Raw genomic sequence first — 57671 nt, forward strand, 5'->3', positions numbered from 1 at the left:
GATTTTTTATTACCAAAATCAGTTTTCAGTTTTTCGTATTCTTTTTTGATGCCTTCGAGGAAGGGGCCTTTCGTTTCTTTATTGAGCAAACTACCGGCCACGGTTACACTACGGCTGGCATCGAGTACATGCACTACGCCATTTTCATATTCCGGGGCAATTTTTACGGCGGTATGCATACGGCTGGTGGTAGCGCCGCCGATCAGCAGCGGAAGGTCCATCTGCTGGCGTGCCATTTCGCGGCCTATGTATACCATCTCATCAAGAGAAGGCGTGATCAGGCCGCTGAGGCCGATGATATCTACATTATGTTTTTTCGCTTCCGATAAGATCTTATCCGCGGGTACCATCACCCCAAGATCAATGATGTCGTATCCATTACAACCCAGCACCACACCCACGATATTTTTGCCGATATCATGCACATCGCCTTTTACGGTTGCCAGCAGGATCTTTGCGGCGCCGGCGCCTTCTTCATTTACTGTGCCTGCGGCGATATGCGCCAAACGTTTGTCTTCTTTTTCCTGCTCAATGTAAGGCGTCAAAACAGCTACAGCTTTTTTCATCACCCGGGCACTTTTTACCACCTGTGGCAAAAACATTTTTCCTGCACCAAAAAGATCCCCCACAATATTCATCCCATCCATCAGCGGCCCTTCTATCACGTCGAGCGGCTTGGGATATTTTTGCCGGGCTTCTTCGGTATCCTGGTCGATGTAGTCTGTAATGCCATTCACCAAAGAATGCGCCATGCGTTTTTCTACGGCTTCCAGTCTCCAGCTTTCGTCTTTTACAATTTCTTTTCCTTTGGCTTTTACGGTTTCAGCAAACTGGATAAGTTTTTCGGTAGCGCCATTGTCATCATTGTTCCGGTTGAGGATCACATCTTCACACAGCGCTTTCAGCGTGGGTTCTATCTCATCGTATACCACCAGCTGTCCGGCATTCACGATGCCCATATCCATACCCGCGGCAATGGCGTAATACAGAAACACGCTGTGGATGGCTTCCCTCACGTGATCATTACCACGGAAAGAAAAAGAGACGTTGCTTACACCACCGCTCACTTTTGCCAGCGGCATCAGCCTTTTGATCTCACGGGTACCTTCGATGAAATCAACAGCATAATTATTATGCTCTTCAATACCGGTCGCTATCGCGAAAATGTTGGGATCGAAAATGATATCCTGCGGATCGTAGCCAACCTGTTCGGTGAGGATCTTATAAGCCCGGTGACAGATCTCCACTTTTCGGTCCTTGGTATCGGCCTGTCCTACTTCATCGAAAGCCATTACGATCACGGAAGCGCCATAACTTTTACAGATGAAGGCCTGTTCGATGAATTTTTCTTCTCCTTCTTTCATGGAGATGGAGTTCACGATACACTTTCCCTGCACGCATTTTAGTCCGGCTTCAATGATCGCGAACTTGCTGCTGTCGATCATGATGGGTATCCTGGCGATGTCTGGTTCGGCCTGTACCAGGTTGAGGAAAGTGGTCATGGCTTCCACGCCTTCCAGCATGGCATCATCCATGTTTACGTCAATTACCTGCGCCCCGCTTTCTACCTGCTGGCGGGCTACGGAGAGGGCTTCTTCGTATTGGCCGTCGCGGATGAGGCGGGCGAATTTTTTACTACCGGTAACGTTGGTACGTTCACCTACGTTGATGAAATTTGTCTCCGGCCGCACGATGAGCGGCTCGAGTCCGCTGAGGCGGAGATAAGGTTTTATATGTGTAATGTCACTCATGTTTTTAACCACAAAGGCGCAAAGAGCACCAAGTTCACTAAGTTTTTAATTTATAATTCTGCTTATTCCATCCTTCATTAAAGGGACATGAAAGTTTATTAAAAATCCTAAACGTTTATCAGATAGCTTCATATAACTTAATAACTGGGCTTTCCATAAACTATTAAATTTTTCCTGCGCTTTAAATTCAATTATTATCCGGTCTTCTACCAAACAATCTAAACGAAGGCCACTATCGATTTCCATTTCTTTATAAATTATTGGAACATGTGCTTCATTTATAAAATTTATTTCTCTTTCACGAAGCTCGTAATAGAAACATTTTTTATAAACAGACTCCAATAATCCCGGGCCTAACTGTTTATGAATATGGATTGCTATGTCAACGATCTGACTTGCCAACCATTCTTCTCCCTCTTCAATTAACTGATACATTCTTTGTGTTTCTTTGTTTCTTGGTGACTTTGTGGTTAAAAAAATAACACACAAATAAACATCAAAAAACTCAGTGCTCCTCTGTGAAAAACCTCCCCAAACTCTGTGATTTACACCAGTTCTTTCTCCAGCACAGGCAATGCCCTTGGTGCAAACTTCGCCACTTCCTGTGCAATATGTTTTATATGATCCGGTGTGGTACCGCAGCATCCGCCTACAATATTGAGCCAGCCGTTGGCAGCCCATTCTTCAATGATATGTGCCGTTTCATGCGGTTGTTCGTCGTACTCTCCAAAGGCATTGGGTAATCCAGCATTCGGATACGCAGATGTAAAGCAACCGGCGATAGAGCTCAGCTCTTCAATATGCGGACGCATTTCCTGGGCACCAAGGGCGCAATTGAGGCCCACGCTCAATGGATTGGCGTGCATCACCGATACATAAAAAGCTTCCAGCGTTTGTCCGCTGAGCGTACGCCCGCTGGCATCGGTGATCGTTCCGCTGATCATTACCGGCAATTCCGGCAGGTTACGTTCTTTGAAAAAATGACGGATGGCGTAGATGGCCGCTTTGGCGTTGAGGGTATCAAAAATGGTTTCGATCAGTAAAATGTCGACACCGCCATCTACCAGCCCTTTGATCTGTTCGGTGTAAGCTGCTGCCACTTCATCAAAGGTAACGGCGCGAAAACCGGGGTTGTTTACGTCGGGCGACAGGCTCAATGTCTTGTTCAGCGGCCCGATAGCGCCGGCCACATAACGGGGCTTCGAAGGGTCTTTGGCAGTATATTCATCCGCGGCTTCGCGGGCACATTTTGCCGAAGCAACATTGAGCTCGTATGCCAGTGATTGCATATCGTAATCCGCCTGCGCAATGGAAGTGCTGCTGAAAGTGTTGGTTTCAATGATATCCGCGCCTGCTTCCAGGTATTGTTTATGAATGCCGGTAATGATCTGCGGCTCGGTGATGCTCAGCAGGTCGTTATTGCCTTTCACATCGGTGTGCCAGTCTTTGAAACGTTCGCCACGGTAGTCCGCTTCTTCCAGCTTGTGTCGCTGGATCATGGTACCCATGGCGCCATCGATGATAAGAATGCGTTTTTTTAATTCGTCTTTGATAGTTGACATATATCCTCCTTTTATTTGCTGCGAAGCATACGCCTGCATACAAAATTTTTAACTGCTACAGTAATTACCGGTGAACTATTAACGAAGGACAAATCCTGGTGGGTGTGGGGAGATGGGCTCGTTTATTAGTTCAATGGAAACATTCCGCAAGGGGTGAACAATAAACAAATCCGCCCTTGCAGGGGCAAAGTTAGGGGATTTACGCAAAGCCGCAAAGGGGTGCAGTCTGGATTTTAAAAAACCACAGGCGCGCAGATTCCGGGTTTTGAAAATAGCTGTGCAGCTGTGGCGTGGCTTTATGGCTATCCCCGATTATAGGGTCAATAGATCCTGGCCCCGGAAAACACGGTATTGCCGGAGGCCGCTCTGCCTGATAGCGTGAGGCTGGAAGTGAAAGAATGCCCTGCTTCCATGGTGATGACGTCGCCGGCATTGCATGACGAAGGGGATGATGTAGCGAAAGTATAAAAGCCAAGCCTGGCATAAATACTGCTGCCGTCGGAACTGCCTTGCGTTACATGCGTACCGATGGCACCTGTGTAAAATTGGTTGTTGCGGAAATAGAGGCGTGTCTTTGCACTATCCAGCGGCAGCGATGAATTGGTCAGCATGGCCACATTGCTATCAGCAGATCTTTCTCAACGAACGATTATAAATTTTTGTGGAAATACCCAATCTTTCAGGGAGTGCCCGGCAAATTTATACCAGATGAGTAAGATAAAGCATGCCCTATTTGGAGTATTAATGGCTTGAAATATAGTGCTCTACGGATATGCGGTTGCTGATACTTTTGGCCAGCGTCATTTCATCGGCGTACTCCAGTTCGCCGCCAAAAGCGATCCCCCGGGCGATGGTAGTGATCTTTACTTTTACGTCCTTAAGCTTGCGGGCAATGTAATAAATAGTGGTATCTCCCTGTATGTTAGGGTTTAATGCAAAGATGACTTCCTGTATATCTTCATTTTTGATTCGATACACGAGGTCTTCAATGGTCAGTTGTTCCGGCCCGATACCGTCGAGCGGGGAAATGATTCCACCCAACACATGATAAATCCCGTTGAATTGCTGCGTGCTTTCGATGGCGATCACATCGCGGATATTTTCCACCACGCAGATAGTATGTTGCTGCCGCAGGGTATTGGTGCAGATATTACACATTTCCTTATCGGAAATATTGTGACAGCGGATGCAGAATTTTATTTCGCTCCGCATTTTGGCTACCGTGCTGCTGAAAAGGGCTACATCCGTTTCTGGTTGCTTCAGCAGGTGCAAAACCAGGCGCAAAGCGGTCTTTTTGCCGATGCCGGGCAATTTAGCAAACTCATTCACCGCATTTTCAAGGAGAGAAGAAGAGAAGAACATGGCGCAAAATTAGAACATAATTAATAATGATGGCCCCCTAAATCCCCCAAGGGGGACTTTTGCCCTTCTTAAATAAGAGGTAACTTATGATTGTGTAACGTTCGCAAGTCCCCCTTGGGGGATTTAGGGGGCTTTTTGGTTGCAGATTTGTATTACTTCGACAAAAACAGAAGTCTATGGCCACGAAGATCACGGTGAAAGGGATATGGGAGGTATTGAAAAACGCGTTCAAAGGTTTTGGTGAGGATAAAGTGACCAAGCTCAGCGGATCGCTGGCGTATGCCACTATTTTCTCGATGGCCCCATTGCTGGTGGTGATCATTTCGCTCTGCAGCATCTTCCTCGGCAAGGATGCGGTGGAAGGAAAAGTATATGGCGAACTGATCGGTTTTGTGGGGGCCGAAACTGCCACTCAACTACAGGAGATCATCCGCAATGCATCGCTGGCAGGCAAAAGTAATACCGCAGCCATCATCGGCGTGGTTACGCTGGTAGTAGGTGCCACTACCATTTTTGCCGAGATACAGGATTCTATCAATACCATCTGGGGCATCAAGCCAAAGCCCAAGCGTGGCTGGCTCAAATTGCTCCGCAACCGTTTCCTTTCCTTTTCAGTCATCATCAGCCTGGGGTTCTTGTTGCTGGTTTCGCTGGGCATCAATTATGTCATCGATGGGTTCAGCAAACGGCTGATCGAGCGGTTCCCGGATATTGCCGTTACGGTATTTTATATCGTCAATGTCATCATCAGTTTTGTGGTCATCAGCCTGTTGTTCGGGGTTATTTTCCGGCTGCTGCCCGATGCGGATATCAAATGGAAAGATGTACGTTCGGGCGCTATCGCCACGGCGATATTGTTCATGGTGGGTAAATTTGCCATTTCGTTTTACATCACCACCACCAAAGTGGGCAGTACCTACGGGGCCGCGGGCTCCATCATCATCCTGCTGGTATGGATCTATTATTCTTCCATCATACTTTATTTCGGTGCAGAATTTACCAAGGCCTGGGCGGTAAAATACGGCTCGGCCATTTATCCTAACCATTACGCGGTTACCACGCGGCTGGTGGAAGTGGAAATGCCGGGAGAGGCAGTGGATACCAATGCGAAGGAAGTGGTGAAGAAACCGGAACCGTGAAGAAAATTAAGAATTAAGAATTAAGAATGCGGGGACAAGCCGCTCTTTCCGGCAAAAAAAAAGGCACAATAATTTCATTTTATTCATAAAAAAAAACTCATGCAGAAAGCCGCTCCCAAAAAACCGATCCGAAGGCCACAGCATCAGCAACGTCCGGGCCTGGAATATAAAATGGATCCTGTACCCCAGACAGTTCCTGCCGATTTGCGGGTTCCCGGAAAACTTAATGGAAAAGTCGCGCTGATCACCGGTGGCGATAGTGGCATCGGTAAAGCTGTTGCGTTATTGTTTGCAAAAGAAGGTGCCGACATCATCATCGCATACCTCAATGAACACGAGGATGCCGCCGAAGTACAACGATCTGTGGAAGAAAAATACCACCGCAACTGCATGTTGATATCTGGCGATCTTTCGAAGGAAAATTTTTGTAAAAAAGTGATCAGCACCGTTTCAAAAAAGTATAAACAAATTGATGTGCTGGTCAATAATGCGGCCATCCATTATGAAAGCAAATCGCTGGAAGACATTTCTTCGGAGCAACTGATCAAAACATTTTCAACCAACATATTTTCCATGTTCTGGCTTTCCAAAGCGGCCTTGCCTTATATGAAAAAAGGGAGCAGTATCATCAATACCACATCGGTTACAGCCTACCGCGGAAGCCCGGAACTGATGGATTATGCTTCTACAAAAGGAGCCATCGTTTCTTTTACCAGGAGTTTATCCGGAAACCTTATCGACAAAGGTATCCGGGTGAATGCGGTGGCGCCGGGCCCGATATGGAGCCCTTTGATCGCATCCAGCTTTGCGGCAAAAAAAGTAGCCAAACATGGAAGCGATTCTCCCATGAAACGGGCAGGGGAACCGGTGGAAGTGGCGCCCAGCTACCTTTTTCTTGCCAGCAGCGATTCGTCTTATATTACAGGGCAGGTACTACACCCGAATGGAGGGGAAATTGTAAATGGATAATCCATTCAATTAAGAATTAAGAATTAAGAATGTCGGAACGTGCATGAGGCGCGTTCGTTTGTTCGGGAAACCTTTAATAATAGTTTATCATGAAAAAGAAAAATGTAACCCAGGAAAAAAGTTTTTTCGAAAAATTTTCTGCAAAAGCCACCTCCATTGCCGGCAGTACCTTTGGTTTTTTCGGGGCACTTAGCATTGTGGTGTTATGGGCTGTTTGCGGCCCGGTCTTTCACTACTCCGAAACCTGGCAACTGGTGATCAATACCGGTACCACCATCATCACTTTCCTCATGGTGTTCCTCATACAGAAATCGCAGAACAAAGAGTCGCTTGCCATACAGCTCAAGCTGAATGAACTGGTAGCGTCGCATGAATTTGCCAGCAACCGGCTGGTGAATGTGGAGAACATGACGGAGGATGAACTGAAAGTGATCCGCAAATATTACAGCAGCCTGAGCGATCTTACCAAGGGCGAAGAAAGCCTGCAGCAATCACATTCCATCGATGAAGCGAAAGACAACCACGAACGAAAAAAAGTGATCGAAAGTTCAATTTCAAAAAAAACAACGAAACATCCATAATTTCACGCATCAAATCTTAAATCATGAAAATTGTCGGTATAGCATTGATCGCCATCAGCATCCTGATGTTGTTTTACAAAGGGTTCACAGTAACGCAGGAGAAAAAAGTGGCCGAAATAGGCCCTATCGAGATCAATAAAAAAGAAGAAAAATCAGTCGGCTGGCCGATTTACGCCGGCGGAGTGGCGATGGCTGCGGGAGTGTTTATATTACTTTCTGCAGGAAAGAAGAAATCTTAAGAATTACGAATGGACAATTACGAATTACGAATTTTAAGACGTGATCACATTCGTAATTCGTAATTGTCCATTCGTAATTTATAACTTGATCTCTCTCTCATTGTCCCAATTCGCTTTTATCCCCAATTTCTGCGGCAGCAGGATGGAAGTTTCGGGCTGCAATTTTTTGGAAAAATCTCCCGGATCCCATTTGCCATTTTTATTATCATCCAATAATATCCTGATGCCATAATCACCCGGGGGAAAAAGCTGGTTGCTCCATTCGGGCGAAGTGATGGGGTAGGAGTACTTCACTTCTTCGCCTTCCAGGAATTGCAGTACCGGATTTTTAGAAAGATCGAGGTTGGTAAAACGGATCACTATCCTGCCATAATCTTCGTTCTTTTTTGTAGCAAACCGGATCGTATCACTTTTAGCAAGTGTATTGCCCAGCGAATCTTTCGCGATATCCTTATCCACAAAAAGCACATAATCCGTTTCCGGTTTCCAGTTGGCAGCCAGGGATATTTTTGTGTCGGTACTGTCCAGCGAGAATTTCACACCGGCGATGCGGTTGTAATTGGTATCAGTGAGATAGATCTTTTGTTGGTCAACCGTTACAGGATTGTTGAAAGTGATCGTCAAAGGCGTCAGCAGGTCCTGCTTCGCGGGCTGCCCGGAGTAGCGGAGTTTTTTCTCCAGTTTTGGCTTGGGCGCAGCCCCTGTAGCGCCCACCGGCTTTGGTTTTTCCTGTTCGTAAGCATACAGGAGCACATTGGCCGAACTGTCGGCAACGGTTATTTCCTTATCGCCGGGTAAGAACCCGAACATTTCTGTTTTAGAATTATAGCTTTTATTTCCATCCCCGTCTTTCAATGCATATACCCTGAAATTTCCTTGGGGAAGGTATTTGAAATTGAATGTGCCTTCCGGGGTAACCCTTGCGATATAATCGGGGCGGCGTGTGGCTACAGACGAATCAACGGCATTGCGGTAAAGCAACACCAGGAGCGTACTATCCGTTTTGCCCGTTTCGGCAAGCACCACTTTTCCGCGGAGTTGCAGCGAATCGATCTTATCGCCGGTAGAAAAAACATAGGTGAAATCGCGGTAAATATTTCCTTCATTCACATCTTTGATGCTGTTGCCAAAGTTGATGCTGTAGGTTGTATTGGGCAGGAGCGAATCTTTGAGCCGTACGGTTACTGTTTTCAGGTTGAAGCGTATTTCCGGGTTTCCTTTTGGAACGGGGGTAACGATCACATTTTTGAACGGGTCTTCTACTTCCACGTATTCGTTGAATGTAAGGCTGATCTTTTTTTCCTGCGCATTGGTAGCTTTATTATCAGGACTGGCTCTCACCAGCACCGGTGCCAGCGAATCCTTAAGGCCGCCGGTGGGCATGCCTATCTGCGCACATCCGCTGTTGGTAACACTGAGGCTGTATAACGAAAGGGCAATAGCTATGAAAACTATTAACTTATGCTTCATGAATGAGGTGGTAATTTTTGCGTGAAGATAATGAATAAAAAGCCCAAGGCCCTAAATCCTGCGTGATAGGGCCCCCTAAATCCCCCAAGGGGGACTTTGACCGAAGCGAAGATCATGAGAAAATTAAAAGCTGCGGAATTTTGTTACATTCCTCGCTACGTTGAAACTCCCCCTTGGGGGATTGAGGGGGCTATTCTTCCTCCTCCAAGTCGTGCAGTTCCACCGCCAGTTTATTGTCTTTTACAAAATTGCACCAACGGCAATCTTCCTTGCCGCAGCCGGTGTAAAATTCCCGGTCCTGGATCTTGCGCCAGGTATCGGTGATCTGTTGTTTTACGGTTTCGGTATCCGATGGAGTGATCACGATCTTTTCCTTTCTATATTCTTTTTTCTTGTCGGGTTCTATAAAATCGAATTCGGTGCTGATCACATTCCAATCCTTTTGTTCGTAATTGTCAATGAGTATCTTATAGAAAACAGCCTGACGCCAGTAATCACCGCCATTGGGCTCCTTATCATGCGGAGGCTTCAATTTTGGTAAAGCATTGTCAATATTGCCGCTTTTATAATCCACCACATTTACATCTTTTCCGTCAAATTCCAGCTTGTCGAGTTTGCCTTTTAACGGCACGTTGTTTACCACCACGCCCCGTATATTGCGTTCTACAGCCACCACTTTATTCCAGGTGTTTACATATTTATCGTAATAATTGCGCAGCACTTCATCGCCATATTCCATGCGCCGGGCAAAGGCTTCGCGGGTGAAATTTTCGCGGTGCCTGTTCATGTACCATTTAAAATCGGCCACCATTTCTTCTTTTGGGGGAAACCTGTCTTTTTTGCCGTCCTGCATCTTGCGGAACAATTTTTCCACCGCATGGTGAATGGCGCTCCCAAACTCCGTAGCCTCATTTTTTCCCGAAGGGATACGGATGAGGTTTTTGTAATAAAAGCCCAGCGGGCAATCCAGGTAAGCGCTCAACGCGGTCACATTCATCACAAATTTTTCGAGCAGGCCTGTGATGAAATCTTCTTCCGAGCGCTGTATTTCCGGCGCCTGCGCCGTAAAATGCAACTGCTGGAAAAGCAGCATGTCTTCTTCGCTTGCCGTTATTTTCTGTATGTCGAGGTGATGTTGTTCCTGTATTTCGGCGATGAACATCGAGGGCTCCATTTCCTTGCCATCGTCTTTATATTTTGCATAAGAGATGTACAGGTATTTTTCCGCACGGGTAAGCGCTACATAAAAAAGCCTGCGTAGTTCTTCATCGTCGCCGGCCTTCGGCTGCGAAGCAAACATGGTGTCGGGCAATTTATAACCACCGGCGGGTTTGCGTTTCTTTTCCCACGAACCGGCATTTACCCCGGCAAAAAATACGTATTCAAATTCGAGCCCTTTGCTTCCATGCGCCGTCAGCAGGTTTACGCCTTTATCGCTACCCGATACCTGCAGCATGGGCAATGGAAGGTCTTCTTTTTCCATGAGGTCGATGATATCGATGAGGCCCTGCAACGTGAGGAACGGATTGCGGCTGGTTTCGTCTTTGATGAAATCAAACAAGGCCGTAAGCAGCTGCATCAGGGCTATCTTCTCATTGCTCTGCATGATGTAGGTGAGCACGCCCGCGTTGCGGATGATGTTTTCAAAAAGTTGCTGCAGGGTTACGTTAGACACATCGCCGATCAGCGTTTCCATCATGTTGCTGAAATTTTTCAGCTCGTCTTTCAATCCTGTATCAAAAAGATCTTTGGGCGGCGAAGCGGCTTTATCGGCCAGCAGCCTGCGGATGGAAGTGAGGTTGCCGTTGTAACGCTGGTTATTGACCTCCACCGTAAGCTTGGCGATATCGATCGGGAGGATATGATAAAAATCGTAATGCAGGATCTCGAACAGCATTTCATCGCCACCGTACGGAATGTCGTGCTCGGCATTGAGGTAACGCAGTATGTTGATCACTTTTTTGGCAAAGGGATGCTCCAGTATGTTCAGGCTGCGCTTGCTGAATACGGGGATATTTTTCAGCCGGAAATAAGTGGCCAGCGCTTCGCCATATTTATTTTCCTTGTAAATAACGGCGATCCTGCCGGGCGCTACCTGTTGCTGCAACAGCACTTCCACCCGTGAAGTGATATCGGCCATTTCATCTTTTACGGCATTGTATTCTGTGATCACAGGTTCATGCGTCAGCTCTTTCAATCCATCGCGGGAAGCCAGCAGTTCTTTGCTCAGGCCGGGGATCTGTTTTACCAGCCGCTCTTCATTGCGGTTGATGAGGGTTTTGGAAATATCCAGGATGGGTTGTGTGCTGCGGTAATTACTGGTGAGCACCACCGTCTTCAATTCCTGTGTATAATTATTGGCAAATGCCAGCATGTTCTCCACGTTGGCGCCCTGGAAGCGATAGATACTCTGATCGTCATCACCCACCACAAAAATATTCGGCTGGTCCCAGAAGCTGATGAGCAGCTGCACGATGCGGTTTTGCGTACCGCTGGTATCCTGGAACTCGTCGACTAAAATGTATTGAAATTTTTCCTGGTAATTGGAGAGCACATTCGGATTTTCTTCAAATACCCGGATCACCCAGTTGATCATATCATCAAAATCGTAGCGGTTGCGCTGGCGCATGAGTGCCTGGTAATTTTCAAATTCGTTGACGGCGCTGCGCAGGCGTTCGGCTTTTTCTTTTTCTTCTTCTATCTTATCCAGCTTGAGGTCGCCGGCATTGAACTGTTTGTATTTACGTTTGTAGGTGAATTCGTCGCGTAGCGGCAGATCGGCTACATACGCATCAATCTTTGCATTGATAAATTCCGGCGACCAGCCCTCTCTTTTCATGGAAGAAAAAAGCCCGCGAAGATTATTGATCTCGTAATACACATCGCCGCGGTAGCGCTTCAGCGGATGGTCTTTTTTGAAGGAGTCGATCAGTGTTTTGAAAAGCTGGATGTTTTCGAGTTCGGAGATGGCGTCCAGCGAATTTTTTTCAAACAACGAAAGGTTGTCCTGTATCACATCATTGCAAAAAGCATGAAAGGTGTAGATGTTTACTTTGTAGGCATCGGCACCTATGAACTGCTGCAGGCGGCGGCGCATGGCGATGGCGCCGGCATCGGTGTAAGTGAGGCAGAGGATATTTTCGGGCTGGGCATCGGTCTCCAGCAATATCTTACCGATGCGTGCGGCGAGTATCTGCGTTTTGCCCGTTCCCGGCCCTGCAATCACCATCACCGGCCCCTCGATGGTATCTACGGCTATGCGCTGCTGATCGTTGAGTTTGTTGTATTCTTCGGTGAATTTTTGCTGGAGAGATTGGCGGTAATTCTGCATTTATCAAAGATACTAAGAAGCCATAAACACTTCATCAATTGCCGCGGGCTTAAGCCCGCGGCAATTGATATCGAACAAAACCCTCTCCTTCCTTGTTTAACTTTCAATATGAGCAAAGTCTACTCTTTCAAAACCACGCAGATCATTCCTGCACCCCTCTCCGAAATATGGGATTTTTTCAGCAGCGCCGACAACCTCGAAGACATTACGCCAAAAGACATGGGCTTCCAGGTCATTTCCCGTTTCAGCGGCAATAAAATCTATGCGGGCCAGGTGATCGAATATACCGTGCGGCCCCTGCCGGGCATCCCGGTATATTGGATGACGGAGATCACGCACGTGGAAAAGCATAAATATTTTGTAGATGAACAACGCTTCGGGCCCTACAGCCTGTGGCACCACCAGCATCATTTCAAAGAAGTGGACGGTGGGGTGGAAATGACGGATATCGTGCATTACAAGATCCCCTATTGGTTTATCGGCGATATTGCCAATGCGCTTTTTGTAGAAAAAAAACTGAAAGGGATCTTTGATTTCAGAAAGAAGATCATTGCAGAAAGATGGACCTGACGAATAGGAGATGGGGGGATCGCAGATTACAAAGGGATGAAGGGGATCACAGATTTCAGAAGGATGAAGGGGATTGCACAGATTGTTTTTACTTCGTAAAAACGAAAATGCAGTTTATAAGGAATTGAATGACTATTAAAAGTTCAATATCTTATAAACTGCATTTTCATTTTGCGCCAGCAAAATAATCTGTGTAATCCTGTTATCCCTTTGAAATCTGTGATCTCCCCATTCGCTTCGATCACCATTCTTCATTTTTAATTCTTCATTCTACCCCGGCATCCGGGTGATATATTTCTCAATCTGTTTTATCTGATCTACAATTTGTGGTGTAGTAGCTTTAAAGCTTTTTGCTTTTTTGAAATATTCTTTTGCTGCACGAAATTCCCTTTTGTTCATCATGATGGAGCAAAGCTGCAGGTAAGCCGCCGCATTGTTTTCGCTGTCGGGCAGGCCGGCGCGGATGGCCTGGCGGATGTACGATTCGGCTTCCTTGATATTTCCTTTCTGCATCTGCAGCATACCCATCTGGAGTTTATTGGGGCCATCGGCAGCTTTGGTCAGCTGTCCGCCGCCCAGGGCGATGCTTTGTTTCATGTGTTTTTCGGCAGTGTCGTAGTCCTGGTCTACCATGGCAAGGTTGCCCTTGATGGTATAATAAACGGAGCGCATAGGCTTGATGAGCAGCTTGGGGAACATGATGCCATTCACCACTTTTTTAGCTTCTTCCATATCGCCTTCTTCCATGGCGGTCTGTATGAGGCGCATGGGGCCAAAGAGGAAATGCCCGGCCAGCAGCACCACGCCTACGAGGTACAGGATAAAGGAAGGCCAGAAACTTGTCTGGTAATTCACAAAAACGGCGGCTGCCAGGATAAATATCCCCAGCCACAAACGGTACTTGATCAAAGTATTCATCCACTTCATGATGTCGAAAAATTAGGGCGCAAAGATAGGCATTGCTTGCCGAGATACAAATAGTGTGATTTATGATCCTTCCGCCATCCCATTTACTGTCAGCCTGAGCTTGTCGAAGGCGGGTTAGATCTCCCCGCCTTCGACAAGCTCAGGCTGACAGTAAGGTTTAATGGTACATTGCTAACCTGGCGGCCGCCCGATTTAGCAAAAACCCATTTTTTAAATTGGCGGTAGATTTGCAAACCTTCTACCTTTATTAAAAATCAATTATATGTATACCGCACGTAAGTTATCACTCAAATTTGTGGTTCGTTTTGCCTGGAAGCCGTTGCTCATGTTTTCGGCCTATGCCATACTGGTGGTGGGGCTGTATGAGCTGGCCGGGTTCCATTTCCTGGCGCTGCCGTTTGTGCCTATCGGGTTGGTGGGCACGGCAGTGGCGTTTTATGTAGGGTTCAAAAACAACTCGTCGTACGAGCGGCTCTGGGAAGCCCGTAAGATCTGGGGCTCGCTGGTCAATATCAGCCGCAGCTTTACCGTGCTGCTGCTCGATTACCTGCAGCCCTGCGAAAGCATGACCGAGGAAGCCCTGCAGGAGCACAAGCGCATACTGGTGCACCGCCACCTGGCCTACATCAATGCCCTGCGCATACAGCTGAGGCAGCGCCAGATCTGGGAGATCAAGGACGACCCGTTTACCACCATCGTTACCGACGATACCCCGTTTGTAAACCAAAACCTGCTGCAGGAGATCAAGCATTACCTGCACTCCGATGAGGCCGAGCCGCTTTACAACCAGGGCAATACCGCCACGCATATTTTGCGCAAGCAAAACGAACACATCAACTTCCTGGCTTCCAAGGGCTGCATCGACAGCTACAAACAGGTGGCGCTGGGCAATAGTGTGGCCCAGCTGTACGATCAGCAGGGGGCCTGCGAGCGCATCAAATCGTACCCCTTTCCGCGGCAGTACGCCCACTTCAGCGAAACCTTTGTGTGGATGCTGGCGGCGGTGCTGCCCTTCGGCCTCATAGGCGAGCTGGCCAAATACGGCGGCGACAGCCTGGTATGGCTGGCCATACCCATGAGCGTGGTGATCTCCTGGATCTTTTACGTGATGGAACTCATTGGCGACCGCAGCGAAAACCCTTTCGAAAACGGGGTAAACGACATCCCCATGACGGCCATTTGCCGCACCATAGAGATAGACCTGCGGGAAATACTCGGCGAAAAAGAGATACCTGCCCGGGTGCAGCCGGTGAATAACATCATCATGTAGCAAAAAATAAAAATTGAAAACCTTTTTGGCAATTGCTTAAAAATTAAGCAAAAACCTTACTTTTGCCTCCCGAAATCGGCGAATAAGTCGATGGGTGAGTATCAAAACGGTCCCGTAGTTCAATGGATAGAATAGAAGTTTCCTAAACTTTAGATCCAAGTTCGATTCTTGGCGGGACCACAAAGCGAAGTAGCAATACTTCGCTTTTTTATTTGTCTCCTAGAGCCGTGGTTCAATGGATAGAATATCCCCACAGTACTGTGGGGACTAAACTTCAGATCCAAGTTCGATTCTTGGCGGGACCACAAAGCGAAGTAGGAATACTTCGCTTTTTTATTTGTCTCCAGAGCCGTGGTTCAATGGATAGAATATCCCCACAGTACTGTGGGGACTAAACTTTAGATGCAAGTTCGATTCTTGGCGGGACCACAAAATGAAACCTGCTTAACGCAGGTTTTTTCATTTTGCCCAAAGCACAGTTTTTAAATAGATGCTCGAATGCTGCTCCCGGCCTGCCGTGAATACTATAATAAACTTCATCAGTGAACTGGCTGGCGGGGATGCCACGCCGGGGCATTGCCAGAGTTGAAGTAGATATTGTTCCTGGTACAACAGCCACCAACCATGGCGATGTATTACAATCATACCAATAACTATCCTTGAGTTCCCCAATCTTTCAATCTATGGTCGCATTCTTTTTTTGGGAGGCGAGGGTTAATGCTGATTATTTTATTTAAAAAATCAATGGCTTCCGGTTTTTGTAAATGGCCCTGAAGGATCAACTCATCCATGATCCATAGGATACCACACACAGTAACCGCTTTGGCCTGCGCCACTGCCCTCAGATATTTATCGCCGCTGAGGAGAAAAGAATCCTCTTTTTGCGCAAAGTATAATGCCGACCAGTCCTGTTCCGACAAACGGGTATCTTCTAATGCCGCCAACTGAATTTCCAGTAACATTTCTTCCGATAAAGAAACAACTACAAACTTACCCGAATCGATGTGCGGCTGCAAGGCTGCTATTTGCTCCTCGTATAATTCGGCTAAAATAATATCGGTAGTAATAAAATTGTAATCAAGTGCCATACAATGACCGAACAGATCCGTTCGAACGAGATCTATCATAATGTTGGCATCCTGTATGGCAATTGTTTTCATAAGACATTAGTATGGGCAGATAGTTATTTGAGCGCATCAAATTCGTCCCTGAATGCCGCCAGCTTCTTGCCTGCAAGGTTCGCCGCTTTACTCATACTCACAATCTCTTCTGCAGCCAGGCGATACACAAGATGTTCAAAGCGATAGCTTTTTTCCCTCCCGGCAAATGAACCAAGCCCCTCTTCCTTTTTATTCTTCGCAATGGTTCTCCAGAATTTATTAAAGCCGGCATCGGAAATAATATGTTTAACTTTCATACGCATCACTATAGCCTGTATCGACACCCCAAACTGTTCTTTAATATTTACCAGTTCGCCCGGCGCTATATTGTTTCGCTTTTCTCCTACGAGTTTTTCGAGGCAATCATCGGGCAATAAAAGCGCTCCCGCAAAAGCATGGCAAATACGTTCCTTATCCGCGCCATCGGCTATGGTCAATACCAGGTGGCCCAGTTCATGCAGGCCGGTAAATCTTTTTCGTTCTACCGAATAATTTTTATTGATCACCACCACCGGTATCTTTCCCACATAAGTGCTCAGCCCGTCAAATTCATCGGGTGCCTCCAGCTCAATCACCCGTATACCATTTACTTCCAGCATTTCAATTACATTGGGTATCGGGTCGTAGCCCAGGTTCCACTTGTCTATCAGTTGAAGGGCGGCTGCTTCCACATCTTCCACTTCTTCAATTACCAGCTTTTTAACCGGATTGGCAAATACGGTGTTGATATTCAGTAACTGTTCTACCTCCAGGTAGCGTTCCAAAAAATCTTTCACCCTTTCTTTAATGCTTTCTTCTTCTTTAGCAGGCAATTTGTTTTTCCGGAATTCCACGGCGTCTAACACTATTTTGCTTTCTTTCAAAAAGTAGTCAGGCTTTACCTCCAATATCTTAGCCAGCGCAATGAGCACTTCACCGGTAGGTTTCATGTGTTCTTGCTCATATTTACTGATGGCTTGCCTGGAAATATTCATCGGTAAATTATCAGCCAGTTCCTGCAGGGACCAGCCTTTCATTTTACGGGCAGATTTGAGGCGTTCGGCGAAGGAGTACATATAGAAAAGTTGATTGGTTGACAAAAATACAATATTTATTTGGAATGTCAACCAAAATTTAGTATATTTGAGTATTGAAACTAAAAACCGAAGCACTGGAATAGGCTTCGGCGGTAAAGGAAAACTTTGGCAAGAGGTCCTTACCGTACAAATATACAGGTATATCTGTAAAATTGTATATGCTGTTCCTTGGGATTGTTGGCAGATGCCTCAATATAAAATTATCTGCCGGCTATAAAACAAATTATTATGGCAAAGAATGGAAAAGTTGGAGATGGCCACCGCAACGGGGCTGTTGACAAAAGGAGCCAGGTGTTAAATCCTAGAACAGACCTCTATGTAAAAAGAGATACAGAAACAGGTCGTTTTATGGATGTAAAAACAACTGGTGGTAAATTTAAGGGGGTAACCACAGAGAAAAACTAATTACCCAGAACAAAATACCTAAGCCACCCGGGTAAAAGAGGGTGGCATTTTTTTATTTTAAAATCTAACTTTTATGACAAAATCATTACGCTATTCAACAATTGACAAAGCTACAATATGCAGTGGAAACACCTGTATGACAGTATATGGAGAAACTGCAAGGGTTGTGCAGCAAATTGCATTGATGGCTGTTATCATTGCTGCGCTTACAATGATAGCAAAAGCTATCCGCTAAATCAAATAGCCTTGGCTGAAAAGTGCAGGGTATCCGCAGGTACCGGATCCAAAATTGTAAATATGTCTAAAACAACAAGTGCGGTAGCAGGCAAGTCAAAAAAACTTTCTGCTGCCGCCTCACTTGCAGCCAACAAAACAGGAACTTCTTTTCGTATTGGCAGCGAAGAAGCCTACGAGTTGACCATGCAGGAGATCGATACGCTGATGCGTAAAGGCGAAGCGAAATTGAATGTTAATGAAAAAAACCGATTGGCAGCATTAGCTGATGCGGCTGAGCGGTATGAAGATACCAACCATCCTTTGCCCCTTCCGGCTTCCTTGCCGGATATCATCCGGTTGAAATTATTGCAATTGAGCATTCGTCAAAATTATGCGGCCCAATTATTAGGCGTGAGTGACGCCAAATTTTCACTCATCATGAATGGAAAACAAAAGCCTGACATTTTTTTTGTGAAAGCCGTGCACGATAAACTAAAAGTGGATGGAAACCTGATTCTTAAGGCAATTGCCTGAGGGGTGTCATCTGTCGGTCGTGTACAACAGAGCAGGTTGAACCACTGAGGACACACAGTACGTAGAGGTCACAGAGAGATTTTTTTATTTTTCTCTGTGTCCATCCTACGCCTCGTTTCATGGTACATGAACCGAAATAAATAGTTTCAGAGAGAACGGTTCATTTGCCACGAATCAAGGCGGAGGAACAAGTACGGAATACTAGATATTGAATCAATAAAACGTTTTTATATAAGAATTAATTTTAACTTACAATCAGAAGAGACTTCACTAAAATACTAATATGCCGTATAAGGATTTTTTAGAGGATTTCCCCCTATTTAAAAAATATAAAGCTAAATTTTGGGATGCTTTAAATAATTATCCCAAACCTGCAATAAATATGAATTGTCAGAGCTGTAAATCTTTACAGACTTTTAGCATGACAAATGAATTTTTTGACTTGAAAGAGTACATCAACTATCCCGCTGCAGGCTGTAAGGTACGACTCGAATATTTGTGTCAATCTTGCAGAAATTTTACAAGAGAATTCTTTATTTATATTAGCTCCAATCTTGATTATATTTATAAAATTGGACAATATCCGGAGTGGGAAATAAAAATAGATAAAAATCTAGAATTGACATTAGGGAAACATTTATCAGTATTTAAAAAAGGATTGGTCTGTGAATCTCAAGGTTATGGAATTGGAGCATTTGCATACTATCGCAGAATAACTGAAAACATAATAGACGAATTACTTGATTCAATAAGCGAATTAATTGAAACAGGCGATAGAGAAAAGTATAAGGCTGCATTGATACTAACTAAAAAAACTAGGGTTACACAAGAAAAAATAGATCTTGTAAAAGATCTTTTACCCACAGTATTACGTCCAAATGGAATGAATCCATTAGGTGTTCTTCATAGTGAACTAAGTGAAGGAATTCACTCAGAGACTGATGAAAATTGCCTTGAGGTAGCAGGTCATGTCCGAGAAATTCTTACCTTTCTTTGCACTCAAATTATTCTAAGTAAGCAAACGGCGAAAAACTTTACAAATAGTATGCAGGCGTTACTTAATAAAAAGAAATGATTTAATATGTTTAGAAATTTTGGATAAGTCTGAAAACTGAAAACCGCGAAAAAATAGAGTATGAAAAAATATGTAGAACTAAACTTGGGATTTGGGGATGCTGAAAATTATATAAAAAGAGAAAATAAAGCTTTATTAAATAGATATTTCATAAAAACAGAAGAGCTATATAATATATTGGACTCTAGCAGATATTTTCTTATTGGTGATAAAGGAACTGGGAAAACTGCATATTCTCTATTTCTTTCGAATAATGAATTTGGAAATACATCCTCTTATCTAAATTATATACGCGAAACAGAGTATGTAAAATTTATTCAACTAAAAAAGGAAAAGCAGTTAACATTAACCGAATATACTAATATTTGGAAAGTCCTAATTTATGTGTTGCTTGCACAACAAATTCAAAAAGGAGAAAAGGACTCAACTCTTTTTTCCAGTACTTCTAAATTTAAACCTCTTAAAGAGGCAATGGATTCTTTTTACAAATCAGCATTTTCTCCAGAAATCATTTATGCTTTAAACGTCATTGAAGAAACAAAAGAGGTTGCCGAATTATTAAACAAATTTTTTAAAATATCTGGGCAAGAAAATCTTAGTCAATCCTTTACGGAAAGTAAATTTCAAATTAATTTATTATATATTCAAAGAAAATTCGAAGATGCATTGGGCTCGTTAAAACTTGAGAAAAGCCATATTGTTTTTATCGATGGGATTGATATTCGCCCAAGAAATATTGAGTTTGAGGATTATTTAGAATGCGTTAAGGGGTTAGCTAATGCCGTGTGGACTTTAAATAACGATTTTTTTTCCAAGATTAAAGGTTCGGTAGGACGCCTTAAAGTTATGATTCTTGTGAGACCAGATATCTTTTCCCAGCTTGGTCTTCAAAATTTGAATAATAAAGTTAGAGACAATGGTGTATTATTAGATTGGAAAACAACTTATCCTGCATATAAAAATTCTTCTATATTTAAGATGGCCGATAATATTTTAAATTCACAACAGGATGAACATCAGGTTGACGGTAATTGCTGGAATTATTATTTTCCTTTTAAACCTCGAGTATACAATAAAATTGAAGATTCATTTATTTCTTTTTTAAGGTTTTCTATGTTTAGGCCTAGAGATATTGTTACGATGATGAAAATACTTCAAGAAAATTTAAAACAGGATAAGGAAAGACAACTACCAGTAATAGATCAATTGGATTTTGAGAATCCTGAGTTCAAAAAGAAGTATTCTGATTATCTCCTTGGAGAAATTAAGGATTACTTAGCTTTTTATCATTCTGATAAAGACTATGAATTATTTTTAAAATTCTTCGAATATCTAAACGGCAAAGCTCAATTTAACTATGACGAATTTATGTTTTGTTATGAGCAGTTTGCACTTCATATTGAGAAAAACAATATCGACACCCCTAAATTTTTCGAGTCAAGTGATAGTTTTTTGCAGTTTTTATTTGACTTAAATATTATTTGCTATGTTGAAGAAACTGAGGACTACGAGCCTCATATACATTGGTCGTACAGAGAAAGAACCTATTCAAACATAAATCCTAAAGTAAAAGAAGGTGTTAAATATTCAATACACTACGGTTTGCAAAAGGCATTTAATACGGGAAAGGCGTATAAGAAACGAGTAATTAAAAAAGTAAATCGGAGGATAGATAAAAAGTGATTTAAATTAGTAAAGTAGTATCACAATGTTGGTAGTGCCACAAGAATTATTTCCTATCAACCGATCGATGAAATAATTGGCCGTTAGTGTTTAGAAGGATCATCCATATTTATCGATTTTTCGATTTTGCGACCTAGCTACTAAAGAGCAAATTTATTAATTTATATATTCGACTCAGATGGACTTCTTTTCACCTCCACCAACCACCCTCCCTCCACAATCCCCATCATCCTCTCCCTCCATTTCAGCACATCCCCAATTTTATACCTCCCTTCAATACTCCCATTACTCAACGCCGCTTCCATCAATTCCTCCAGTACCTCTTCCCATTGGCGTATGCCGTTCAGTTTTCTAAGCGCCCAATAGGGGGTTTGCCATTCTGCAAAATTTAAATATCTGGAGTGTTCTTCCCATCGGGGTAAACATGGCGCCTGATTCAGGCAAGTACCAGGCATATCTTTGCCGCCTGCGGTATCATGATCGATAACGCTCAATTTCTTTCCTGTACTGTAGTTAATGATCTCGGCAGCGGTAAACAACCGGTAAAGCTGCTGGCTGAAGAAGACAATATCCACCGGTGCAGACTTTTTGTAATATTTTTCTTTGCATGCCCATTTAAACAACCGGTCGGTTTCCTCCAGGGCTTCGGGAAGATGGTAACAACTAAAAAATTCGTGGATGGCTTCGTAAGCTTCTTGAATGCTGTGGATGGACTGTTGGTGAGTTTTCATGCTGGTATTATTTGATGGTGAGCGGTACATCAAATAATAACAATAAAGTTCCCGCATCGTCATGCAAGAACTTTAGCCTTTCCTGTGCTTAGATGTACCAGATTTCAGAACGGAAAGTTGACGGAATAAAGATAAAACAAAATGATGACACTTAGTGTATCATTACCTAATTTATTTTTTTGTCTATTTGTAGCTATGAGCGAACAAATAAATACTGTCCTGATCAATAAAATCGGGCTTGTTGTAAAACAATTGAGAGCGGAAAAAGGCGTTTCCCAAAGAGACATGTATGATGATACTGGAGTGCATGTAGGAAGAATTGAAACTTCCGGGAGAAATTTATCAATTAGTACTTTGTCGTTGCTTGCAGACTATTTTGAAATTAAGCTTTCAGATTTTTTCAAATTAGTGGAAAAACAAAAATGAGATGTTACTCAACATCTCATTACAGTAATTACTCTAATAGGCAAACGTCAGAAAGGAATTTCATTGTCAAGTAATGCGACAATAGTTGAATCGGCAATACTATTTAATGATTGCTCAGTTAAGGCGTCCTTGCCATACTCATGTTCCAATAGTAATATCAATTTGATATTTTCCGGGGCATACATTATTAATCTGTCTACAATTTTCGCAAGCACTAGCGTAGCGAATTTTTCATCTTGAAATAGCTTCATAATTTTTCTTCAAACCTACTTGAGGATGCTGAGCAAACCTTGGGAAAAACACCAGAGTAAACGGGTATTTTTCTGCTGCTGACAGGTGTATTCTTCCTACAGTCGAAAAGTAATAACTATTCAGGAAATCTAAATATTGCATAATTGTAAAACCTATTTATTAATATTATTATGCTTACTCCGAACACTCATTTAACTCTTCACTCGCCGCAGGTCTGGGGACCACGCGTCGGCTTTCGCAACGCGAAGTTTTTATGATTGACTATTCCAAAATTTCATACTCATATTACTGAGTAAAAAGCTCCGCCTCTTATAGCACCGGCTAATCGGCTGAATTGTACCATTTCAAAATGAAAATTTCATTTTGGTACATAGTATGTACCAAAATCAAAAATCTTTTTTAAATTGGTACAATTCTTCCATTTTTAAAAAAAATATCTTGACCCTACGGCAATATAGAAAAATGGGTAAACTCACCCAGCAGGCAATGGCAGAACTGCTAAAAACAACCCGTACGCAGATCAATATGGCCGAACGTGGCCTGCGCAATCTGCCGCCGAAAGCTGCCCAACGGCTGGACGAACTTATTGCAAATGCAGGTCAGGCAGGTAGAATGCCCGCTGAGAACCAAATCGACATGATGACAAGTGAGCAGATGCTGGGTTTTCAGGCAAGGGATATCTGGGAAGAGCTGCTGGTGGAAAATCATATCAAGCTCACGAAATATACCCGCCAGCTTCAAAAGATGGAACAGAAATTCAATAAATCGCTTTCGAAAAGTAAAAGGTTGTGGGAAGTAGTAGAAAAACTTTCCTCTATCGGCGGTGCAAAAGCTGAGATCGACTATTTTGACGACAGGCAGAAAGATGCCGAAAAGCAACTCCATGCTTACGGGCCGGTAGCGCAATTGCGAACACAATTACAAATCGACTTAATACTCGCGGAGCGAAAGCTTTTGAAAGAATATCTTAACCCCGCTACCAAAACTGTTGTTGGCGAACTGATTGGTGTGATCGCCGGCAAAAAATTCTTTGAATAAAGCCCCACTGTCGCAAATATTCACTGTACCAACTTTCACAATAATAAAGCTTACGTTACCACTTGTGTTTCTTCAAGGTAGCAAATGGAAAAAAGTAAATATGAAATATAGATGGATAAAACAACGCAGTTACAAATAATTCAAAACCTTATTAATGTTTATGTTGAGATTTTTGCTAAGGCACAATATATCAAGCATAAAGATGGTCAATCAGCAGAATTCGATACTTCTTTTGAAAAAGGTTGTTTATTTGCCTATTCCAGGTCGTTAGAAGCCATCAAAGATTATTTTATTTCAAACGATTGGGACTTTGATGGAAATATTTTGAAAGAATACAACAATCCATATTTACCACTTTCTTTTAAGCCAAAAAATGATAATGAAAATTGGCAGTAATATCTCCACAGGTGTTCCCATTCTGGCGCAAGTGTTCACAACAACAACTTCCGCTATAATACAACTTGCGTGACCACTTGTGTCTTAACAAGCATGCAGGTCTGCGACCGGGATCGGTTTCGCAATTTTCTTCTGCTCATGCCTGCTAATGAGAATGGTTATTTTACTTAAGACCTTGTATACCATATTCCGGTCGCAGACCTGCGAACTTGTGTAGACACCAGTGATCCTTCGGAACACTGGCGCCAGAAGTGTGCTGGCTACAGGACTGGCCCCTGACTTACCATAGATAAGAAATCCACCCCAACTCTGCAAACCAGCCAAAGAAGATGAACTAATGAGAAAATTCAAAAAAAGGCTTTTTCAAAAATTGCCCTTTCGTGTCTACTTTTTTTTAGCACGGCGGGGTGGGTACTTTTTGTACCCCCTTACAGGGTGGGAAAAAAAGTGGGTACGAAAGGGCAATTTTTGAAAGTAGATATTTTGTAAAATCTTAAAAAAAGCGGGTTTCCCGAATCGGTAAAAAATAACCCCTTTCCCGGATTTCCCGTAATGGTTCATTCAGTTAATGTAGACGGTGTCATACTTGAATGATAGAATTTTGCAGAAGGATAATAGATTCTTCCGGAGTTGTGCTTTGCCGTTTTGCCGTTTGCCGTTGTTGGTGTTGTTTTTGCCGTTGTTGGTGTTATCACCAACAACTTTCCGAATATTCGTATGCTGTTGGTGAAAACACCAACAACGGCGAAAAGACATTCGTATGCTGTTGGTGAAAACACCAACAGCGGCGAAAAGACATTCGTATGATGTTGGTGAAAACACCAACAGCGGCGAAAAGACATTCGTATGCTGTTGGTGAAAACACCAACAGTGGCGAAAAGACATTCGTATGCTGTTGGTGAAAACACCAACAGCGGCGAAAAGACATTCGTATGCTGTTGGTGAAAACACCAACAGCGGCGAAAACACCAACAGCGGCGAAAACACCAACAGCGGCGAAAACACCAACAGCGGCGAAAAAAGTACTTAAGCTTCCACCTACGTTGCCGCCAGCCTCGGATCGTCAAAAAAATCATTTACCTGGTTGGGGCTTGCTTTGATGAGCTGGCCAAGTTCGTACCGGTTGGTCACTTTATTGCCTTTGGTTTCTTCTACATAAATGTTGAAAAATTTAAGGCCTGTTGTGGAGATCTCAAAGCCGCCGGTTTCTCCATCGGGTTGTTCCTCGTCGAGGCAGCGGGCAATGGAACCCTCAATGGCGCTGTATTCGAGTTTGTTGCAGGTAGTATTGATGTGGTGTGCCGTGGCCCCGTCGTACAGGGTTACGGAAAGCAATTTGCCGGAAGGCCCTTCGGTAACGAGGGTAAGCTTTGCTCCATCGGGGAAAAGGATGGTGCGGTTGTTGCCAAACCTGTCTTTGATATGTTTTCCATTCAGGTTTTCGTGATTGCCGGCCGTTTTTGTGCCGCCATTTACCGTAAGGGTGCCCCATAGCTCAAGGGTAAAGCCCGGGTAGGCATCGTGGGAGATGATGATGTTGAGTGCCGGATCGATGACCACTTTGCCACCGCCGCTGGTGTGTAAAGTGTATGGCCCCGATGGATTGGAATAAGTGAGGCCCGCCACCGGCGATACGGCCGTGCAGGTACCCAATAGCGGAAGGGCTTCTTCTGCATCATCATCCGTATCCTTTTTGCAGGAAACAAAACAAAGCAGCCCTAAGAACAGGCAAAAGATGCGGGAAAGCTGCTGTAAAACCCGGGAAGTTTTTTTTTCAATGCCGGTTATACTGTCGGCTGGGCAGTGGCTGTTGAAGTACATATGCTCTTTTGATTTGGTAAAGGCCAGGGGCCGTAATTACCTTTTATCGCAAAAGAGGAAAGAATGTCATCAGGCAAGGAGAGATTTTTTACCGGGTAAAAACGAATGGATTTTAAGTGGATCCCGCTCAGCGTTGATACTTATTCTGCGTCCGCGATAAATTGCCCTGTTTGCTTTAATTTCGCTGCGTAATGTTTCCCGAATTTGAATCATACTTACGATCGCAGACAACGGTTACCCGCGAAGAGCTGCAGCTGATCTGCTCCAAAGCGGTAGAAAGAAAACTGCGCCGCAAAGAGGCCATCCTGCAGGAAGGGGAGATCTGCCGCTACAAAACTTTCATAAGCTCAGGCATACTGCGTACTTACCGCACCAGGGAAGAGGGCAGCGAACACATCCTGCAGTTTATGCCGGAGGATACCTGGGCCGTAGATCCCGAAAGTTATAATGAAGAAGTACGTTCCAATTATTTCATCGACGCTTTGGAAGACAGCAAAATACTTCAGTGGGCAAAAGCGGATTTTGTAGCACTGCTCAACAATATTCCTGCATTTAAAAATTTTTCGGAGAAGATCATCTCCGCAAATATCTACCTCAACCGCCAACGGGTTTTCAGCAGCATCAGTTCTACCGCGGAAGAAAAATATGATGAATTCATACAGAGTTATCCGGGATTGTTTGCACGGGTACCCTTGCATATGGTAGCTTCTTACCTGGGTGTTACCCGCGAAACGCTCAGCCGGATAAGGCATGCGCAGACGAAAAGAGACTAAACACAAAACCTCCGGGGTTTTCAAAACCCCGGAGGTTTGTATCAAATCGGTGACAAATGTCCTCGTTTTCCTACAACAACTCCCTCAATTTTGTATCGCCTTAAAACAAGGCATTCATTCAAAAAAAATTATCATGCGAGTATTTGTTACAGGAGCCACAGGCTTCATAGGTTCTGCAGTAGTAAAAGAACTGCTGGATGCAGGCCACCAGGTGGTGGGGCTTGCCCGGTCTGAAGCATCGGCGGATGCATTGAAGGCCGCAGGTGCCGACGTGCACTACGGGTCGCTGGAGGATACCGTTAGCCTGACGGCCGGTGCAGCCAACAGCGACGGGGTTATTCATACCGGCTTTATCCACGACTTCTCCAATTATGTTGCCGCCTGCGAAACAGACAGGAAAGCCATTGCCGCACTGGCTGCGGGGCTGGCGCATTCGGGCAAACCATTGGTGGTTACTTCCGGCACGGCATTGCTGGCTTCAGGGAATGTGACTACCGAAGAAAGTATCCGCCCGGCGGATTCTATCCTGCCCCGTGTATCCGAACTGGCAGCTGCCGATGCTGCTGCATTGGGGGTGAATGTAGCCATAGTACGCCTACCTCCATCTGTGCATGGCGATGGCGACCATGGATTTGTTCCGATGCTCATTCATATTGCCCGCGAAAAAAATGCGGCGGTTTATGTAGGCGACGGCGGCAATCGCTGGCCGGCCGTACACCGCCTCGATGCGGCCCGGCTTTTCAGGCTGGCTTTGGAAAAGGGGGACAAAGATGCCGTGTACCACGGTGTAGCCGAAACAGGGGTGCCCATGCGGGAAATAGCCGGCATCATCGGTAAGCGGCTAGGCGTGCCTGTGCTATCCAAAACACCGGAAGAAGCCGCGGACCATTTTGGCTGGATCGCACATTTTGCGGCGATCGACAACCCGTCTTCAAGTGAACTCACGCGAAATGTGTTGGGCTGGAAGCCAACACACACGGGCCTGCTGGATGATATGGAGAACGGGACATATTTTTAAGGGTTAACCACGGAGTAGCACAGAGGGGTTCACAGAGGTAAAGGAGTGTAAGGGCTCTGAGTAACTCTGTGAACCCCTCTGTGTTTCTCGGTGGTTTCTTTTGCTTTTCCCTAACAACTTTCAGCCCGGATTTTGCGTATTTGTTTACGCAAAAAAAATTATTCCATGTCCATGATCAAACCTCTTCCGGCACTTGCTGCCGCAGTCATTTTGCTTTTTTCATCGTGTCAGAAAAATACCGATTCGTTAACAACCAATCTTGCTCCCGGAGGTAATGGGAATACCGGCAGCAGCAGTACAGCTCAACTCAACACGGCGGCTTTTGAGGCCGCCAAAGACTATTACCTCTGGAATAATTTATTGCCTTCCACCTATGATGCCACCGGCTTTGCCGACCCGGCAGCAGTGATGACGGATATCAGGAAATACAGTCGCGAAACAGGTTTTACAGCAGCGGTAGACCGTTGGAGTTTTGCTATGAAAAAAACGGAATGGGATGCCCTGAGTGGGGGCATGAGCACGGTGGCGGGTACAGCGGATGGTGCCGGCGATCTTGGTATCAATGTATTTTTTCGCGCCGAAGGTGATCTGCGGGTATCCCTGGTGGAACCTGCATCCCCGGCCGGGCTTGCGGGCATTCAACGTGGCTGGCGCATCACGGCCATCAATGGAAATTCTTCCATGAATACAACGAACAGTAATTTTATTGTGAATGCTGTTTACAACAGCGGATCGGGAAGTTTTAAATTTACAAAACCCGATGGCTCCCCGGTTACCGTTACACTCAACGCGGCACATTATACCACCAAGCCTGTATACATGGATACGGTGTATTCTACACCCGCAGGGAAAGTAGGTTACCTGGTGTACAATTCTTTTTTAGGCGACCAGTCGAAAATTTCGGCAGAATATAACCGCGTATTTACAAAATTTGCCAATGCCGGGATCAATCATCTTGTGGTGGACCTGCGGTACAATGGCGGCGGATATGTAAGCCTGCAGCAACAGCTGGCAGACTATATAGTAAGCGCTTCGGCCAATGGCAGTGTGATGTTCAAGCAGATCTATAACACTTCGCATACTTCCGAAAACAGTACGGTGACCTTTCATAAAAATGGCGGGGTCAATCTCCCGAAAGTTTATTTCATTGTAGGCCGTAGCACCGCATCAGCAAGCGAATTGCTCATCAATAATCTAAAGCCGTATATGGATGTACGCCTGATAGGCGCCGGCAATACGCATGGAAAACCTGTCGGGTTTTTTCCGATAGAAGATGGTGAATGGTATGTGTTCCCGGTTTCTTTCAAAACGGTCAATAAAAATAATGAAGGGAATTATTACAATGGGTTTGCGCCCGATGCAAGGGTAGCGGATGGGCTGGATAAAAACTGGGGCGACATTACGGAAGCAAGCCTGGCCAGTGCATTAAGGAATATCACTTCAGGGTCGTACAGGGGAGCAGCAGAACCGGTGTATGATGAACCCGCAGTATTGATGAGTGGGAATACAGCCCTGGATGCGCCATTGATGAAGCTTACGATCGGCCAATAATTTTTTTCTCCCGCAGATTTTCGCAAATGTATACACGCGGATCACCGCTGATTTTTCTGCGAAAATCTGCGTGTATACATCAGCGTTCATCCGCGGGAAATTTATCAAACACGTTGATATCCCGGTCTGCATTTTTCCAGCTACCTTCTTTTATTTCTGCTTCCAGCTCGCCTGCATCCCAGCCGCAATAGCCGACGAATAACCTGATCTCGTTTTCGCGGAGCGTGTTGTCATTGATAAACCGGATGGCCTGTTTGAAGTTTCCGCCGAGGTAGATATCGTTGCCGAGTGGTTCGCCCTCTTCGATAAGATCGGGGCGGCGATGAATAAAAAATAATTTTTCATCTTCTACAGGTCCGCCAAAATGTAGCGGCCATGATTTGCAGTGATGAAATTCTATCAGGTCGTTCAGCCTGCGGGGATGTTCTTTATTGATGATGAAACCCGCAGCACCTGAAGCATCTTCCTGCGTGATCAACAGTACGGCCTGGTTAAAAATGGGGTCGTCCATTTCCGGTGAGCTTTCCAGTATTTTCATGTTGCTGATCATTGGGGAATAAAACTAGGGTTTTTCCCGCGGATTTTAGCTGATTGTCTTCGAAGATCAGCGTGTTATACATCGGCGTTTATCTGCGGGGAAAATTTACCTTCACAGCATGAAGTCATCAACTTTCCTCAGCATACTATTACTATTTGCCCTGCAATCAACTTTTGCGCAGCAAAAGCCCTGTGCTTACAAAGGCGGCACAGTGGATTATATCACTTCGGTCAATTGCCCCGGCGATTTCAATGCCATGCAAAGCCTGCCGGTAAAAAATAATTATGCCGAAGTAAAAAGCATCAAAGTGATCTACGACCTCAGCAGCAGGCAGGTATATTATTCCAATTCGAAAGAACACCGTTTTCATTTCGATTTTTGCAGCAATGTACTGCATGCTTATTCCACCCTCGAAGAATTCAACCGCATCGAATACAGTAACTCTTCCCGGCGGAAATTCGCCATCGCCAACCTGAACCTTTACACGGCCAGTAACATTTATACACTGGAGTTTTTTCCCGACGATGAGATCCGTACGGAGAATGTAGCAGAGTTTTTTACCAAGGTAAAACGAACGGTATATTTTGGCGACCGGCTTCGTATTGCCGATAACAACTGGCATACGGCCGAATGGCGCAGGAACAATACTTTAAGTTTCATCAACCCCGATGAGCTTTATGCCGGCCAGACTTTTCAATCCATGAAGGAAGGAACTGCCTATGGTTACCTGCGTTTTTTTGAAGACAAAAAAATCATGCAGCAGCAGATCGGTCCGGATGATATAGCCGTGCTCAATAAACTTCCCAACAACCTCCCGCTTTGCGCAGCTACCATTACCAGTGTTTTTCAAACACCGCTTTGTCATATCAATATATTGTCGCAAAACAGGAATACACCCAATTGCATGGTACGGGATGCTTTTACCAATGCATCATTGCTGAAATATAAAGATCAGCTGGTTTTGCTGAAAGTGTTACGCGATACGATTGAGGTGACGGCTGCTACTCCTGCGCAGGCACAAAAATTTTGGGATAAAACAAAAAGAAAAAAACTCATCGCATTGAATTGTGATAACAGTTTTCAGCAAATCGCCGAAATGAAAGACCTCAGCATCAGAAGCATCCGCATCGTAGGAGGAAAGGCTGCCAATATGGGGGAACTTGCAAAAGTGAAAATGAAGAAAGGGCAACGGTTACCCATACCCGAAATTGTATTTGCCATACCGTTTTATTTTTACAATCAACATATAAAAGAACATCGTATCGATTCGCTGATCACCGCATTGCTGCAGGATAAAAATGCCGTGAACGATAAAAATATCCTGGCGGCAAAATTGAAACAGATACGCGATCGCATTGAAAATGCGCCTTTAAGTGAAGCGCTTGTTGAAATGGTAACGGCCCGTATCGGCGATGCACATGCGGTCAACTTCAGGTTCCGGTCTTCCACAAACGCGGAAGACGTTCCCGGCTTCAATGGTGCAGGATTGTATGATTCCAAAACAGGAAATGTAGAAAATCCAAAACGCCCCATCGATAAAGCGATCAGGGAAGTGTGGTCGAGCCTTTGGAAGATACGGGCTTTTGAAGAAAGGGTCTTTTTCAACATCGACCAGGCCAACCTTGCGATGGGGATCCTTGTAAACAAAGCGTTTGGTACCGAAGAAGCGAATGGCGTAGCAGTTACCCGTAACCTTTATCGCGATGATTATCCGGCATTCACCGTAAATGTGCAGAAAGGGGAGGAGAGTATCGTGCAGCCTGATGACAGCATCCGTGCAGAACAGTTCCTGGTGAATCTTTCGCTCGCGGTAACCGGCACCAATGATATCGCCGTGGATTATATCTGTCATTCTTCCTTGCAGCCCGGTCAGCCATTGATGACCAAAGCGGAGATCAGGCAGCTGACACAATACCTGCAGGCCATCAAAGATCATTTCTGGAAAGTGTATCCGCGAAAACGAAACAGCACCTATAACAATTTTGGCATGGATGTGGAATTCAAGCTGGATGCGGGCACGAGGAAGATATTTATCAAGCAGGCGAGAGTGTATTGAATCAATTAAGAATTAAAAATTAACAATGCCGATAATTTGTAGGAACGTGCCTTTGGCGCGTTCGAAATCAACGCGCCAAAGGCACGTTCCTGCAAATTCGTGTAATTCGTGTAATAAAACTATTTCACCAATCCCTGCTCCAGCGCCTTCCTTACCAGTCCTGCGGTATTTTTGGCCTGCATCTTACTCAGCAGGCTCACGCGGTGGTTATCTACCGTATGCGGGCTGATGAATAATTTATCGGCAATTTCCTGGTTGGTATATTCTTCGGTGATCAGTTGTAAGATCTCTTTTTCCCGGCGGGTAAGATCCGTCACGGGCTTTTTCTTCTTGAAAAGATCTTCGAGTAATTGTTGCTGCAACACGGGCGAGAGAAACTGTCCGCCGGCCACTACCGTTTCAATAGCGGTGATGATGGTGGCATCATCCGCGTCTTTCAGGAGGTAACCCGAACAACCGAGCTGCAACATTTTTTTCACCTGCATCAATACATCGATGCTGCTGAGGATGATGATCTTTACGGAAGGATATTTATCCAGTATCTGCGCCGCAATCTCTGGTCCTTCAATTTCCGGCAGGTGCATATCGAGCATCAATACGTCGGGTAAACGGTTTTTCAATTCGCTCAATAATTCTTTTCCATTGGTAAATGTGGCCAGCACATCAAAGCCAGGGTGTTCGTTGAAGATCTTCACCAAACCCTTTGCTACCAAAGGATGGTCATCTGTGATCATGATGGTGGTAATGCTCATTAGGCAGGCTGTTTAATGTTATCGGTATCAATTTCTATGTAAATACTGGTGCCTTCGCCGGGGCTTCCTGAAATATCGAGGGTGCCATTCCACGAACGGATGCGTCCGGCGATCGTTTTTAACCCCACGCCATAGTCTTCCGGCTGACGGCCCGCTACAATTCCCTTCCCGTTGTCTTCCACGGTAATGCCGAGGATGCTTTCGTGGTAATTCAGTTGCACCAGCGCACTCGTTGCGGCAGCATGTTTGAGTATATTATTCACGAGTTCCTGGATGGTCCTGTAGAGTGCCAGCTCCAGTTCTGCAGGTATTTTCTTTATTTCGCCGAAGGCGGAAAAACGGATATCGATCGAATGGCTTTTACCGGTCCGTTCGCAAAATAATTCTGTCGCATTCACCAATCCTTCCTGTAGCAATATTTCCGGCATGAGGTTGTGTGCGGTCTTACGTATTTCTCCCGATGCTTCTTCGAGCAGGTGCATCACTTCGGCAAAATCTTCCGAAGCCGCTTCTGCTGCCGGCTTACGCGAAAGCCTTCCTACCATCGCCCTGATGGCGCCGATGGTCCCGCTGATGCCATCGTGCAGGTCGCGGGCAATGCGGCTGCGTTCTTTTTCGCTGCCGCTTACCATCGCACGGAGTGTTTTTATCTCCATGTCCTGCTGAAGGCCAAGGATCTTTTCGGCCTGTAGTTTTTGTTTGTGCCGGTTGTTGCGCATGATCAGCAGGCTGATGATACTGATGAGCAGCAGCCCCGCCGTGATGCAGCCGATGAGGATATTTTTATTCCGGATGCGGTTATTGTTCTTGATGATGCTTAGTTCTTTTTCCGCCAGCTCTTTATTTTTTTCAGCAATGCGGTATTTCATTTCCATCGTATAACTCAGTTCCATCTTCTGCGTTTTCATCAGGCTGTCTTTGGCGATGGAATATAATTTGCGTTGCTCCGCTTCTTCTTGGTATTGCCCCAAACCCTCATAAGCATCTGCCAGCGTTTTGTGGGCATGCTCGAGGATGTTGACGATGTTCAGTTTTTGCGATTCGGCGAGGGCAGGTAATACGAGGTTTACCGCATCCCGGAAACGGCCTTTCAAAATATAGGCTTCACCTAAAAATATATCCGCGAAAATCAGGTAACGGTTAGACGCTTTTCCCTGCTCAGGCGCCGCAGCTATTGCCAGGCGTATGTTGTCGATGGCGGCATCGGGGTTCTTGTCGTCTATGTACGTTAGTGCGATGTTGAGGTAAGCCGCCATGATCATCGAAGGGGAACCTTTCAGGCGCTTGCAGAACTCGATATTCTTTAAGCCATAATACCGGGCCGAATCATTTTTTAAAATGTTGTGATAATACCCTTCTTTTTGAAAATAAACATTCAGCAATACACTGCTGTCGTTTTTAGCGATGGCTTCTTTTTCGATGAGATTGATGCGCTGCATGATCTGCCGTATATTTTCATCATGCTTGATCTCTTCATGGGCATTGAGCCAAAACTGCAGGATCTTGCTGTAAACACTCAGGCGCAATGGCGCATTATCGATCTGGTTATTGTCTACAAAATTGAGTGCGGTATACCGGTAGTAAGAACAGGAATCAAAAGCGCCAAGGTAAAAATAGGCTTCCGAGAGCAGGATATTGGCCGACACGAATAATTGTTTTCCCTTCTGATTGTCTTCAATATAAGGCATCGACTCATGGATATATTTCACCGCGGTGGCCTGCTCGTTCTTGATATTATAATAACGGGCTATTCCGCACAACGATTCCGCAATACCATTGCGGAAGCCAAGTGACCTGCTGGCGTCCAGCGTTTGCCGGTACAGCAGGTGGGCGCTATCGGCATTTGATTCGCGGAGTTTATAAGCACGTTTGATGGTTTTGTTGATGAGCGCCGTATCGGGGCCAAGTGAATTTTTCTCCTGTGCATACAACGGCATAATGGCTGTCAGTTGAAATACTATCAGCGGTAGCCAAAGGATATTTTTTTTCAGTAAAAAAATTATGTGTGCCTTCTTCTTCATAGTTGCAGATCCACGGGGCGACGGACGGTGATGATCAGAAAAAAACGGTAATGGTGAAAACGGCTGTCAGCCTGAGCCTGTCGAAGGCGATTTTATTAATAATGAGCATGCCTTCGACAAGCTCAGCCGGACGGTTCTTGATACTCAACATTTCACCTAAAGATAATTTAAAAAACCAAAACCAGTGGTTTTCCACTAGAAACCATTTTGGCTGTTTTACGTGGGTAGATAAGTAGGTGTTTACTATAATTTTATGAATTCGCCATCCTAAGGTGCAAAATCTAATTGTTCAAGTAAAAAAAACTGTTGTTATGTTGCTACATCTACCAAAACTTAAGGCATGGGGGACGAAATTCCACTTATTGCTGATTTGTTTAATATCTTTCTCTTTCTTATTGGTTTCCATTGATGTAAAGGCACAGAACCCGGTTTCAGGCACCTTTACGATCAATTCGGCGCTGCCATCTTCGGAAACGAATTTTCAGACTTTCACCGAAGCGGTCTTCTCGCTTGGGTTTGGTGTAGACGGACCGGTTGTTTTTAACGTAGCTCCGGGCAGCGGGCCCTATGTGGAGCAGGTAAACATCAGCGCCATTCCGGGTTCTTCTGCTACCAATACCATCACGTTCAACGGAAATGGTGTTACACTTGAGAACGCTTCCACCAACCCGGTGGCAAGAGCGGTTTTGAAACTGGATGGCGCACATAATGTGATACTCAACAACATTGTTTTTCACGCCATCAATACATCTTCGTCCTCTACCTACGCCTGGGGCGTGGCTTTGGTAAGGGATGCGGATAGCAATACGGTTAAAAACTGTACGATCAACATCGATACCACCAATGGTTTCAGCGGGCAGAATACCATCGGGATCTATATCGGTTCTTCGGATGATTTTCCGGATAACAATGGCATCAGCAATTGTGATTACAACATCATCGATAACAATATCATCCATGGTGGGTATGATGGAATCGACCTGAATAATTACGCCGGTAATTTCGGGTTCGATTTTACCAGTATGGATTTCAATAAGGTGACCAATAATAAGATCTCTGATTTTTTACATAGCGGCATACATATGATCTGGAACAAATCGACGCTGGTGAAAGGAAATGATATCAGCGTCAGTTCGCAGCAAAGTGTGTATGGTATACAGTCTGATGAAAAGAACGGCAACCTGCGCATCGAAGGCAACAGGATACATAATTTCACTTCGGCCGTAGGAGTTACAGATAATACTTTCAAAGGGATTGAGATCGTTAACAGCCCGGGTTCTGCTACCACCATCAATACGATCGCCAATAATGTCATTTATGATATCCAGACGGGGGCCGATCAGGAAGGCATCAACATTTCAGGGAGCTCTTATATTAATGTATACCACAACACCATCGTGCTGGATGGTACGCCATCTGCTTCAGGTAATACCACTGCAGGGCTTAAATCGGAAGGCGGAAATTCGAATGTCAATTTTAAAAACAACATCGTTTCATTGCTGAGGCAGGGTGCGGGTGCCGGTTATGGTATCCAGGTTACAGCGGTTCCCTCGATCTTTGTTTCCGATTATAATGATATATATACTATTGCTCCAAACAATTTTGGAAGGAATGTAAGCACTACTTCTGCTACGCTTGCATTATGGCAGTCGGCTGCCTCAAGGGATATACATTCCACCTCGCAGGATCCTGTATTTACCGATCTTGCCGGTGGTAACCTTAAGCCAACCAGCGCATCCATCGATAACCTCGGAACATTCGCAGGCATCGCCACAGATATCAACGGCGATGTACGAAATAATAATACACCAGATCTTGGTGCCTATGAATTCCTTACCCCGCCATGTAATACACCGGTTATACCAGGCGCTGCAGTAGGCATACCTTCAGCGCCTGCGTGTAGCGGTATAGTGAAAACGCTGAACCTGGCGGGAAATTCTTTCGGCTCCGGTCAGACTTACCAGTGGCAATCTTCTGCTACTATCAACGGTACTTATACCAACATCAGCAGTACACTTGTGGTGCCGTTGTTCGACGTCACTCCTTCCACCGATCTTTATTACAGGGCGGTAGTGACCTGCGGGGCAGGTACAGCAATATCTGATCCTATACTTATAAGCGTACGTCACGAATTATCCGGTACGTATACCGTCAATGCAGCTGCGCCAACCAGCGGTACCAATTTCAATTCATTTACAGATGTGATAGCGGCGCTGGATTGTGGCGGCATCATTGGCCCTGTAGTGTTGAATGTAATGCCGGGCAGCGGGCCTTACAACGAGCAGATCATCCTGGGGGTGATACCGGGCACTTCTGCCACCAATACCATCCAGATCAACGGTAATGGCGAAACGCTCAATTATCTTGCGTTGAATACAAATGAAAGAGCGGTCGTAAAACTCAACGGGACAAAATATGTTACCATCGATAACCTTGTGATCAATGCTGCGGGTACTACTTCCAGCCAATACGGTTATGGTGTGCAATTGTTGAACGATGCCGATTACAACAGGATCACCAATTGCAAAATAAATGTGACCACAGCAAGTACTTCGCCGAGTTATGCAGGGTTGCTGATAGGCGGGCTGGCAAGCGATCCTGTAGTGAATGCAGACAGTAAATGCGATTTCAATGTGATCGCCAACAACGTTATTACCGGTGGTTATTATGGATTGACGGTTTCTTCGGATGCAACGCTTCGTATCGCCAATGACACTATTCTCAACAATGTATTAAAAGACCAGTATGCTTACGGTATTTATATAAAAGGTACCGATCGCTGCCTTGTAGAAGGTAACGATGTGTCGAGGCCAGCCAGGACTACTACTACGAGCAGTTACACCGGTATTTACCTCAATGGCGTGAGCACTTCGCTGACTGTTTCCAAAAATAAAGTACACGGTTCTCATACGTTGATACCAAACGACACCAATACTCCGATAGCGATATTTTCCAACAATTGTGATGCTGCTTCCACCGCAAAAAATTTCATCATCAATAATCTGGTGTATGATTTTGGTGCCCTTGGTTCGCTGGTAGGGATTCAGAATACGGGATCGGATTATACTGAATATTATCATAACACTATTTCTTTCGACCGTAAAACAGGATCACCCACTGCTGCAAGGACCACGCGTGCTTTCTACCAGACTACCACCGCCGTGGGGCTTGTGTTCAGCAACAATAATGTGACCATCACCCGGAGCGGATTGGGGACTAATACCGCTATTTACATGAATGCAAATGCTACTGCATATGTGGCCAGCAATAATAATTATTATGTAGCAGGGTCGGGTGTAAATACGATCGGGTTTAAAAACGCGGTGGTGTATACAACGATTGAAACATGGAAAACAGGAAGCGCCAATGACGCCAATTCTTTATCCATCGATCCTGCGTACGCCGACCTCAGCACAGGAAATCTGTCGCCTACGAACCTGGAACTGGATAACAAAGGGGTTTTTGCAGGTATCACTACAGATATCAATAACTTTTCAAGAAGCGCTACCACACCTGACATCGGCGCATATGAATTCATAGGCGCACTGCCGGTTAAGTTACTGAGTTTCTCTGCGGTGAAAGCAGGCGATGATGTAGCAGTAAAATGGGCTACATCAACGGAGCAGAATACCAAAAATTTCACCATCGAACGTTCAACGGATGCGGCAAATTTTGTATCGGCGGGCATCGTGCAGGCACGCGGTAACAGTTCGGTGACGCAGTATTACAATTTCACCGATGTAAAAGCTGCTGGCAATAACACGAGGGTATTGTACTATCGTTTGAAAATAACCGACAACGACGGGCATGTTGAATATTCATCAGTATTGGCCGTTCGCCTGGGCAATGAAGAGAAAGTTTCCATCAGTGTGCAGCCAAATCCATTTGTATCCGAATTGTTTGGAAGGATCAGTACCAATACGGCAGGGAAAGCATCGATCAGAATAACAGACCTGTCAGGAAGGGTTATCAGCAGGCAGACAGCTGTGGTAAATGCTGGTACAAATCTCATCAGCATAGACCGGGTAAGCCAGCTGCCGAAAGGAATGTACATTGTAACAATCGAAGTAAATAATAATACCTATGTGCAAAAAGTGATCAGGTAGAGATCACATCTGTGATAAGCGAGGGCAACAAGTTTGTCCTCGCTTATTGGCAGTTAGAGAACAACCATTTAAACTAAATTCTGTAATTGAAACTCTTTTTACTCATATGCACTTTTCTGTTTGCCCTTTCGGGCAATGCCCAAAACTTTACCAACAAAGGGAAGGAGTTTTGGGTAGGGTACGGGCATAACCAGTTGTTTGCCACCAATGCGCAGGACATGGTGATCTACCTCAGCGCTACTGAGGCAGCCAACGTTACGGTAAGTGTGAATGGAACATCATGGGTGAGAAATTATTCCATACCGGCCAATACAGCCATACCCACCGACCTGCTTCCCAAAACGGGGCCGGACGATTGCAGGATCACTGCCGAAGGGCTTTCCACAAAAGGTATCCATATTGTAAGCGATGTGCCGATTGTAGCGTATGTACATGTGTATGGCCAATACACTTCAGGCGCCACCATGCTGATCCCGGTGGAGACTTACAGTTATACTTTTTTTTCCGTAAACCCCGAGCAGAATGCGAGTGACAGTTACTCCTGGTTTTATGTAGTGGCTAATGAAAATAATACGACCATCCGTATCACTCCTTCGCGGCCTACGGTTGGCGGGCATGCGCAGAATGTTCCTTTTACAGTCAACCTCAACAAAGGGGAAATATACAATGTGATGGGGGCGATCAACGGCAGTACCGGTTATGATCTTTCGGGAAGCAAGGTACAGTCGCTGCCGGGCGCCGATGGCATTTGTCACCCGGTAGGAATGTTCTCGGGCAGCAGCCGTACACTCGTCTGTTCGGTAAATCCTTTCAGCGGTGGCAGTGATTTTGTGATGCAGCAGGTGTTTCCTATCAATGCATGGGGAAATAAATATATCACCGCATTAACGTCGCAGAGTGCATCGCCTTCATTGCAGAATAACAATAAATTTCGTGTTTATATAAGAGAGCCGAATACATTGGTAAGAAAGAACGGGGTACTGCTGACCGGACTGATCAACAATTTTTTCTATGATTTTGTAGCCACCACCAATGATGTGATCACTTCTACGAAACCCGTGCTCATGGCGCAGTTCATCCCTTCTGCTTCCGGCTGTGGAACGCAGGGGCTGGGCGATCCGGAAATGTTTATCCTGAGCCCGGTGGAACAGGCCATTAATAAAGTGGTGTTTTACAATACCAACAAAGAAGCGATACAGGTAAATTACCTCACGCTGGTGATCCCGCAAAACGGGCTATCATCTTTACTCATTGATGGCAGTAATACATTCGACCGGGTATTCAATCATCCCAATGCGCCGGGATATAGTGTGGTGGTAAAACAACTTCCGGTGACTCCGGCGCAGCACACGGCTACCAGCGATTCTAATTTTACGGCAATTACTTACGGCCTTGGCCAGTACGAATCTTACGGGTACAATGCAGGAACCAACCTGCGCAATCTTGAATCGAATATCCAGGTAAAAAATCTTTACGGTACAGCGCTTACAGGATATAGTTGTCCGGGTACACCGTTTAAGCTGGTATTTAAAACAACCTATCGTCCTTCCTCTATCTTATGGCACATCAGCGCAGTTGCGGGCCTTTCGTCTAACGCGGATGTGCTGCAAAATAATTACCCTGTACCAACCGATTCGGTGGTGGAATTTCAACGGAAATTTTACCTGTATGAATTACCGGGCAATTATACGTTTAATACAACAGGAAGCTACTCAATTCCTGTAACACTTAACGATCAGCTGATCGAAAATTGCAGTTTCAGTACCGAACTCAATATTCCTGTAGGCTCGATACCCGGCCCCGATGCGGATTTCAGCATTTCGCCGGTATTGTGTGTAAACAAACCGATCACTTTTACCGGAACCTCTTCTGCTACAATTTTTCCCAATAAATGGTTGTGGACATTCGGTGATGCCACGATTGATTCTGTAAAAGTGGCGACAAAAACTTACACGATTGCCGGCGATTACAATGTAAATCTTACAGCAGTACGCACCGATGGCTGTATCGGCACCGCACAAAAGCCGGTGACGATATTGCCGGAAAGTTTTTCAACCATCAACCAATCCATCTGCGAGGGCCAGTCGTACCTCGGTTATACAGTTACGGGTACATACCGCGATACACTTGCCGCGGTAAATGGTTGCGACAGCATCCGTATATTGAATCTTACCGTACGTGCCAAAACAGTTTCCACCATCAGCCAATCGATCTGCGAAGGCCAGAGTTACGAAGGGTATTCAACGCCTGGAACGTATGCAGATGTATTTACCGGTGCCAATGGTTGCGACAGCACGCGTATATTGAACCTTACGGTGAAGCTGAAACAAACAAGCATCTTCAATCAATCTATCTGCGAAGGCCAGAGTTTTGAAGGGTATTCCGCATCAGGAACTTACGTAGATGTATTTACCGGTACCAATGGCTGCGACAGCACGCGTACCTTGAACCTTACGGTGAAGCCGAAACAGACGACTACCATCAACCAATCCATCTGCCAGGGGCAAACCTATTTGGGTTACTCCGCTACCGGCACTTATACGGATATTTTTACCGGCACTAACGGTTGTGATAGCACGCGGATATTAAACCTAACGGTGAATCAAAAGCAAACTGTAACCATCAACCAATCCATTTGCCAGGGGCAAACATATTCAGGCTACTCCGCTACCGGAACGTACACGGATATTTTTACCGGCACTAACGGTTGTGATAGCACGCGGATATTGAACCTCACGGTGAATCAAAAGCAAACGGTTACCATCAACCAATCCATTTGCCAGGGGCAAACATATTCAGGCTATTCCGCTACCGGCACTTATACGGATATTTTCACCGGCGATAACGGTTGCGATAGTACGCGGATCTTAAATCTCACGGTGAATCAAAAACAAACGGTTACCATTAATCAATCCATCTGCCAGGGGCAGACATATCTCGGGTACTCTGCTACCGGCACTTATGTAGATGTATTTACTGCGGCCAATGGTTGCGACAGTACGCGTACTTTAAATCTTACCGTGAATGCGAGATCATTTACCACCATCCATCAATCTATCTGCGATGGGCAAACCTATCTTGGATATAGCATTAGCGGCACTTACGTCGATAACTTCACTGCCGCCAATGGTTGCGATAGTATCCGGACACTAAACCTTACTGTCAATCCGAAAAAAGTTTCTGCCATCACGCATTCCATCTGCGCCGGCGATACTTACCTTGGTTATTCCGCTACCGGGGTTTATACGGATCATTTTACGGCGGCCAATGGTTGCGACAGCGCACGTACTCTCCATCTTACGGTGAAAGCGAAAGCTGTTTCCGCCATCACACAATCCATTTGTGCCGGAAGCAGCTATGCGGGTTATTCCGTTAGCGGTACATACGTTGATCATTTTACGGCAGCCAATGGTTGCGATAGTACCCGCACATTGATACTGACTGTAAAAGCGAAAGTATCATCATCCATTACACAGAATATCTGCGAAGGCCAGTCATACCTCGGTTACAGCACGAGCGGCACATACACGGATCACTTTACATCCACCGGTGGCTGCGACAGTACGCGTACATTGAAACTCACTGTTTTGGCCAAACCTTCGCCCAGCCTGGGCGCCGACAAGGAACTCTGCGGTGGCGAAACGCTCACCTTATCACCAGGTACCTTCAGCTCTTACCTGTGGCAGGATAATTCTACACAGCCCTCTTTCATCGTAAGATCGGCGGGCACTTACTTCGTAACGGTTACCAATAGCTGCGGTTCGGCTACAGACCAGGTAAAAATTAGCGCAGGCATCTGCAATCCATATTTCCCGAACGCGTTCACCCCAAATAACGATACGAAGAATGATGTGTTCAGGGTGCTGTATACAGGCCAGCTGCTGAATTACAACCTGCAGATATTTAACCGTTATGGTATAAGGGTCTTCCAATCTACTACCCAGTCAAAAGGCTGGAATGGTACACTCAACGGGCAGCCTGCCGATCCGGGAGGTTATACATGGATCTGCAGTTTTACAAAAGGCGGCGTTGCCACGCAATTAAAAGGAATCGTACTCCTGATACGGTGACGATGGTAAAATGAATCCTTCCGTTGGTTGTTTGAAATGGCTGTATCCAAATGGAATGACTTTCTTTTGGTAGATGCCGGATGCTGGATGTTCGTAATAGTTGATGTCGCTTAGTTCTTCGCTACGATAACCAGTAACCAGCATCCAGTAACCAGCATCCTTTTAACACAAATCAATCTTTTTACCATGACCTTCTTCAACATCATGTGGGGCATTGATGCCATCACCGCCTCTGTAGTATTGATCTTCTTTTTTATCGGCATGGCCGATGGCACTGTAAGCGGCACCAACCTTGGGTTATGGACCATGATCATAGCAGTATTGATCGTGGTATTATTTGGAAGCCTTTGGCTGCGAGGCAATGGTTATCCGGGTTTTGCCATGCTGCTCACATTGATACTGGCGATACCGGCATTGCTTTTTGTATTGTATTTTGGTATTGCGATACTTACAAAGCAACGCTGGAATTGAGGTGAAAACCCCGGAGGTTTGAGGAAAACCTCCGGGGTTTGTCTTTGCGTGAAAATTATTTTGCTTTCCCTGCCGAATACCCCCTCACCGCATAATATAATATATACAGATAGGCTGGCAACATGCAAATGAGAAATGCCGTATGATTGCTGGCAATATTTTTATCTTTCAATACAGTATATAACATTGGAAAGATGGCGCCACCAACGATTCCCATGATGAGCAATGCAGAACCGATCTTGGTGAATTTCCCAAGTCCGGCAATGGCCAGCGGAAAGATAGCAGGCCACATAAGTGCATTTGATAGCCCGAGCAATGCGATAAAAATGATGGCCGTATAACCACCCGTTGCAAAAACGCAGATGCTGAATGTGGCGCCGAGTATGGCTGATACGGCAAGCGCATTTTGTTGCGAAAGATATTTCGGTATACAAATGATGCCGATGATATAACCCAGCAGCATCGCCAGTAAAGTATAGGTAGTAAAAAATTTGGTTTCGTCGAGCGGGATGCCAAGTTCTCTTCCGTATGCGCCAATAGCATCCCCTGCCATCACTTCCACACCAACATATAAAAAGAGGCAAAGCACACCCAACATAAGATGCTTGTATTGAAATACGCTTGTTTTGACAACAGCCGTATTATTTTCCAAAGGTTGATCTTCATCGATATTGATTTCCGGCAGCTTCGATCGTTTGATCATAAAAGCAAGCAATACCAATATTACGGCCAATACGATGTACGGCGGGATGACCTTTACTGCCAGCTGATCCAGCAATTGTGCTTTCAATACGGGGTCGGTGGTTTTACTGACTTCCGTTTCTATTGCGGTAGCATTTTTAAGAATAAGCGATGCCAGTATCAACGGGCTCAACATCCCGGCGATCTTATTGCAGATGCCCATGATGCTGATACGTTTGGCGGCGCTTTCGATAGGTCCCACAATGCTTATGTAGGGATTGGAGGCTGTTTGTAACAAGGCCAATCCAGTGCCCTGAATAAATAATCCCGTAAGAAACAAGCCAAAATTTCTGGCATTAGCCGCAGGAATAAAAATAAGCGAGCCGGCAGCTATTACTACCAAACCCAGCGCCATGCCGTTTTTGAAGCCGGTCTTTTTGAGAATGATGGAAGAAGGGATCGCAAGAAAAAAGTAGGCGATGTAAAATGCGAATGTTACAAAAAATGCCTGTGTATCATTTTCCAGCTCGCACACGAGCTTAAGAAACTGTATCAGTGCGCCGTTCAGCCAGGTAACGAATCCAAATACGAAGAACAAGATGCCAATGATGACGATGGCATAATAGTTAGTTTCTTTTTTCTGCATGACTGGCTTTTAATGATGAATTGGAAAAATACAACTACTCATTGATTAATGATACACTCAAATTGCATCAAACGTTTGCACAACAAATCATGAGCAGCAAAGCATAAGTTTGAACAATAAATCGATTGACCATTATGACCAATACATTGAACCGCCGGAAATTTCTCAGGGATGCCGCACTCACCAGTGCAGGTTTTGTCTTTCTTCCTTCTGCGCTTAAAGCGTTCAGCACTACAAAAATGAACAGGGTGAGAGTAGGTATGATAGCCGTGGGGCTTCGTGGCCAGCTGCATCTCGAAGAAATGCTGAAACGCCCTGATGTAGACGTGATAGCAATGGCCGACCCCGACAAGAATATGATGGCGATGGCACAATCGCTGGTAAAAAAATACAACAGGAAAGCCCCGGTAGAATATACCAATGGCAATACGGATTACCAGAATTTGTTGAAACGTACGGATATCGATGCGGTCTTCATCGCTTCACCATGGGAATGGCATGCCGTACAAGGCATCGATGCCATGAATGCAGGAAAGATAGTAGGGATGGAAGTTTGCGGGGCAGTAAAGCTGCAGGACTGCTGGGACTTTGTGAATACTTCTGAAAAGACGGGTATCCCGATCATGCCATTGGAAAATGTGTGCTACCGCCGCGATATCATGGCGGTACACAATATGGTTACAAAAGGCATGTTCGGCGAAATACTTCACCTGCAGGGCGGCTACCAGCACGATCTTCGCGGGGTGTTGTTCAACGATGGAATTACGCCGTACAACAGTGGGGCAGAGTTTGGGGCCAAAGGTTACAGTGAAGCCAAGTGGCGTACACAACACTATGTCGACCGCAATGGAGAAAATTATCCAACGCACAGCCTTGGGCCTGTTGGTACCATGATCGATCTCAATCGGGGAAATATCCTGACCAGCCTTTCATCTGTTGCTACAAAAGCACGTGGGCTTAACCGTTATATCAGGGAACATCCCAAAGGCGGCCCCAATCACCCGAATGCGAATATTAAATTCAAACAAGGCGACATAGTTACTACACAGATACAGACCGCCAATGGCGAAACGATCGTGCTGACATTGGACACCTGCTCTCCACGCCCGTACAACCTGGGTTTCAGGGTGCAGGGAACAAACGGTATCTGGCAGGATCATCACGAAGGCGAGTTTGATCGCGGCATGATCCATATCGATAAAGTGAGCGAAAAACATGTATGGGATAATCCGCAGAAATTGCTCCAGGATAATGATCATCCGCTTTGGAAACAATTTGAAGCGGCCGCTAAAGATTCAGGCCATGGAGGGATGGACTTCTTTGTAGACAATGCTTTCATCGAAAGTATCAAACGGGGCGTACCGTTCCCGCTGGATGTGTATGACCTGGCAACCTGGTATGCGATCACCCCGTTGAGCGAACAATCCATTGCAGCGGGCGGTGCATTGCAGCAGATCCCGGATTTCACAAGGGGTAAATGGAAAACAAGAAAACCGGTATTCGGGCTGGGTTCAGCGTATTAAATATTTTTGCGTAAGCGCAATCGTTTAGATTTTATCCATAATTCCGGTATTTCCATATCGGAATTTTTTTTTGAAAAATAAGAAATAAGGAAAACAAATAAGGAATAGGAAAGGTACGTACTATTAAAGATCTCAGACAGAGTGAACTCACTTTCTTATTCCTTAAAAGCTAAGCTCGCTTTCTTTTTCGATCAGGAGTTTAAGCAGTACCGCCTGGTTATTGGCCCTCACAAAATTATGCCCTTCGTAAGCAGCGCCATAGTACTGGTCGTTGTTGAGGTGGTCTGTAATGAACCGCAGCGCCTGCATGTAGATCATGAATTTGCCGGCATAAACAAAATGTTGTTTTTCTTTTTCTGTAAGCTCAGCAGACATTTCGCTGAGATAGCCTGCCCTGATGGCGTTGAAATATTCATTGCGTATGGTGATCCTGCTAAAGTCTTTCTCCTCTTCGTTTACGGGTGAGAGATAGGTACGCATCATATCTCCCACATCGCTGATGAAATAACCGGGCATCACAGTGTCCAGGTCAATCACGCAAAGGCCATTGTCGTTGTCATCAAAAAGTACATTGCTGATTTTGGTATCGTGATGGGTTACCCGTTTTTTAAATTCTCCCGACCGGCAGATCTCTTCGTAAGTGTCGGCGATATTTTTTTGCGATTTCAGGTAATCAATGATCGTTTCTGCTTCCTTTATTCTTTCCTGGTTGCCGTTTTTTAAAGCATCTTCAAATTGGGCATAACGCAAAGTAAGGTTGTGAAAATCGGGTAGTGTCGTATTTAATCTTTCCGAAGGAAAACCCGCCAGCAACCTGGTAAAGCGTCCGAACTGGGCAGCAGCTTCATAAGCCTGCTGAGTGCTGTTCACCACATCTATGCTGTGCGAATTTTTTACAAAATTAAAAGAACGGTAATAACCCGAATCGGGCAGATGAAGCATGTCTTCATTTCCAAGGGTACGTTCCGGCATCACAAAAAGATAGTCAGGATATTTTTCTGCAAGATAAGTCCCGATCATGTGCAGGTTATCCGCTATCTGCTGCGGAGCCTTGAAGATATTATGATTGATGCGTTGCAGGATAAAATTATCATCCCCGGAATTCACCAGCCAGGTATGGTTGATAAGCCCGGTGCCAAAGGGTTTTACCTTAGCCGTGTTTTCATCCAGCCCATAAGCGGTTAGAATAGTTTGCATCATACTCATTCAATAAAATATCAGGCTATGAAAGTATTACATGTTTATGGCTTAATGAAGTGCAAACGCTTGCGGGAAAGTTTAGATGAGTTTAGGGATTTGGGTTTAGACCCCAAAGAGAATGACCCTCTAATCCCTAATCTCTAAACTCCTTCATGAATTACTAACTGCGATTCGAGGATGATCTTATAATAAGTGGTATTGATAGCTTCGTTGTCTGCATTCGTTTTTCGCTGAAGCAGATCAATGAGTGTTTCCGTAGCTTTTTGTCCTTGCTGATACGGAAACTGCTCTACCGATGCCATTGGCGGGTAGGCAGTATAATGACTGATGGGAAGATTGGCGTAAGAGACAAAACAGATATCCTTATTGATCTTCAGTTTCATCTTACGTGCCTGTTGTACGGCATCCATGGCTACATAATCATTGAAAGTAACTATGGCTGTGGGTTTTCGTTTGCCTGTCAGCAATTTTTCAGTAGCGGCGCATACACTTTCTTTGGTAAGATCGCTGTTCAGTACCAGGCCTGCATCATACTTCAGCCTGCTTTTGATCATTGCCTGAATATATCCATCCAGTCTTTCTTTGGTAGCGGGTAATTTTTCCGGGCCATTGATCATACCGATGATACGGTGGCCTTTTTTGAGTAAAAAATTGATGGCCTGTACAGTGCCGTTGATCATGTTGCAGGCTACATAATGAATGTTGGGGATCTTTGGGATGCGATCAAAAAAAACGATCGGGATATTATAACGCTGAAGCGCTTCAAAGTGTTCGTAGTTGTTGGTATTTTTTGAAATTGAGATCAAAAGGCCGTCCACACGATGTTTCTTCATCGTTTCTATCAGCTGTTTTTCTTTGTCGACACTGTCGTGCGACTGTCCTAACAGTACCGTGTAGCCGCTTTTATGTGCCGCGTCTTCAATACCGCTGATGGCGGAAGAAAAGAATGCTTCGCTCAGTTCCGGCAATATCACACCTATGGTGAATGTTTTTCCCTGCTGAAAAAAGATGGCTGTCTGGTTAGGTTCGTATTGTAATTGCTTCGCCAATTCCTGCACCCTTGTCTTTGTACGCAGGCCTATACTGGGATGGTCATGCAACGCACGCGACACGGTAGAAATGGAAATATTCAGCTGTTTGGCAATTTCTTTTATGGTAGGCAATGTTTTTTTCATCAATTTAAGCTATCCGTAAGATAATAATTTTACGCAAACGCTTGACTTATTATTTCAAACGTTTGTATTCGTTTACATACGTTTACCGTTTATTGCAAACCGCACAACTATGCTTAATTTACCGGATGCCATCCATTCAAGCAAATAACAATTCAAACCGGTTGCTCTCGCTCGATGTCATGCGTGGCCTCATCATGATCCTGCTGGCAGCGGAAAGCTGCATGGTATACGAATCCCTGTCGGCCCTCGAAATACATGGTTTTGCCGGAGTTATAGTGCAGCAGTTCTTTCATCATCCCTGGCATGGCCTTCGCTTCTGGGATCTTGTACAGCCCGCATTTATGACGATGGCCGGGGCATCCCTGTTTATTTCTTTTCATTACAAAAAAATGAAAGGCATCAGCTGGAAAGAGAATTTCCGGCATATCGCCATCCGGTGTTTCAGATTATTTTTATTCGGTACAGCGTTGCATTGCGTCTATGCGGGACGGTTAGTTTGGGAATTATGGAATGTGCTTACACAGCTGTCAGTTACTACCATCATAGCTTATATGATCATACAAAAATCCGATCGGTTCCAGGTTATTTTTTCAATAGCATTATTGCTGCTCACCGAATTATTATACCGCTATGTGCCCGCAGATGGATACACAGAGCCATTTGTAAGCGGTAAAAATTTCGGTAACTGGATGGACATGATCCTTATGGGCAAGGTAAATACCGACGGATGGGTCGCCATCAACATCATTCCCACCGCTGCACATACCATCTGGGGAGTGTTGGCGGGCAAACTGCTGATCAGCGCAAATTCTTCTTCCCGAAAAATAACAGTGTTGCTGATAGCTGCTGCAATATGTCTCTTGCTGGGGTACACACTTGATCTTACTGATATCACCCCCATCATCAAACGCATCAGTACCAGTTCATTTGTATTGGTATCCGGCGGCTGGGTGTTGCTGATAATGGCATTGCTTTACTGGATCACCGATGTCAGGCACTACAACCGTTTTGCATGGATATTCGTGGTGATTGGAATGAATGCTATTTTCATTTATTTATTCTTCGAAACAGCCGGCCACCAATGGCTCAATCCCGTGATAGCCGTATTTGTAAAGGGTTTTGCAGGTTTTACGGGAATGCAGGAAAAATGGCTGGATGTATGCTCCGCGATCGTTACGCTTTTTGCCGAATGGTATCTTTGTTTATGGTTGTATAAAAAGAAAATATTTTTCAAGCTATGACGAAAAAAACACTATTGCTGTTGACATGCCTGGTTGTTACATTGGCATCTGCCGCTCAACTTAAAACAATCCGTTATGAACCCGATGATACAGATTTTACCAATCCTGAGCGTGGATTTTATATCCCTTCGGGAACAAGATCAAGTAAGTTTGTGCCACTGGATATCAGGCAGCTACTGCAATACCGGAAGCAGCCACAGAAGCTGGGTTCAGCTACCTATTCCGTAAATGTCTCCTTGCTGTATCGTGGATACGAACTGGATGATTTTGTCAATAAGCCTTTGTCTGCGGATTTTTTAAAAAATCTTCAGTCCGACTTTGATGTTGTAAGAAAAGCCGGTTTGAAAATGATCCTTCGTTTTGCTTACACCAACACCACCCATGGCGGCGATTGCACGGATGAGTATAAGATATGCCCGCCATACGGGGATGCGCCACGGGAGGTGACTTTCAATCATATCAGCCAATTGAAACCGTTGCTTAAAAAAAATGCAGATGTAATAGCGGTGCTGCAGGAAGGGTTCATCGGCATCTGGGGAGAAAATTATTTTACGGATCACTGGGGCGACGCTTCTACAAGCGAACTGAAGATCATCGCGGATAGCAGCTGGGCACACCGCAATCAATTGCTGAAAGCTTTGCTGGATGCGATGTCCGACTCGAGGATGGTGCAGGTGCGTACCCCGCAGATCAAACAAAGGTTTGTGTATGGAGTTGCAGCAACTGTTACTTCCGCACCGCTGAACGAAAAAACGATCTTCACCAAAAAAGACGCGGCAAGGGTTGGGTTTCACAATGATTGTTTTTTGGCGAGTGAAGATGATTACGGAACTTTTTATGATTATGGAAATTCGGCAGGTAAACGTGATACCGCCAATAAACGATTGAGAAATTACTTCGAAGCCGATAGCCGTTATGTAGCAGTGGGAGGCGAAACCTGCGATGATGCCTATAGTCCTCAGAACGACTGTGCCCCATTTGGAATAGCCGAACAGGAAATGGCGTCTATGCATTACAGTTATCTTAATGCTGCTTACAATAACCAGGTGAATAATGACTGGGATTCGCTGGGATGTATGAAAGCGATCAAACAAAAACTTGGATATAGGTTGGTATTGAAAAAAAACGTTTTTCCCATATCTGTTTCGCAAGGCGGAAAATTACCGGTACAGATCAATATGGCAAACATCGGGTTTGCAGCGCCCTATAATCCACGGCCGGTGCAGCTTGTATTGCGTAACAAACAAAATGGAAAGACATTTACGCTTCTTTTCAATACTTCTGTAAAAAGGTGGTATACGGGGAACATTCGTCTTAAACAATCTTTCAGTTTGCCGAAAGGAATTACTGCCGGCCAATATGAATTATTATTGAACCTTCCTGATGGATACGCTTCATTGCAAAATGATCCCTCCTATAGTATCCGGTTGGCCAATACGGATGTATGGGAACCTGCCACAGGATACAATAAACTTTTGCATGTGGTGGAGGTGAAATGAGCCGGATGAAAGTACGTTCAACCAGAAAGGTTTTTTAACCGCAGAGAAAAGAGAGAGCGGAGTTTACGCAGAGCATAATAATATCTCTGCGTAAACTCCGCTCTCTCTTTTCTCTGTGGTGAGGCCTTACCGGATCAATACTTTAAACGAACTGCTGGATCTGTTTTCCACGATCGTCACAGTCACTAATCCTGTGGCGGCTTTCAGCGCCCGGATGTCTATCCTTTCAAACGTAGTATTCTTCACATTCTTAAGCAATAGCAGACGCCCATTTACATCTGTGATGCGTATAACGGCGTCGGTTACCTGCTTTCCGAAATTGATATTAACCTTATCGGTTGCCGGGTTTGGATAAATGCTGAATTCCGGGATGATAACTTGCTCCTGTGGAGCTGCCGTTCTGAATGCTCCGCTTTGTACTTCATAACAGCCGATGTCTACACGGCCATCTCTTTTTCTTGTTGAATAATCCCTGTCGGTGGTTCCAGAAGCATTTGAGTCATAAGTTACATCGCCTTTATTTTTTGCGGATGCAGAAGAAGTGAGCGCAAAGTCAAAACTTCCTGCATTCACGAAACCCGGAGCGCCTACAACTGCATTGGAGTCCAGCGTGGTTTGTGTAGTAAACTGGGCGGGCGAATATGAGCCGGTGGTAGAGCTTCCATTGAAGCTGGTTCCGGTAAGATCCATGATGAAAGTAGTGCTGCCATCCCTGTAATAAAGATTGTAATTGGATGCATAGCTGGCAACAGAATAGCCGCTTAGCGCAACCAGGGCTTTTTTATTGTTGCTCGCATACACGATGTTGTTTTTGAAAGTAGTACCATTGATATTCTGAAGATGCACTTCGCCCCCAAAGTTGTCAGCAGCTGTGCCAACCGCAACTCCATTAATGGTGGTTACGCCATTAACCACAGCGCCCGTCCTGTTTTTATAAAAAGTATTATTGAAGATCTTGGTATTCTGAATGGCGTTACCTGCGAGGTTGGTGCCGAAGTAAGCGCCGGCAATCACATTATTATAAATGAGATTGTTGTTGATCACATGTCCGCCGGGAGTTGTAGCGCCCACCCCTGTAGGTTGTTCGCCACCAACGGAAATGCCTACGCCGCTTTGATATACTTCATTTTTTTCAACGCGGATGTTGATAGCGCCATCCAGATAGATGCCGGCGCTGTTGGCCACGGCGCTCATGCAATGATGTACTTCGTTGCCGATGATCGTACCATTGCGTGCCTGGTTCACGCCGGAAGGTGCGCCGGTACTGGTATAATTGCCTGCTGCAACAATACCGATGTTGGCAATGTCGTAGATCAGGTTTCCATCTACAATAAACCCGTTCACATTTCCTGTAATAGTAACTGCTTCGCCCCAGCCGGTAGCACAATTTTCAACATTGTTGTCCAGCAATGTGATGTTGGTCAAAGCAGTTGCGCTGTTGCCTTCCACTTTGATGGCATTGGTAACAGTACCGCTGTTTGGAGGGATAGAATCAAGGTCATTGCTTACCCAGCCGATGTTTTCAAATGAACAATTCTTAATCGTGATATTGTTGCCCGAGCCAAGCACCCATGCACCTTTGCTGCCATTCCCGATATTGTTGGCAAACGTAATGCCATCGATGGTTACATTGCTGGTATTCACAATACCAAGCATGTATTTGAAAGAACCCGTACCACGGCCCGATGCATTTACAATGACTTCGGTGGCGCCCGTCTTTTGTAGTGTCAAAGCTTTGCTGATGTAAATTTCAGAGACTTCATTGTACGTACCACCCGATACATACACCGTTGCGCCGGCAGCTGCAGCCTGCACACCTTTTACGATCGTTTTGTAAGGATTGCCTGATGAGCCGGTACCCGTTACATCATTGCCGGTAACGGCTACGTACACCTGCGCATAACCTGAGCAGGCAAAAAAGATCAACATAAGGGAAGGAATAATTTTTTTCATAAAGAAGATTTAGTGGTGATTAATGAATCAAATATTGACATTAATATTTTTAGATGAAAGAGCTGAAACCCTTTAGACATAAGTATCCTGGCTACGCAATCGCTTGTTTGCGAAAGGCAATCGGTTGCGTGAAATTCTGGCACCAGTATTTTTACGATGATAACAGAACAAAAATTTCTTTGCGGGAAGACGGGAATAAAAATAAAAATAATTCTTGCTGTTTTCCCGGCAGATACCGGAAAACAGAGTGTTTCGTAACAGAGATCGTTTTTAGTCAAAATTTACGCAACCGTTTGCCTGTAAATATCAAGCGTTTGCGTTGATTGAAATTCTGCACATGAAATCGTTGTTGTGTGGTATTCAAAAAAATAACATCATCTTAGAGTGGCAGATTGTCACACACAGTATTTATCCAAAACTTATATGCATGCCTAGTACATTATTTAAAAAATCAGTTTTATTTTTTCTTGCGCTTTTCGTTTTTCAGGTTACAGTTTTAGCGCAGCGTACTGTAACGGGAAAAGTAACGGATGCCGATGGAAGCCCCCTGGCGGATGTCAGCGTAAGTATTAAGGGCACGAACAAAACAGTCGTGACCAACCAAAAAGGAAACTTCAGTATAGAAGCTGCCAATGCTGATGTCCTCGTAATTTCATCAACCGCCTATGTAACCCGCGAACTAACGGTAACGGGTAACGCTTTACCGGACATCAGGCTTCAGCCGGACAATAAATCCATGGATGAAGTGATAGTGGTAGGGTATGGCACACAAAAGAAGCGGGATCTTACCGGTGCAGTATCTTCCGTGAAAACGAAAGACCTGGTCATTTCTTCCGGGCCGGAAATAGGAAGTATGCTGAAAGGTAAAGTGGCGGGTCTTACAATCAGGCAGAACAGTGCGCAACCTGGCGGCGGGCTCGATATCCAGATACGTGGCGCCGGATCCATCAATGCCAGTAATTCACCTTTGTTTGTTGTAGATGGTTTTCCTATCACCGATCTTCAGCAGCCTGAAAGCAATAACCGCTACAATGCAGGAACACAGAGCATCCTCAATTCTTTCAACCCCAATGATATCGAATCCATCGAAGTATTGAAAGATGCAAGCGCCACTTCCATCTACGGTTCAAGGGCTGCCAACGGCGTGATACTGATCACCACCAAACGTGGTGCGGCAGGGGCTGTGAAGGTTCAGTACTCCAATAATTTTTCATTTCAGAAATATAAAAATGATTTTGATGTATTGCCGCTCAACGAATGGATGCAGGTGCGAAATGAAGCCGGCCAGGAACAATGGGATTTTGATAACGGTGTTATCCCTTACGGAACAAATACAAGGGAACAGGTAATTCAAAATGGTGTTGCTCCGTTTAAAAAATTATACACTCAAAATGCGATCAATAATGTAGGCCGTGGTACCGATTGGTTTGATCTTGTAACCCGCAGTGGTGGCACAACTCAGCATAACCTTTCGCTCTCAGGTGGATCAAAAACCACTAAATATCTTCTTTCAGGAAACTACTATGATCAGAAAGGGATCATTAAAAAATCCGGCTTCAGCCGTTATTCCGTTAAGGCAAACATCGATCAGGAAGTAAATAAATATGTAAAAGCCGGTGTTACGTTAACGACCAGCAGGATAGACAATGACAATACTCAACTGGGTGGCGACCAGTTTGAAAATTCCGGTATCATCCGTGCTGCCATACAGCAGGGTCCGCACATTCAGGCGATCGATGAAAACGGAAATTATCCTCTGAACCCACAACTCGTATTGCAGCCCAACCCTTATTCCTTATTGACGATTACGGATAAGAGCCGTCTTGAAAGGATGTTGCTTAACTCTTACATCGACATTACGCCGATACAGGGGCTTACCATCAAATTAAAAGCAGGTATGGACCGTACCATTACCAAGCGCCAGAGTTATCTTCCAAAAACTACATTCGCCGGAGAGCTGGAACAGGGAAGGGCTACCATCTCCAACAGCGACAGGGATGACTACCTGCTGGAAGCGACCGCTAATTATGTGCGCACATTTGCTTCCGTTCATAAAGTTGAATTGCTGGGTGGTGTATCACAACAAAAATTCAACACCAGTGTAAACAGCGAAGGCGCGTCAGGTTTTATCACGGATGCATTTTTGTGGAACAATCTTGGTGCCGGCGCCATCAGGCTGGCGAGCACTTCTTATGGTTCCAAGAACATGATCGCTTCTTACTTCGGCCGGCTGAATTACAATTTTAAAGATCGCTATCTGTTGACGGCTACAGTTCGTACAGATGGGGCGAGCGTATTTGCCCGAAATAACAAATGGGGGACATTCCCGTCTGCGGCAGTTGCATGGAATATTTCGCAGGAATCTTTTTTCAAAAGATATAATAAAGTGGTATCACAGTTGAAGCTACGTTTCAGTTACGGACAAACGGGTAATGCTTCTATCAACAGCAATGCGTTTGCGGCATATGGTGCTTATCCTGCCTGGTTGTCCGGTGAAGACCTCCGTCTGATAGGCGTTTCGCTTACAAGGCTTGAAAACCCGGACCTGAAATGGGAAACTACCACAGGCGCCAACCTTGGGCTGGATTTCTCTTTATTCAATGGAAAAGTTGATGGTTCGGTGGAAGTATACAACAACGTGATATCCGATCTGCTGGCTACAAAAAATCTGAACTCTTACCAGGATATCAATACGATCATTGCCAATGTTGGTAAAACAAGAAGCCGTGGTTTTGAGATCAGCATCAACACAAGGAATATGCAGACCAGTAATTTCCTGTGGCGCACCCAATTCAACTTCTCGAAGTATAAAGACAATTGGGAAGAAAGGGCGCCGGATTGGAAACCAGCGGTGTATGAAAATGAAAAAGACCCTATCCGTGCCCGTTATTATCGTTTGTCTGATGGTATTCTCCAGATCGGCGAAGCGGCACCGGTTTCACAGCCAACGCTCAAGCCGGGTATGATCAAGATAAGGGATATCGATGGATACCTTCGTGATGGTGCCGGCAATCCTTCAGTAGATGCTAATGGCCGCTTCCTGCGCACCGGCGCTCCCGATGGGATCATTGATGACGCCGATACAAAAATGCTGGGCACCAGCGATCCGAGCGCTATGGCGGGTATCACCAACATTATCACGTATAAAAATTTCAGCCTGAACTTCGACTTCACCGCATTGTTTGGCCGCAACCAGGCTGATCCTAATTTCACGGCTTATGGCATCAGCGCTTATGGTATTTATTCCAATGGCTACAATGCTTTGCGCACAGTGAAAGACAGGTGGACACCAACCAATCCATCCACCACCCAGCCAAGTTCTTTCTGGGGTTTCTCTGAATACGGAGTAGGGGATTTCTTCCAGCAAAAAGCATGGTTCATCCGTTGCCAGAATGTTTCCCTGGGTTACAACCTGCCACGTAAGATATTAGGAAATGTTTTTTCTTCCGTACGTATACATGCGGATGCAGCCAACCTGTTTGTGATAAGCCCGTACAAAGGTGTAGATCCTGAAACAGATTCTTACACCGCGGCATACCCGTACATACGCACGTTTACTTTCGGCGTGAATGTTAACTTTTAATGATCCATTCAAAAGATAAAAAAATGAAAATAGTTAAACTGCTTTTGCTCCCATTGATAATGCTGACAACCGGTTGTACCAAAGACCTGGTGTCAGTTGATTACGGCGATATCAACCCGGCGATATTTCCTAAATCCGAAGCCGATCTTGAAGCCATGGTAAATGCCGCGTATTATCCATTAAGAGGCGCTTATGGCGATGGTATCTTTTCCACTTCGGAAAGAGGGGTGATGTACCTGAGCGACGCCACCACTGAAATATTATTCGGCAAATATGGCGATCAGCAAACGGCTTCGCTGCAAAACTATCGCCCTACCGATGCGGGCTTCACTCATTACTACGATGATTTTTACAACAAGATCAGCCGCATGACCACCACGATCGATCTTATAGAACGATCCACTTTAAGCGATGCACTTAAAAAGAAAGCGGTTGCCCAGGTAAGATGTGCAAGAGGTTTGCTCGCTTATACATTGTTTGACCTGTATGGCCCGCTGGTAGTAGCGCCGCTGGAAGTATTGAACAAACCATTGGTAGAAACGCCACTGGCAAGGCTTTCCAACGCGGAGATGGTGGCTTATATAGATGCCGATCTCACAGCAGCTGCTGAAGATCTTCCGATGCCCCAGGATGCCGAATATGGCCGTTTCAATAAAGCACTGGCTAAAATGGTGAGCATCCGGTTATGGCTACACGAAAAAAACTGGGCTAAAGTAAAAACGCTTGCAGACGATATCATCGCTTACAATGCATATGCACTTGATGCTGATTACGCGGCCATGTGGGACCTTGAAGGGGCCAAAGCAAGTAAAGAAGTGATCTGGGCCATA

At 45.0% G+C, this 57671-nt stretch carries 47 protein-coding genes and 1 tRNA gene (2 of these 48 cut by a window edge); 28 read left to right on the plus strand and 20 right to left on the minus strand.

Annotated features, from left to right (window positions below):
• The 5 genes from metH to recR form a co-directional block, all read right to left on the minus strand.
• Window positions 1-1751 carry the 5' portion of a methionine synthase gene (metH, locus tag EGI32_RS04085; RefSeq protein ID WP_255154098.1) on the minus strand. 970 nt of this gene lie to the left of the window's left edge, so the window shows 1751 of its 2721 coding nt (coding positions 1-1751); it begins with the start codon at window positions 1749-1751; its stop codon lies off the left edge, out of view.
• 45 nt (window positions 1752-1796) lie between these two features.
• Window positions 1797-2186: a GxxExxY protein gene (locus tag EGI32_RS04090; RefSeq protein ID WP_255154099.1), complete on the minus strand. Its 390-nt coding sequence runs from the start codon at window positions 2184-2186 to the stop codon at window positions 1797-1799.
• A 110-nt stretch (window positions 2187-2296) separates the two neighbouring features.
• Window positions 2297-3313, minus strand: coding sequence for a homocysteine S-methyltransferase family protein (locus EGI32_RS04095; protein ID WP_255154100.1), 1017 nt, complete (start codon window positions 3311-3313; stop codon window positions 2297-2299).
• A 320-nt stretch (window positions 3314-3633) separates the two neighbouring features.
• Complete coding sequence (locus EGI32_RS04100) at window positions 3634-3924, minus strand: hypothetical protein (protein WP_255154101.1); 291 nt, start codon at window positions 3922-3924, stop codon at window positions 3634-3636.
• A 130-nt stretch (window positions 3925-4054) separates the two neighbouring features.
• Window positions 4055-4675, minus strand: coding sequence for a recombination mediator RecR (gene recR / locus EGI32_RS04105; protein ID WP_255154102.1), 621 nt, complete (start codon window positions 4673-4675; stop codon window positions 4055-4057).
• 176 nt (window positions 4676-4851) lie between these two features.
• Between recR and EGI32_RS04110 the strand changes: the two genes are divergently transcribed.
• The 4 genes from EGI32_RS04110 (at window position 4852) to EGI32_RS04125 (ending at window position 7603) form a co-directional block, all read left to right on the plus strand.
• A complete protein-coding gene (locus EGI32_RS04110; RefSeq protein ID WP_255154103.1) occupies window positions 4852-5814 on the plus strand; it encodes a YihY/virulence factor BrkB family protein in 963 nt (320 codons plus the stop codon).
• Between the two features lie 99 nt (window positions 5815-5913).
• Complete coding sequence (locus tag EGI32_RS04115) at window positions 5914-6783, plus strand: SDR family oxidoreductase (protein WP_255154104.1); 870 nt, start codon at window positions 5914-5916, stop codon at window positions 6781-6783.
• An 89-nt stretch (window positions 6784-6872) separates the two neighbouring features.
• Window positions 6873-7364 carry a low affinity iron permease family protein gene (locus EGI32_RS04120; protein ID WP_255154105.1) on the plus strand — a complete coding sequence of 164 codons (492 nt, stop codon included), beginning with the start codon at window positions 6873-6875 and terminating at the stop codon, window positions 7362-7364.
• A 23-nt stretch (window positions 7365-7387) separates the two neighbouring features.
• Complete coding sequence (locus tag EGI32_RS04125) at window positions 7388-7603, plus strand: hypothetical protein (protein WP_255154106.1); 216 nt, start codon at window positions 7388-7390, stop codon at window positions 7601-7603.
• A 78-nt stretch (window positions 7604-7681) separates the two neighbouring features.
• Here EGI32_RS04125 and EGI32_RS04130 read toward each other — a convergent pair whose 3' ends face one another.
• On the minus strand, window positions 7682-9073 hold the full coding sequence (locus tag EGI32_RS04130) for an Ig-like domain-containing protein (protein ID WP_255154107.1): 1392 nt from the start codon (window positions 9071-9073) through the stop codon (window positions 7682-7684).
• A 190-nt stretch (window positions 9074-9263) separates the two neighbouring features.
• Window positions 9264-12404, minus strand: coding sequence for an ATP-dependent DNA helicase (locus EGI32_RS04135; protein ID WP_255154108.1), 3141 nt, complete (start codon window positions 12402-12404; stop codon window positions 9264-9266).
• Between the two features lie 108 nt (window positions 12405-12512).
• Here EGI32_RS04135 and EGI32_RS04140 point away from each other — a divergent pair, with 108 nt between their 5' ends.
• On the plus strand, window positions 12513-12974 hold the full coding sequence (locus EGI32_RS04140; protein WP_255154109.1) for an SRPBCC family protein: 462 nt from the start codon (window positions 12513-12515) through the stop codon (window positions 12972-12974).
• 270 nt (window positions 12975-13244) lie between these two features.
• Here the strand turns inward: EGI32_RS04140 and EGI32_RS04145 are convergent, their stop codons facing one another.
• A complete protein-coding gene (locus EGI32_RS04145; protein WP_255154110.1) occupies window positions 13245-13901 on the minus strand; it encodes a M48 family metallopeptidase in 657 nt (218 codons plus the stop codon).
• Between the two features lie 262 nt (window positions 13902-14163).
• On the opposite strand from EGI32_RS04145, the gene EGI32_RS04150 reads away from it, so the two are divergent.
• Window positions 14164-15171, plus strand: a complete 1008-nt coding sequence (locus EGI32_RS04150) for a bestrophin family protein (protein WP_255154111.1) — start codon at window positions 14164-14166, stop codon at window positions 15169-15171.
• Window positions 15172-15279: 108 nt separating this feature from the next.
• Window positions 15280-15351 (plus strand) — tRNA-Arg (locus EGI32_RS04155).
• Window positions 15352-15824: 473 nt separating this feature from the next.
• Here EGI32_RS04155 and EGI32_RS04160 read toward each other — a convergent pair.
• Together EGI32_RS04160 and EGI32_RS04165 are read right to left on the minus strand one after the other, a co-directional pair.
• Complete coding sequence (locus tag EGI32_RS04160) at window positions 15825-16331, minus strand: hypothetical protein (protein ID WP_255154112.1); 507 nt, start codon at window positions 16329-16331, stop codon at window positions 15825-15827.
• A gap of 23 nt (window positions 16332-16354) precedes the next feature.
• Window positions 16355-17386 (minus strand): XRE family transcriptional regulator, encoded by a 1032-nt coding sequence (locus EGI32_RS04165; RefSeq protein WP_255154113.1) that lies wholly within the window; start codon window positions 17384-17386, stop codon window positions 16355-16357.
• A gap of 249 nt (window positions 17387-17635) precedes the next feature.
• On the opposite strand from EGI32_RS04165, the gene EGI32_RS04170 reads away from it, so the two are divergent.
• The 5 genes from EGI32_RS04170 (at window position 17636) to EGI32_RS04190 (ending at window position 21320) form a co-directional block, all read left to right on the plus strand.
• Window positions 17636-17812 carry a hypothetical protein gene (locus EGI32_RS04170; RefSeq protein ID WP_255154114.1) on the plus strand — a complete coding sequence of 59 codons (177 nt, stop codon included), beginning with the start codon at window positions 17636-17638 and terminating at the stop codon, window positions 17810-17812.
• A gap of 73 nt (window positions 17813-17885) precedes the next feature.
• Window positions 17886-18047: a hypothetical protein gene (locus EGI32_RS04175; RefSeq protein ID WP_255154115.1), complete on the plus strand. Its 162-nt coding sequence runs from the start codon at window positions 17886-17888 to the stop codon at window positions 18045-18047.
• Window positions 18048-18109: 62 nt separating this feature from the next.
• On the plus strand, window positions 18110-18562 hold the full coding sequence (locus tag EGI32_RS04180) for a hypothetical protein (RefSeq protein WP_255154116.1): 453 nt from the start codon (window positions 18110-18112) through the stop codon (window positions 18560-18562).
• 283 nt (window positions 18563-18845) lie between these two features.
• Window positions 18846-19637: a hypothetical protein gene (locus EGI32_RS04185; protein WP_255154117.1), complete on the plus strand. Its 792-nt coding sequence runs from the start codon at window positions 18846-18848 to the stop codon at window positions 19635-19637.
• A gap of 60 nt (window positions 19638-19697) precedes the next feature.
• A complete protein-coding gene (locus EGI32_RS04190) occupies window positions 19698-21320 on the plus strand; it encodes a P-loop ATPase, Sll1717 family (protein ID WP_255154118.1) in 1623 nt (540 codons plus the stop codon).
• A gap of 161 nt (window positions 21321-21481) precedes the next feature.
• Here EGI32_RS04190 and EGI32_RS04195 read toward each other — a convergent pair whose 3' ends face one another.
• The gene (locus EGI32_RS04195; protein WP_255154119.1) at window positions 21482-22051 is read right to left on the minus strand and encodes a hypothetical protein; all 570 of its coding nucleotides are present in this window, start codon (window positions 22049-22051) and stop codon (window positions 21482-21484) included.
• Window positions 22052-22246: 195 nt separating this feature from the next.
• On the opposite strand from EGI32_RS04195, the gene EGI32_RS04200 reads away from it, so the two are divergent.
• A complete protein-coding gene (locus EGI32_RS04200; RefSeq protein ID WP_255154120.1) occupies window positions 22247-22477 on the plus strand; it encodes a helix-turn-helix domain-containing protein in 231 nt (76 codons plus the stop codon).
• 47 nt (window positions 22478-22524) lie between these two features.
• On the opposite strand, the gene EGI32_RS04205 is transcribed toward EGI32_RS04200, so the two are convergent.
• On the minus strand, window positions 22525-22728 hold the full coding sequence (locus EGI32_RS04205) for a hypothetical protein (protein ID WP_255154121.1): 204 nt from the start codon (window positions 22726-22728) through the stop codon (window positions 22525-22527).
• Window positions 22729-23104: 376 nt separating this feature from the next.
• Here EGI32_RS04205 and EGI32_RS04210 point away from each other — a divergent pair, with 376 nt between their 5' ends.
• The 3 genes from EGI32_RS04210 to EGI32_RS04220 all read left to right on the plus strand — a co-directional run bounded on the left by EGI32_RS04210 (window position 23105) and on the right by EGI32_RS04220 (window position 25193).
• Window positions 23105-23767, plus strand: a complete 663-nt coding sequence (locus EGI32_RS04210) for a helix-turn-helix transcriptional regulator (RefSeq protein WP_255154122.1) — start codon at window positions 23105-23107, stop codon at window positions 23765-23767.
• A 111-nt stretch (window positions 23768-23878) separates the two neighbouring features.
• A complete protein-coding gene (locus EGI32_RS04215) occupies window positions 23879-24163 on the plus strand; it encodes a hypothetical protein (RefSeq protein ID WP_255154123.1) in 285 nt (94 codons plus the stop codon).
• 889 nt (window positions 24164-25052) lie between these two features.
• The gene (locus EGI32_RS04220; protein WP_255154124.1) at window positions 25053-25193 is read left to right on the plus strand and encodes a hypothetical protein; all 141 of its coding nucleotides are present in this window, start codon (window positions 25053-25055) and stop codon (window positions 25191-25193) included.
• A gap of 8 nt (window positions 25194-25201) precedes the next feature.
• Here the strand turns inward: EGI32_RS04220 and EGI32_RS04225 are convergent, their stop codons facing one another.
• The gene (locus tag EGI32_RS04225) at window positions 25202-25984 is read right to left on the minus strand and encodes a hypothetical protein (RefSeq protein WP_255154125.1); all 783 of its coding nucleotides are present in this window, start codon (window positions 25982-25984) and stop codon (window positions 25202-25204) included.
• A gap of 191 nt (window positions 25985-26175) precedes the next feature.
• Here EGI32_RS04225 and EGI32_RS04230 point away from each other — a divergent pair, with 191 nt between their 5' ends.
• The 3 genes from EGI32_RS04230 to EGI32_RS04240 all read left to right on the plus strand — a co-directional run bounded on the left by EGI32_RS04230 (window position 26176) and on the right by EGI32_RS04240 (window position 29326).
• Window positions 26176-26757: a Crp/Fnr family transcriptional regulator gene (locus EGI32_RS04230; protein WP_255154126.1), complete on the plus strand. Its 582-nt coding sequence runs from the start codon at window positions 26176-26178 to the stop codon at window positions 26755-26757.
• A 133-nt stretch (window positions 26758-26890) separates the two neighbouring features.
• The gene (locus tag EGI32_RS04235) at window positions 26891-27775 is read left to right on the plus strand and encodes an SDR family oxidoreductase (protein WP_255154127.1); all 885 of its coding nucleotides are present in this window, start codon (window positions 26891-26893) and stop codon (window positions 27773-27775) included.
• Window positions 27776-27940: 165 nt separating this feature from the next.
• Window positions 27941-29326 carry a S41 family peptidase gene (locus EGI32_RS04240; protein ID WP_255154128.1) on the plus strand — a complete coding sequence of 462 codons (1386 nt, stop codon included), beginning with the start codon at window positions 27941-27943 and terminating at the stop codon, window positions 29324-29326.
• A 79-nt stretch (window positions 29327-29405) separates the two neighbouring features.
• On the opposite strand, the gene EGI32_RS04245 is transcribed toward EGI32_RS04240, so the two are convergent.
• The gene (locus tag EGI32_RS04245; protein ID WP_255154129.1) at window positions 29406-29864 is read right to left on the minus strand and encodes a YqgE/AlgH family protein; all 459 of its coding nucleotides are present in this window, start codon (window positions 29862-29864) and stop codon (window positions 29406-29408) included.
• Between the two features lie 118 nt (window positions 29865-29982).
• On the opposite strand from EGI32_RS04245, the gene EGI32_RS04250 reads away from it, so the two are divergent.
• Window positions 29983-31920 (plus strand): PEP/pyruvate-binding domain-containing protein, encoded by a 1938-nt coding sequence (locus EGI32_RS04250; RefSeq protein WP_255154130.1) that lies wholly within the window; start codon window positions 29983-29985, stop codon window positions 31918-31920.
• A gap of 119 nt (window positions 31921-32039) precedes the next feature.
• Here the strand turns inward: EGI32_RS04250 and EGI32_RS04255 are convergent, their stop codons facing one another.
• The gene (locus EGI32_RS04255) at window positions 32040-32672 is read right to left on the minus strand and encodes a response regulator transcription factor (RefSeq protein ID WP_255154131.1); all 633 of its coding nucleotides are present in this window, start codon (window positions 32670-32672) and stop codon (window positions 32040-32042) included.
• Window positions 32672-34693, minus strand: a complete 2022-nt coding sequence (locus EGI32_RS04260; RefSeq protein ID WP_255154132.1) for a sensor histidine kinase — start codon at window positions 34691-34693, stop codon at window positions 32672-32674. The genes EGI32_RS04255 and EGI32_RS04260 overlap by 1 nt, the downstream gene beginning before the upstream one ends.
• A 362-nt stretch (window positions 34694-35055) precedes the next feature.
• Between EGI32_RS04260 and EGI32_RS04265 the strand changes: the two genes are divergently transcribed.
• The 3 genes from EGI32_RS04265 to EGI32_RS04275 all read left to right on the plus strand — a co-directional run bounded on the left by EGI32_RS04265 (window position 35056) and on the right by EGI32_RS04275 (window position 43340).
• The gene (locus EGI32_RS04265; protein WP_255154133.1) at window positions 35056-38799 is read left to right on the plus strand and encodes a T9SS type A sorting domain-containing protein; all 3744 of its coding nucleotides are present in this window, start codon (window positions 35056-35058) and stop codon (window positions 38797-38799) included.
• Window positions 38800-38885: 86 nt separating this feature from the next.
• The gene (locus EGI32_RS04270) at window positions 38886-42869 is read left to right on the plus strand and encodes a gliding motility-associated C-terminal domain-containing protein (protein ID WP_255154134.1); all 3984 of its coding nucleotides are present in this window, start codon (window positions 38886-38888) and stop codon (window positions 42867-42869) included.
• Window positions 42870-43055: 186 nt separating this feature from the next.
• On the plus strand, window positions 43056-43340 hold the full coding sequence (locus EGI32_RS04275; RefSeq protein ID WP_255154135.1) for a hypothetical protein: 285 nt from the start codon (window positions 43056-43058) through the stop codon (window positions 43338-43340).
• A gap of 55 nt (window positions 43341-43395) precedes the next feature.
• Here the strand turns inward: EGI32_RS04275 and EGI32_RS04280 are convergent, their stop codons facing one another.
• Window positions 43396-44667: a sugar MFS transporter gene (locus EGI32_RS04280; RefSeq protein ID WP_255154136.1), complete on the minus strand. Its 1272-nt coding sequence runs from the start codon at window positions 44665-44667 to the stop codon at window positions 43396-43398.
• Between the two features lie 134 nt (window positions 44668-44801).
• Between EGI32_RS04280 and EGI32_RS04285 the strand changes: the two genes are divergently transcribed.
• Window positions 44802-46190 (plus strand): Gfo/Idh/MocA family protein, encoded by a 1389-nt coding sequence (locus EGI32_RS04285; RefSeq protein WP_255154137.1) that lies wholly within the window; start codon window positions 44802-44804, stop codon window positions 46188-46190.
• Window positions 46191-46352: 162 nt separating this feature from the next.
• On the opposite strand, the gene EGI32_RS04290 is transcribed toward EGI32_RS04285, so the two are convergent.
• Window positions 46353-47396 (minus strand): phosphotransferase enzyme family protein, encoded by a 1044-nt coding sequence (locus EGI32_RS04290; protein WP_255154138.1) that lies wholly within the window; start codon window positions 47394-47396, stop codon window positions 46353-46355.
• 134 nt (window positions 47397-47530) lie between these two features.
• On the minus strand, window positions 47531-48565 hold the full coding sequence (locus tag EGI32_RS04295) for a LacI family DNA-binding transcriptional regulator (protein WP_255154139.1): 1035 nt from the start codon (window positions 48563-48565) through the stop codon (window positions 47531-47533).
• A 125-nt stretch (window positions 48566-48690) separates the two neighbouring features.
• Between EGI32_RS04295 and EGI32_RS04300 the strand changes: the two genes are divergently transcribed.
• Window positions 48691-49806, plus strand: coding sequence for an acyltransferase family protein (locus tag EGI32_RS04300; RefSeq protein ID WP_255154140.1), 1116 nt, complete (start codon window positions 48691-48693; stop codon window positions 49804-49806).
• Complete coding sequence (locus tag EGI32_RS04305) at window positions 49803-51305, plus strand: DUF4832 domain-containing protein (RefSeq protein ID WP_255154141.1); 1503 nt, start codon at window positions 49803-49805, stop codon at window positions 51303-51305. Before EGI32_RS04300 ends, EGI32_RS04305 begins: the two co-directional genes overlap by 4 nt.
• Window positions 51306-51431: 126 nt before the next feature.
• Here the strand turns inward: EGI32_RS04305 and EGI32_RS04310 are convergent, their stop codons facing one another.
• On the minus strand, window positions 51432-53258 hold the full coding sequence (locus EGI32_RS04310) for a T9SS type A sorting domain-containing protein (protein WP_255154142.1): 1827 nt from the start codon (window positions 53256-53258) through the stop codon (window positions 51432-51434).
• Window positions 53259-53685: 427 nt separating this feature from the next.
• Between EGI32_RS04310 and EGI32_RS04315 the strand changes: the two genes are divergently transcribed.
• Both EGI32_RS04315 and EGI32_RS04320 read left to right on the plus strand, forming a co-directional pair.
• Entirely contained in the window at window positions 53686-56841 is a 3156-nt protein-coding gene (locus EGI32_RS04315) for a TonB-dependent receptor (RefSeq protein WP_255154143.1), read from the plus strand.
• Between the two features lie 23 nt (window positions 56842-56864).
• On the plus strand, window positions 56865-57671 hold the 5' portion of the coding sequence (locus tag EGI32_RS04320) for a RagB/SusD family nutrient uptake outer membrane protein (RefSeq protein ID WP_255154144.1). 660 nt of this gene lie beyond the right edge of the window; the window shows 807 of its 1467 coding nt (coding positions 1-807); the start codon lies at window positions 56865-56867; its stop codon lies beyond the right edge, outside the window.

Source organism: Ferruginibacter sp. HRS2-29 (assembly GCF_024343615.1).
In the GTDB taxonomy this organism is placed as follows: Bacteria; Bacteroidota; Bacteroidia; order Chitinophagales; family Chitinophagaceae; genus Ferruginibacter.

What these genes read in the sequence shown, in the direction of transcription:
- EGI32_RS04160 (WP_255154112.1), bottom strand. Translation starts at nt 16,331, where the DNA reads ATGAAAACAATTGCCATACAGGATGCCAACATTATGATAGATCTCGTT.
- EGI32_RS04275 (WP_255154135.1), top strand. Translation starts at nt 43,056, where the DNA reads ATGACCTTCTTCAACATCATGTGGGGCATTGATGCCATCACCGCCTCT.
- EGI32_RS04175 (WP_255154115.1), top strand. Translation starts at nt 17,886, where the DNA reads ATGACAAAATCATTACGCTATTCAACAATTGACAAAGCTACAATATGC.
- EGI32_RS04290 (WP_255154138.1), bottom strand. Translation starts at nt 47,396, where the DNA reads ATGAGTATGATGCAAACTATTCTAACCGCTTATGGGCTGGATGAAAAC.
- EGI32_RS04260 (WP_255154132.1), bottom strand. Translation starts at nt 34,693, where the DNA reads ATGAAGAAGAAGGCACACATAATTTTTTTACTGAAAAAAAATATCCTT.
- EGI32_RS04115 (WP_255154104.1), top strand. Translation starts at nt 5,914, where the DNA reads ATGCAGAAAGCCGCTCCCAAAAAACCGATCCGAAGGCCACAGCATCAG.
- EGI32_RS04095 (WP_255154100.1), bottom strand. Translation starts at nt 3,313, where the DNA reads ATGTCAACTATCAAAGACGAATTAAAAAAACGCATTCTTATCATCGAT.
- EGI32_RS04120 (WP_255154105.1), top strand. Translation starts at nt 6,873, where the DNA reads ATGAAAAAGAAAAATGTAACCCAGGAAAAAAGTTTTTTCGAAAAATTT.
- EGI32_RS04170 (WP_255154114.1), top strand. Translation starts at nt 17,636, where the DNA reads ATGGCAAAGAATGGAAAAGTTGGAGATGGCCACCGCAACGGGGCTGTT.
- EGI32_RS04165 (WP_255154113.1), bottom strand. Translation starts at nt 17,386, where the DNA reads ATGTACTCCTTCGCCGAACGCCTCAAATCTGCCCGTAAAATGAAAGGC.
- EGI32_RS04140 (WP_255154109.1), top strand. Translation starts at nt 12,513, where the DNA reads ATGAGCAAAGTCTACTCTTTCAAAACCACGCAGATCATTCCTGCACCC.
- EGI32_RS04125 (WP_255154106.1), top strand. Translation starts at nt 7,388, where the DNA reads ATGAAAATTGTCGGTATAGCATTGATCGCCATCAGCATCCTGATGTTG.
- EGI32_RS04230 (WP_255154126.1), top strand. Translation starts at nt 26,176, where the DNA reads ATGTTTCCCGAATTTGAATCATACTTACGATCGCAGACAACGGTTACC.
- EGI32_RS04210 (WP_255154122.1), top strand. Translation starts at nt 23,105, where the DNA reads ATGTACCAAAATCAAAAATCTTTTTTAAATTGGTACAATTCTTCCATT.
- EGI32_RS04100 (WP_255154101.1), bottom strand. Translation starts at nt 3,924, where the DNA reads ATGCTGACCAATTCATCGCTGCCGCTGGATAGTGCAAAGACACGCCTC.
- EGI32_RS04235 (WP_255154127.1), top strand. Translation starts at nt 26,891, where the DNA reads ATGCGAGTATTTGTTACAGGAGCCACAGGCTTCATAGGTTCTGCAGTA.
- EGI32_RS04130 (WP_255154107.1), bottom strand. Translation starts at nt 9,073, where the DNA reads ATGAAGCATAAGTTAATAGTTTTCATAGCTATTGCCCTTTCGTTATAC.
- EGI32_RS04195 (WP_255154119.1), bottom strand. Translation starts at nt 22,051, where the DNA reads ATGAAAACTCACCAACAGTCCATCCACAGCATTCAAGAAGCTTACGAA.
- EGI32_RS04285 (WP_255154137.1), top strand. Translation starts at nt 44,802, where the DNA reads ATGACCAATACATTGAACCGCCGGAAATTTCTCAGGGATGCCGCACTC.
- EGI32_RS04310 (WP_255154142.1), bottom strand. Translation starts at nt 53,258, where the DNA reads ATGAAAAAAATTATTCCTTCCCTTATGTTGATCTTTTTTGCCTGCTCA.
- EGI32_RS04090 (WP_255154099.1), bottom strand. Translation starts at nt 2,186, where the DNA reads ATGTATCAGTTAATTGAAGAGGGAGAAGAATGGTTGGCAAGTCAGATC.
- EGI32_RS04200 (WP_255154120.1), top strand. Translation starts at nt 22,247, where the DNA reads ATGAGCGAACAAATAAATACTGTCCTGATCAATAAAATCGGGCTTGTT.
- EGI32_RS04240 (WP_255154128.1), top strand. Translation starts at nt 27,941, where the DNA reads ATGTCCATGATCAAACCTCTTCCGGCACTTGCTGCCGCAGTCATTTTG.
- EGI32_RS04250 (WP_255154130.1), top strand. Translation starts at nt 29,983, where the DNA reads ATGAAGTCATCAACTTTCCTCAGCATACTATTACTATTTGCCCTGCAA.
- EGI32_RS04315 (WP_255154143.1), top strand. Translation starts at nt 53,686, where the DNA reads ATGCCTAGTACATTATTTAAAAAATCAGTTTTATTTTTTCTTGCGCTT.
- EGI32_RS04185 (WP_255154117.1), top strand. Translation starts at nt 18,846, where the DNA reads ATGCCGTATAAGGATTTTTTAGAGGATTTCCCCCTATTTAAAAAATAT.
- EGI32_RS04145 (WP_255154110.1), bottom strand. Translation starts at nt 13,901, where the DNA reads ATGAAGTGGATGAATACTTTGATCAAGTACCGTTTGTGGCTGGGGATA.
- EGI32_RS04220 (WP_255154124.1), top strand. Translation starts at nt 25,053, where the DNA reads ATGCTGTTGGTGAAAACACCAACAGCGGCGAAAAGACATTCGTATGCT.
- EGI32_RS04280 (WP_255154136.1), bottom strand. Translation starts at nt 44,667, where the DNA reads ATGCAGAAAAAAGAAACTAACTATTATGCCATCGTCATCATTGGCATC.
- EGI32_RS04225 (WP_255154125.1), bottom strand. Translation starts at nt 25,984, where the DNA reads ATGTACTTCAACAGCCACTGCCCAGCCGACAGTATAACCGGCATTGAA.
- recR (WP_255154102.1), bottom strand. Translation starts at nt 4,675, where the DNA reads ATGTTCTTCTCTTCTTCTCTCCTTGAAAATGCGGTGAATGAGTTTGCT.
- EGI32_RS04135 (WP_255154108.1), bottom strand. Translation starts at nt 12,404, where the DNA reads ATGCAGAATTACCGCCAATCTCTCCAGCAAAAATTCACCGAAGAATAC.
- EGI32_RS04110 (WP_255154103.1), top strand. Translation starts at nt 4,852, where the DNA reads ATGGCCACGAAGATCACGGTGAAAGGGATATGGGAGGTATTGAAAAAC.
- EGI32_RS04295 (WP_255154139.1), bottom strand. Translation starts at nt 48,565, where the DNA reads ATGAAAAAAACATTGCCTACCATAAAAGAAATTGCCAAACAGCTGAAT.
- EGI32_RS04205 (WP_255154121.1), bottom strand. Translation starts at nt 22,728, where the DNA reads ATGAAGCTATTTCAAGATGAAAAATTCGCTACGCTAGTGCTTGCGAAA.
- EGI32_RS04150 (WP_255154111.1), top strand. Translation starts at nt 14,164, where the DNA reads ATGTATACCGCACGTAAGTTATCACTCAAATTTGTGGTTCGTTTTGCC.
- EGI32_RS04300 (WP_255154140.1), top strand. Translation starts at nt 48,691, where the DNA reads ATGCCATCCATTCAAGCAAATAACAATTCAAACCGGTTGCTCTCGCTC.
- EGI32_RS04190 (WP_255154118.1), top strand. Translation starts at nt 19,698, where the DNA reads ATGAAAAAATATGTAGAACTAAACTTGGGATTTGGGGATGCTGAAAAT.
- EGI32_RS04255 (WP_255154131.1), bottom strand. Translation starts at nt 32,672, where the DNA reads ATGAGCATTACCACCATCATGATCACAGATGACCATCCTTTGGTAGCA.
- EGI32_RS04180 (WP_255154116.1), top strand. Translation starts at nt 18,110, where the DNA reads ATGTCTAAAACAACAAGTGCGGTAGCAGGCAAGTCAAAAAAACTTTCT.
- EGI32_RS04245 (WP_255154129.1), bottom strand. Translation starts at nt 29,864, where the DNA reads ATGAAAATACTGGAAAGCTCACCGGAAATGGACGACCCCATTTTTAAC.
- EGI32_RS04305 (WP_255154141.1), top strand. Translation starts at nt 49,803, where the DNA reads ATGACGAAAAAAACACTATTGCTGTTGACATGCCTGGTTGTTACATTG.
- EGI32_RS04215 (WP_255154123.1), top strand. Translation starts at nt 23,879, where the DNA reads ATGGATAAAACAACGCAGTTACAAATAATTCAAAACCTTATTAATGTT.